Source organism: Pseudoalteromonas sp. S2755, assembly GCF_005886535.1.
In the GTDB taxonomy this organism is placed as follows: domain Bacteria; phylum Pseudomonadota; class Gammaproteobacteria; order Enterobacterales; family Alteromonadaceae; genus Pseudoalteromonas.
On record NZ_PNDS01000105.1, the window covers coordinates 1 to 52,591 of the forward strand.

Sequence of the window (52,591 nt, forward strand, 5' to 3'; positions counted from 1 at the left end):
GTTAATTGCCTATGAGTCAGTTCACCGCATGGATGCGTGAAAAGCGGTGACAGGGCCAAGGCGGGCCCTTACACAGCGGGGACGTTCATATTGGCGATTTACTTGAGGAGTCAGTGTGATGTTGGGAGTGCCCTTTCTTTTGCTACCTTTTCTTTGGGCAAGCAAAGAAAAGGTAGTCGTAGCCCATGGATGGGCGTCGAAATCGGTCAGGAGGACGGGCTGACTTTGCAATACATTTCGAGTTATCAGCCGTTAGCAACATAAACCTCCATGTTTAATATCAAAGCGCATCCATACGCTCCTCGTTCATTCTTTTTAAACGACGCGATCGAGCGAACCAAGAAAACGTCGCCCCAGCATCACAAATCCTAAGCCGATATAGTGCAACCGTCTTGTAAGGCACGTCCCTGTGCCTGACAAGACTTGGCCGACATCCTGTCGGCACATTGCATATCGGTTTATGCTTCGGGTGTGATGGAGGGGGAATAAGTTGCTTGTGAGATTGTCTACGATTTTTACGGTTAAGCTTCTTGAAAGCATTGCAAAAACTATCAGCGTAGCCTCCAAGCTCACAGTGTAAATAGTTTTGTGGGAGGCGCTTCACCCGCCGAGAAGTATGTTTTTCGGGTGATGAGGGAGTGCCTTGTCATTAGGGATCAAAGAAGCCGATGGATGGGCGTCGAAATCCGTCAGAAAGACGATCTGACTTTACACATAGTCTCGAGCTAATGTTGAGACTGTGGAGCAATCGTATATTGCTCCACACTAAAGTTATTCAGCTAGTCATCTAGTTTTACGGCTCCAGCTATCTTATCTATTTTCACCGAGCCTGAGCCTGATTCGGTAATGGTCAAGGAGCCAGCATTTACCACACGAATATTTCCAGCACCGTCTTCTATTTGAACATGGCCCTTAACTGCTTCGATATCCGTATTGCCCGAACCATCAACGATAGTGACATCGCCTTGGACGTGACGAACTCTAATGTTCCCAGACTCATCATCGATTTTAATATTATGCCCGCCTTCAACAACTAGTGAGCCAGAGCCATCGACGATATCAGCGTTGCCGCTAAAACCGCGAAGGGTTAGATCGCCAGATTCATCTTCTATTTTGATATTCGTGCCGCCAGTCACATCAATATTACCCGAGCCATCTTCCAGCTCCAGTGTATCTAACAATCCCGTTATGGTTATGTCGCCAGAACCATCGTCGATAACAAGTTGCTGGGCGTTAGTGACATGAATATTGCCACTGCCGTCATCAATTTCAGCACCTTGAATATCTTCTAATGTGATATTGCCAGAGCCATCATCTAGCTTGATAAAACCTTTGATATTTTTGATGGCTATATCACCCGAACTGTCATCAAGTGTTAGTGCGAGCTGACTTGGCATGGTGATGGTTAAGTCAATTCTCGGGCTGTTATTACGATACCGTTGTACACCAGAACTTGTATCAGAATCGGCTACCAACATGGCGGTATCACCTGACTTTTCAAGGGTAAGTCGATAGTTCTCCGTTTCTGTGGTTAACACTGAAGCTTCCACTTGGATCTCTTGTTGGTTATCGTATCCAATGATTTGGATATTACCCGAGGTGGTATTTGCATCAAGTTTGCTGATGTCTGCAGCGTTGAGTTGCAAAGATTTATGGAGGGTTTTGGTTGCTGCTGCGCTTGGAGAGATATGTACGACACAGCCAGATAAAAGGCTAAGTGCAGCTAAACTGGTGAAGAGCTTTTTCATCGTTGTTATTTTCCATAGTGGTGATGACATAAGGTTATCATTCAGCAATAGTTATACCATAAATAGTATCTATATAAATCAATGAGTTAATAAATATTGATACTCAAGGTTGGTCAAAATAGCGAAATCACATAGTGAGCTGAGCCAAAAGTTTGCAGATATGACTGTCATGTGGTTGTAAATTCGACAGTGTAGTCTGGCGCTATTGCTTGCTTATTTTTCTGACAGTGCAATGAAAGACATGACCAAGAAGACCGAGCTACACGCTGTCAATCCGAAATCATTCGTTGATAGTCACTGTAAACCAGACGCTGCAGTCTTTTTAGGAGTTGGAAGTGCCGCCAGCGCTGCAACTCTTGGGTGTTCTACCTGCGTATTGACCCATAAAGGCTTACCTTGGTTATTGATAGATTGTGGCTTTGATACGGTGTCACGCTATAAAAGCCATTTTGCATCATTACCCGATGCTGTATTTATCACCCACCTTCACTATGATCATGTTGGTGGATTGGAGCAGCTTTACTTTCAGGCTGCATTGAGTCAGCACCAAGTCACGTTATACGCTCCAGCAGAGTTAATCGTTGGGTTGTGTAATATGCTCGCCTACACCGGACTAAGCGAGGGTAACTGTGGTGTTTGGCAGGTCTTTCGTTTATTTCCAATTTCAGAAAGCTTTCTTCATCGTGGGCAGCGTATACACAGTTATGCCGTTCGTCATCATGAGCCCAACAGTGCTTTTTCGTTACACCTCCCTGGTAGCTTGTTTTACAGTGGTGATACTAAGGCTATTCCTGAGCTACTCCATCACCATGTCAGTAACGGCGAGGTTATTTTTCATGATTGCGGTCTTGCAAACAACCCCAGCCATTGCTCCCTTGATGAGTTGTTGACGAGCTATCGCGAAGACATCATTAAAAATACTTGGGTCTATCATTACCAGCATCAAGAAGATGTTGTGAAGTTTGAACACGCAGGACTCAAAGTAGCGATTGCTGAGCAGTCGATTACGCTTTAAGTTTGCGACTGAGAAGTTAAATAGGCTTTTAATTCTCGAACAAACTCGCTACCGATCTCATGGTGTATCGCTTTTATTTTTTCGGCGCACTCCGTAGTGTTGTTATCAAGTGCTGAATATTCTAACGCCTGTAGATGCTCAGCTAGTACCTCTGCCCCCACTGCTTTGGCGGAGGTTTTGAGGTAATGGGCCTCGTCTTTTAACGCTTGAAAAGCGCGTGTTTGGTATGCCTCTTTAATCTTTGCACAGCTCGATTTCGATTGCACCAGAAAGTCGGTGTAAAACTTTTTTGCTGTGGCAAAGTCATCACCAATTAAGTCGATAAGTACCTGAGGGTTGAGAGTTTGACTCATTGTGTAAAGTCCATATCTAACCATTTACCTAAAGTGTTTTTGAGCTCTTGTAGCCGCACAGGTTTGCTAACATAATCGTTCATGCCACTGTCTAAGCAAAGCTCTTTATCCCCTTTCATCGCAGCGCCAGTAACGGCAATAATAGGAATTGCACTGCGCTCTTCTTTGGACTCAAATGCGCGAATTAACTTAGTTAATTCATAGCCATCGATCTCTGGCATATGGCAATCGGTTAGTAAAAGATGATATTGCTGACTTTTATACATCACCAAAGCTTCTTTGCCGTTATTAGCGATATCACAGGAAACCCCGAGTTTAGAAAGTTGTTTGACGATGAGCTTTTGGTTAAAAGGATTATCCTCTGCAAGGAGTATATGCTGCTTACCATTAGTGCTCGTTTTATCATCCTTTAGGCTAGAAGCTTTATCGTCTAGTGAAAGTAGTGCGTCTAGTTCACTGAAATCGTTTAGCTCACCTAAATCAGCCTCATCATTTTGCTGGCTGGTTTTAAGTTTGTTTAGTAATTGGCCGATTGAGTATTGAGTCTGTGGCGTAATTGGTTTTGGTTTTTGTGTGGTTAACACTGTACTATTCAAGTTAGCAAACGCCTTTTCATCAAGAAATACTAACTCTGGAATAGGTGAGCGTATTCGCTTTGCCCAGGCTTCATCATGCCTTGTAACAACACGAATGAGCGCGGTATCGCCTGTCTCTTTGATTTCATTAAGTGATTCGACGATTTTGATCTCGCTGCAAAAATGCGTACAGGCATTGTACAGCTGAGTCAGCGACAACGAACTTTGCCAACAGGCATCACTTAGCCAATAGAGTGTATTAAATGGCATGTTGGGCTGTTGTTGCGTCCTCGGACACCAAACAGGAATGGTAATGGTAAAAGTTGAGCCTTCACCAGATTTACTTTTTAAAGCGACTTTGCCACCCATAAGGTCAATAAGCTTGCCGCATATTGCAAGGCCTAACCCCGTGCCGCCATACTTTCTAGTAATAGAACGTTCGGCTTGTGTAAAGGGGGTAAACAGTTTCTTTTGGACTTCCGGTGCAATGCCAATTCCATTGTCTTCTATCTTAAATATCAAGTGAGATAAGGCAACGCCCTCTGATGCCCAGTGCACATTAATGGTGACTTTTGCGCCGCCTTCGCGATCTGCGACGCTAAATTTAATGGCATTACTAACAACGTTAAAGATTATTTGTCGCACTCTATTTTCATCGCCAATTACTTCTAGTGGTAGCTTTATGTCCTCATGCACCGTTAATTTTACCGTTTTGTCGCGCGCGTGGGCTTCGAAAGTTTTGATGATGTTATTGAGCATTTTGGAAGGGCAGAAAGGATAGCTCTCAAGCTCCATTTTTCCTTGTTCAACTTTGGCTAAGTCTAAAATATCATTCAATATTGAGACTAAATTATTGGCTGAAATAGATGCGGTTTCTAAGAGTTCTTGGTTGTCTTCATCAAGCTCTGATAACGCCATGAGATCTAAGGAGCCGATAATGCCATTCATTGGCGTTCTAAGTTCATGGCTCATCATAGACAAAAAGTCTGACTTGGTGCGACTGGCTTGCTCAGCTTTAATGATAGCTTCCTCAAGATCTGCAGTGCGTTCAGCGACGCGTTGCTCTAATTCTTGATTAATATGCTGGAGCTTTTTTTGGGCAATATATACATCGGTTTGATCGATAACAACACCATCAATACGTGATGGTCGGCCATATTCATCTAGTCCGACAACGCCTTTAGCATAAACGACAACAATATCCTTGTCGTTGAGCAGACCGCGATAGCGCTGCTCAAAGATCTCGCCTGAGCTTAATGATGCTTCTAGCGCTTGAATAACCCGAGCTTTATCGTCGGGATGAAGGCTAGCCTCCCAAAGATGCAGATTGCCTATATCATCTTCCGAAAGCTTAAAAATTTCATTCGCTTGATGATCCCAATTCCAAATCCATTGATTCGCTACTCGTATTGCTCGCCAAGTGCCTATTTTCCCAGCTTGCATAGCAAGTTCTTTGCTTTCTTCTGCATCATGTAATGCGACTAACATGTCTTTTTCGTGAGTACAGTCAGCCAAAATCCCATACACACTGTGTGTTCGGATACAATATTTAACTTGCTCGCCTTTGAGCTCAAACCAATGGATTGAGCCCCTAACCTCTAGTCGGAACTCAAAATGCAGCATAAGTCCTTGTTCAATGTGATGGGAGAGCAGTTCGGAAAATAGCGGCTGGTCCTCTTGGTAAATCATACTTTTTAAGGTTTCCCAGTCGAGCTCGGCCGAGGCCGGAAGGCCTATAAGAGATTTAAATTTGGGAGAAAAATATGCTGTCTTGTTTAGCAGGTCGTAACACCAAACGCCGAGGTTTGCGCTGTTGACGGCGTGACGTAAAATTCGGGTTTGTTCGTCCTCTAAAGGGTTTTGACAATAATAAGTAGAAAGCTCGGCAATATGCACAAATATTTCATTGCTGTGGACATCATAAAAGGAAAGTAAAAATTGTACGTTTGGCGATGTGCGCAACGAAACTTGTATCAAAGAACCATCTGCAATCGTCTTTTGTTGCTCTTCTACACATGAGGGAAAGGTAAATAGGTCTTCAAGGTGCTTATTAACGATATTATTTTCAGGTACGAGCAGTTTTTCCGCAGCAGTGGTTGTATGACTGACATACCACTCAGATGTAACAATCAAAATTGGCATACTGTCTTTTAGTGCTGTTAGCATCACATTCCCCGATCGTATCCTCATAAAACAATATAGCAGTTCATGATTAACTTGCTGGATTTATGGTCAATTTAGTGATGTTTAAAAATATGTGTACGTCTTACAGGGATATGTATACGTTCGATTTGGTGGGCCCAGATATAGTAAAACCAAATCAATAATGTGGATAAGGTAAGATGAGAATTTATAATGCAAAGGTGATTTTAGTCACGGGAGCATCTTCAGGCATAGGTAAAGCCACTGCACTTAAGCTACTTTCTCAAGGTCATATTGTATATGGAGCTGCACGCAGGATGGAAAACATGGCTGAGCTAGTGCAAGCTGGTGGCGTTGCCCTCAACGTGGATATTACCCACGAAGATGAAGTTGATGCTGCACTACAGACGATTTTTACACGCCATGGCTATGTGGATGTGTTGATAAACAACGCTGGGTTTTCTGTTTATGGTGCGGTGGAAGAAACCAGACAAGAAGATATCAGAAAGCAATTTGAAGTGAATTTTTTTGCTACAACGTTTCTCACTCAAAAAGTACTGCCAATCATGCGCGAGCGAGGTAAGGGGCACATTATTAATGTTTCCTCTGTGGCAGGCAAAGTATATACCCCGTTGGGGGCTTGGTATCATGCTACAAAGCACGCTCTTGAAGGATGGAGTGACTGTTTAAGAGTAGAGACACAACATCTTGGTTTAAAAGTATCTATCATTGAACCTGGCGCGATTGAGACTGAATTTAGCAACATCATGACAGCACCTATGCTACTTCGCTCCGATAATGGTCCATATCAGACAATGGCTAAAAACATGGTGGAAGCAACATCGCAGGTGTATAAGGACACTAAAAATACCCGACCAGAGATCATTGCAGATACCATAGCGGTTGCAGTGAATAGTGAAGCTCCAAAGACACGCTATGCGGCCGGAAAATATGCGTTGCTGTTACTTTTTTTACGAAGGTGGCTATCGGATAAATACTTCGATAAATTGGTTCTGGAGATGGTTAAGTAGGCAACGACTTAAATTTACAAGATGACAGAGTCCCGTGGCACTGAATAAAGCTGCGGGATTTGCAGAGTTCGATATGACAAAAGCGATTGTAATTAATGATATAGCAGCAGTGCACAAGATGTTTGATCTCGACCCGCCTCGCCATCCTTTGGTGTCGGTGATCCGAGTCGATGACGTATTACTTACCAAGAATATTCCTTATATAAATCAAAGCTATATTATTAACTTATTTCAGATGAGCCTTAAGTCAGGGTTTTGCGATGAATTAACTTATGGTCGAAATAAATATGATTTTAAAGAAGGCACATTGGTATTTACCAAACCAGGTCAACGTATCACAGTTTCTACTGCTGAGAGAGAGGTGGAACCGGGAGGGTGGACACTTTTGTTTCATCCTGACTTGATAAGAAAGTCTGCACTTGGAAAGTGTATAGAGCAATTCAGCTTCTTCTCTTATGATAGTCATGAAGCATTGCATTTGTCAGATGAAGAAAGAAAAAACCTGACTGATTTGGTGGGTAAAATTGAAGTAGAGTACAAGCAGGGCATTGATAGGCACACCCAAACTCTGCTTGTTGCAAACATCGAGCTTATTCTCAATTATTGTGTGCGTTACTATGATCGGCAGTTTTATGTGAGGACAAATACAAACTCTGACGTTGTCGCTCGGCTTGACACATTATTGGATGATTACTTTGGTAAACAAAAGGCGTTAGAGCTAGGGCTTCCCACCGTTGCCTATTGCTCTAGCGCACTTCATATGTCTTCATCCTACCTCAGCGACATGCTAAAACGTGAAATAGGTAAATCGGCACAACAAGTCATTCAAGAGCGCCTTATTGATTGAGCAAAAACCTGCTTGTTAGGTACGGATGAACAAATTAGCCAAGTGGCCTACTCATTGGGATTTGAGTATCCACAGCATTTTAGTAAATTGTTTAAGGCAAAAACAGGACTTAGTCCACAGCAATACCGCCGCGAGCACTAGTATGTAAGTTGCCCTTAGTAACACGGTGCTTGGAAGAACCAAGTAGAGAAGCGATACTTTTTGTTTACACTGCCTCTACATTGAGTCTTTCTGCGAGTAGCTGGCGCTCAGTATTTAACCCTCTGTAGTCTCTAAGTCCAGCGAGAAGCGCCCTGATTAATACTGTATCAGGGTTTTTACTTTGTAGTTGAGCTTCCAATAGAGCGATTGTGTGGTCTACGATCTCGCGCTTTTGTGGTGTAAGTTTTAGCTTCTGAGACTTCTCCTGGAGCTGTAAAAAAGCTTGTTGGACTTTTTGTTCGTGGAGTTGTCGTTTTTTGGCTTCGATCTCTTTTTGAGATGGGAAATCCTGCTCGGTTAACACCGGTAAAAGGGCTTGATTTGGTAGCGCTGTACAAATTGAGTCCATACACGACACTACCCAATTAACCAGCTTTTCAGTGTCGAAATCAATACCTTCAATCACGGGAAGCGAAAGGTAGTTAGCTATAATGCCATCAAGCGTCATAGCAAGATCGGTTTTCCATGGACGAACTTGCTCGCCATAGTTTTCAAGTAAAAAACCTTCCTGTAGCGTAAGCCACGTTAAGCGAAATTCTTGATAGAACATGATCAAGTTATTTGAAAAGCTCAGTGATTCCTCCTGCAATAAGAGTTGAAACATCGCTTGGTACTGCTGTAAATCTTCGTGCTGGAAGCGAATTTGTTGTTTTAGCTTAGCAATTGGTGTCAATTTATCACTTTCTAATATCGCTCTTATTTTATCTAGCAGATCCGCTGTTTGACGCTCAAAAACGGCTAATAGTAGTTCGTCTTTTGACTTAAAGTGTAGGTAGATAGCACCTTTCGAAATGCCCACTTTATTGGCGATGGTTTGCATGCTAAAGGCACTATCGCCCTCAGCTAAAAGTAACTGCTCCGCGCATGCCAGTATTAATTTCCGCTTATCAGACATAACTCCTCCTGTTCACATTGCAGTATACAGTCAATTTAAAAATGACCAATAGGTCAAATTTAAATTGACTATATTTAAAATGTGGTCAATTATTATGTTGCCTACTCAACGGGGGACATCATAATTATGAACAATACATCATCTTTAATACAGCTGGTCAGGCGCACGCGGCCAAGTCGACTATTACTATCAACTCTGGTTTTATTTACGCTTATCTCTAGTGTTTTAGGTTTGTTGGTGCCTTTGCAAACGAAAAGATTGCTGGAAGAACTCGGAGAAAATGGTCATTTTTCAATTGAACAGATAGTCATATTAATTATGGTATTAGTGTTTTCCGCTGTGCTAACAGGGTTAATGACTTATATCATGGGTAAAATTGGCAATGAGCAAAAGCTTAAATTACGCGGAGACCTTTTTCAGCATCTTATTCGTTTGCCTGTTTCCTTCTTTGATAATACTAGGGCTGGGGAACCCGCCAATCGCATCGTAAAAGACACTGAAATTATTGAAAATCTGGTGAGCGAGCAGTCTGTGTCTTTTATATCTGGTGTAGTTTCATTATTTGGTTCTTTTATTATTCTATGGTTTTTAGACTGGCAAATGACACTTGTAATGCTTGGTGCAGTGACGGCTAGTTTTCTGATCATCTTACCGTTTTCCGTCAGGCTGACGGAGCTGTCTAAGTCATTACAAGATACTGAAGCCTCTATGCTTGGAAGGTTAACCGAGCTGTTTGCCAATATTCGCTTACTAAGAGCGCAAGGTGCTGAGAAAATAGAAGCTAAAAAGAATAACAATGAATTGAAGTCACTCTATAAAACCGCAATGTCAGAACATACGCTTTTAGCGACCATGGGCGCATTGGTGAATTTAGTGATCATGGCTTCGATAGTGTTAGTACTAGGGTTTGGTGCATCAAGGGTTGCCAATAGTGCAATGACGCTAGGCGCTTTTGTTGCGTTTATTATGTTTTTACTGAACATAGTGTTGCCTATGGGGCAGTTAAGCATGGTGGTAGCTGCGTTTAATAAAGCAAGAGGAGCGGCTGTCCGTATTAATGAAATCTTAGCAACAGCACCAGAAAATGAAAGTGGTCATACAGTTAGCCTGACTGATAAGTCAATTTATGTTCGCAATTTATCTTTTAGTTATGCTGATGATAAACCAGTATTTAATGGCTTGAGCTGTGAATTCTTAAGTGGAAAAACGACCGCGATTGTTGGGCCATCAGGAGTTGGTAAGTCTACACTCTTTGCTTTGTTGCAGGGCTTTTACCAGGCGCAGCGTGGTTACATTGAAATTGCTGGGCTTAATGTTGAAGAGCTAGACCGAGCCAATTTAAGAGCGCAAATTGGTTATGTTGCGCAAGAGAGCCCGCTGTTGTGCGGCACCTTATATGAAAACTTGGTCTACGGTACTGATGAGGCAATAGATGATGAACAATTACAGCATGCCATTGCCACGGCCGATTTAGCTGAGTTCATCGCGACACTACCTGATGAGTTGAATACTCAAATTGGTGAGCGTGGCATTACTCTGTCTGGCGGACAAAGGCAACGGGTTGCATTGGCGCGAGCACTATTAAAAGACCCAGCATTGCTGCTGTTGGATGAAGCAACGGCAAGCCTTGATTCACAAAGTGAGGCCGCTATCCAAACTGCCCTGAAAAACGCAAAAAAAGGTCGTACTACAATTATTGCCGCGCATCGACTCAGTACGGTTATGGATGCTGATACTATTATCGTCATTAACAAAGGTGAGATCGAATCACAGGGAGATCACCAGTATTTGATGCAACACTCTTCGCTTTACCAAAGCTTAGTGAATAAGCAGTTCAGCCTTCAAGCAGCAAGCTAATAACTTTGGTTGGGGCCGTCAGTTGGATTAGTGGAAAGTGAATGAGCAGCAACGTCATTAGTAAACGAAGTAATACTTTTTAATGTTTTTTTTAAATGGTATAGCACTAAAAGTTTAGATGTGATAAAAAGTAATCGTATTTAACTAAGTGCTATTTTGGTTATTGGTTAAAAAGGATTGGTTTTTAGGGAAGACAAATTCATTTTCGTAGGTTTGTTTATGCCCCATCGAGCATCACACACAAGTTCGCATACCTCTATCCCGCTGATTATAGCGCTAACAAGCGTGTTGTTATTACTGACTTTACTGAGCTTTCCAAGCAAGAGCGAACCACCTGTAGAAACCAAAGTATCAATACTGAAGAGCGGTGCGATAAAGCATGATGTTCGCGCAAAAAAATCAGAATGAAAAATTCTTAGTTACCTAAAGGTATCTAATACACATCATCACCTTACACTTTGTAACAGTTCAGGGTTACAATTTTTTATCTATATAAAACAAATGTTTAATCATTTAAACTAATGCCGTTGTAAAATTTCCACACGTATTCAGCTTATCATCTTACCTCTATAATTTGCTTATTATTTCTAACTCGGTATAGTTTGGCGTTGGCCAGAATAGTAATAATATTGCTCAGTCTATGAGCTCGGGACAAATTGGCCTTATTTCTCAGAGGCAGGTATGCAATTAATTCAGTTAAAGTCAGATGACCCACAAGTAGTCGCGGTGTTTTCTGAAATCGATAAGCTTATGAACAGCTTATATCCAATCGCCAGTGCACAGTCTTTATCAATAGAAGAAATTAACCAACCTAACGTGTATGCCGTTGGCTTACAAAATGAAGAGGGCATTGTAGCGTGTGGTGCGATTGTAAAGCAGTTTGATAAAACCTTATACGGTGAAATTAAACGCTTATACGTAAAACCTAGCTATCGAGGTAAAGGGCTTTCTAAACGTATTATGCAAATTTTGCTTCACTATGCAGGTGAAGCGCAGATCCCACTGATTCGGCTGGAAACCGGCTCTAAGCAAGTCAGTGCGATAAGTCTTTATGAGAGCTTGGGGTTTGAGCGATGTGAGTGCTTTGGGATGTACCGCGACAATCCGTTAAGTGTCTTTATGGCGTTATCACTGAAATCTTAATGTTGTAAAGTAAGGATTATCAGTATCGGCAGAGATATTTGCAATCTCTGCAAGCACCACAGTGACAGCTTGGCTTTCTTGTTCTAAAACTAAACATTCCTGTTTGTCGGCTACCACCGTGTTTTCGCAGCTACCACGCACAACTTCACCATCTTTCATCTCGATAGTAACCGCTAGGCGTTTTAGACACGCTAGTTCAATATAATCATACTGTTGGCAACTGATCATAGATACGTCCTTATTGAGTAAAGCCACCTGCTTGTACAGGTGGCTTTTCAAACTTGGCTTATGCTTAAAGGGACTTAATTCCCATATTGTAAAGCGTAAAGCCATAAATATCGGCATACTGTTCAATCGTCTTGCTTATTGGTGTGCCTGCGCCGTGCCCGGCATTGGTTTCGATACGAATAAGCGTCGGATTCGGACCTGTGTGTTTGCTTTGTAGCTCAGCTGCAAACTTGTAAGAGTGTGCAGGTACTACGCGGTCGTCATGGTCACCTGTTGTGATCATGGTTGCTGGATAATCTACGCCAGCCTTTACGTTATGTACAGGTGAATAACCTTTCAGGTATTCAAACATCTCTTTGTTGTCTTCCGCCGTACCGTAGTCGTAAGCCCATCCAGCCCCAGCAGTAAAGGTGTGGTAACGCAGCATATCAAGTACCCCAACCGCTGGCACTGCAACTTTGAATAGGTCTGGACGTTGCAACATTGTTGCACCTACTAACAAGCCACCGTTTGAACCGCCGTTAATTGCAAGCTTTTCACTTGAAGTATAATTTTCAGATACTAAATATTCGCCTGCAGCAATAAAGTCGTCAAAGACGTTTTGCTTCTGCATTTGAGTTCCAGCTTTGTGCCATTTTTTACCGTATTCACCGCCGCCACGTAAGTTTGCTACCGCATAAACACCACCTAGCTCTAACCAAGCTGCACGTGTCGGGCTAAAATAAGGCTTAAGACTGACATTAAATCCACCGTAACCGTATAGTAGCGTTGGGTTATTACCATCTAACTTCAGCCCTTTTTTATGGGTGATGATCATCGGTACGCGGGTGCCATCTTTTGAAGTGTAAAAAACTTGCTTAGACACGTAAGCATCTGAATCAAAGTCTACTTTATCTGAGCTATATAATTCGCTGGTGCCTGACTTTGCATTGAAAGCAAAAATCGATCTCGGTGTTTTGTAGTTGGTGAATGAGTAATAGAGTACTTCGTCTTCTTCTTCACCACTAAAGCCGCTCGCTGTACCTACCCCTGGAAGGGTGATATCACGGATCAGTTTACCTGTGAAATCATATTGTTTTACCAATGAAATTGCATCTTTAATGTAAGTTGCAAATAGGTAGCCAGAGCCAGTTGATACTGAAAGCACATTGTTGGTTTCCGGGATCACATCTTGCCAGTTTTCTGGTTGTGGCTGCTTCGCATTGACTTTAACGATTCGACGATTAGGCGCATCTAAGTTCGTGCTTAGGAACAATGTGTCGCCTTCACTGTGGATCACGCTGGTATCAGAGTTGGTATGATCTAAAATTGTTACCCAGTCACTATTTGGTTTGCTTAAGTCACGAATAAATAGCTTATTACCAGATGTTGATACCGCAGCAGAGATCACTAAGTACTTTTTATCGTCTGTTACGCCGCCATAAACATAACGGTGCTTTTGCGCATCAGTGGCACCAAAAATGACCTTGTCTTGAGCCTGAGGCGTTCCAATCTTGTGGTAATACACTTTATGTTGGTCAGTTTTTGCTGAAAGCTCACTGCCTTTAGGTTTGTCATAGCTTGAGTAGTAAAAGCCTTCATTACCAAACCATGAGATACCACTAAACTTAACGTCGACTAACGTTTCACCAACCTGCTCTTTAGTTTCGGTGTTTAGTACAATCACTTTACGCCAATCACTGCCACCTTCGGAAATTTGATAAGCGACTAATGAGGCGTCTTTACTAAAACTTAATCCTGCAAGCGATGTTGTGCCATCGTCACTCATGGTGTTTGGATCTAAAAATACCTCAGTCTCACCACCTTCTTTTTGGCGGTACAAAACACTTTGGTTTTGCAGCCCATCATTTTTGTAAAAATAGGTATAGTTACCGTGCTTAAATGGTTGAGAAACACGCTCGTAATCAAGTAGTTCAGTAAGGCGTTTTTCGATATCTTTACGATACGGAATTTGCGATAAGTATGCCTGTGTTGCTTCGTTTTGCGCTTTTACCCACGCTGCGGTTTCTGCACTTTTATCATCTTCTAACCAACGGTATGGATCTGCCACTTGCGTACCAAAGTAGCTGTCTACAACGGTGCCAGTTTTAGTGATGGGATATTTTACGGACTGCGCTAATGTTGCATTATTAGATTGTTCATTTTCGGTATTAACACATCCGACAAGCGCAAGCGCTACGGCTCCAGCTAGTATCTTCTTTATCATGGTGGGGCTTCCTATTGGTTCTTATTAGCTACGTTCTCGCCGCAATTTCTTGCACTTTACTCAGTAATAAAACTTTTCTATACGGCATTTTTTGTTAAGTATTTACCAGTGTTGAATACTGATTACACTACTAGAATAGCGTTGGATTGTAGTTAAGCCTGTGTATTTGTCTATAAATTGTAGACAAATACACGAGTAAGAAGGTTAAATTGAAGTTGATTTGGCGTAATTATTATTGCCTTTGCATAAAGATTGTGACTTCAGCCATCACAATGCCGAACTTTTCGATATAAGAGCGGTTGATGAGAGTGGTTTGATCAAAAGACCACATCCAATCATCAAAGTGTACTTCATAGCTGGTATCATCAACGGGTAAATCCATTCTATACTGCCAATTCATTGCATTACCGAAAGTTTCACCCGATGCTGAATCGAGAATATCGTCGGCGCGGCCAGAATACTGATTGTCAGCTGCTTTTGTAATAGTCCAAATTCGTGTTTTCACGCCGTCACCGAGCAAATAGTTGAAGGTCTCATCTAAAACAAGCTCAGACTGGTTGTTGATTGAGCCTTTAATATCGACAGTAAATTGCTGGACTAAGTTACCATCTCTGTCTTGGACTATCCCCCATGCTTTTATGTCACCAACAAAAAACTCGTATGGATCGAACTGTGGGCTGAGCGTAGAGTATTTATTACCATCAATGCCGGAACTACAAGCAGATAATAAAAATAGGGTGAGTAACATCAAGATAGTACGCATTGTTTCTCCTTAGATTTGAAAAGTGTTCGAGTGCTGTTGCTGCCGGTATGTCTCGCTGAACAAAATAGCGAACTTAAAATTGAGAAAAAGAGCCATTTAGTGGTCATCGTTTTAAGCCCAAAAGCTCGGATCGCATTGTCGGCTCGGAGGTTTTCTCACTAAGCCAAATGTCGAAAAAGCGAGTAGTAAATTCCGAGTCTTTCACTTCACCAATGAGCTTGTCACCCTCATAAAACTGGGTATAACCCTCAGGTGTTCTTAAACCATATAGCACGGTACCTTCAGAAACGTCAGGAAATATTTTCACCATTTTTGTTAGCCATTGCTCACCTTGGCTTGAATTACTGAACCCTTGCTTTTGCATCTCTTTTAACGAGCGTTTTGCTATCTCTTTGCCATCAAGCGCGCGTAAATAATGTAACGCCAATACAAAAGGCTGTTCTTTAGAGTACACCCCTTGCGGAGCATAAAGGCTGGCGTCGTAAACATCCCAAAATAGATAGGTCATTCGACTTGTTTTACCGACCTGTTGAGGGTTTTCTATAAATTGATTTACAACTTCACTGGTACTTGCGAAACCCTGAGTGCTGAAAAACAACACCAAAAAGGCAAAGATGGTCCTTTGCATATTAACCTCCTCCTCTATAAAAAACTGTTAACCTTATATACGAACGATCTTGAGTGGTTGTTCACTTTACTGCTGCCTGAAAGGTGCTGTCATCCCCCTTTACAATTTGCTAAGCTGGCTAAAACCTTCAATCAGGAGCCATTATGAGTCTTTCAATTCGCCCTGCAGAAGTGGCTGATGCCGCGACGATACTGCACTTTATCAATGAACTTGCAATTTATGAGAAAGAGCCGGATGCCGTGCTCAATACCGTAGAAGAAATAGAGCAAAAACTGTTCGGTAAAGAAGCCAGAGCACACAGCGTTATTTGTGAATTAGATGGTGAAGCAATCGGATTCGCAGTGTATTTCTTTAATTATTCTACTTGGCTTGGCAAGCATGGACTTTATCTTGAAGACTTATATGTGTCACAAGACAAACGCGGTGTTGGCGCAGGTAAAGGGATCATGAAGTACCTAGCAAGACTTGCACTACAAAAGGACTGCGGTCGCTTTGAGTGGGTGGTACTTGACTGGAACAAACCATCAATCGATTTTTATGAAAGCATCGGTGCTAAAGCACAAAATGAATGGATTATTTATCGCCTAACAGGGCAAGAGCTCATCGATTTTGCTGAGTAAGTATAGGGAAGTTTATTGGTTTGTTGGCTATACATTATTTGAAGAGAAACCCCGATCTTTAACAATTGAGCCGAGTAAACATACGTAGAATTTGTACCCAATATTTTTGGTGAACATTGTAATGGTGATTTTTGCTAATAGAAACAGTGATATATCTTTAGAGTGTTCCCCGTATGCACGGGGCTAAACCTGAGTTATTCACGTCTGAATCATGTGCTGTAATTCGTCCATGAAGCAGCATCCCTCACGCATCCATGCGCTCACCTCAGCAGGCTGCAAGGCAGCGGTGACTCCAGATTTCCATTCGGGCCAGTGGAGTTGTTCAGCAATATTCCAGATATTTTTGCCCTTGCCTGTACTCTCGGAGTTAAGCTGCCTCGATCACTGTCTGCTGGTTATTTGTCTACATGACCTAAATCACGCTCAGGATCTAATAAGTCTCTCACTCTTCTTTTGAGTACCTTGGCTTCTGGAAAACCACCATCAGCTTTTCGGCACCAAATTAATGTATCGTTGTAGTAGATTTCGAATACGCCTTTACTTGCTGGTGCAAGTGCAACTTGTTTTAAATCGTCAGAGAAAGTTGAAAGTAATTCTTGTGCGAGCCAAGAAGCTCGCAGCATCCATTGGCAAAGCACGCAATAATGGATTGTAATGAGCGGTTTTTGCATGAGTTTACATTAACTTGAGGATTGTGATTGGATTTTAGCATTGTGATTTATGATGTGGCTAGCATGAAAAAAACGGGGGTCACCCCCCGCAATTATCCAGGGAGACCTCAATTATAAGGTCAGACTTTAAGTTACGGGTTATTCACATAGTAACAACCCCTTTTGTGGTAAGTTGAGGGGGAGACGTGACGAAAATTAGAATTCTAGTGATCGTTTCTATATTGATTCAAAGCTGCGCTTAAATTTTCAACCCAGTGCTGTCTATTTTTAAATTCTGATTGTATAGCTTGGCGTTGGGTTGATGTTAGATCAGGATGCCAAATTGAGAATATAAGTACAATTCTATCACTATCGCTGCCATTATGTGCCATATGCAAATAGGAGTCATCGAAGATGGTGAGTTGATGTTCTGGCCAAGAAACACGCTCGCCGTTGACGTCTAGGTAGCAGTTGTGGGGGATTTTTATGGCTAAATGCACTGTTAAGCTGTGGTTTGAAAGGCCATAATGTGGAGTGATGGTTTGGCCTTTGGCTAATTTAGAGTAAAACACCTCGTATGGAGATGCTGTTAACCCATAGCAAGGTACTTTCTCTAAGGCTTTTTTAAGTATCGGGAAGTATTTTGTCACTGAAACGTCTTCCACACCCTCTTTAAAAAGGGATAACGCTTGCCAGTTGGTACTGTTTGCGAGCATTGGAAATGTGCTTTCATACTCTTTACCCGACAAGTAAGGCGTAAGGTGTGAAGAGGCGGTATCAAAAGCAGCGTGAAACTCTTTGATAATGTCGGGGATCGTAGCGTTAAAACTTTCATACCATGCAAATTGGTCCGCGGGCCAGATAGGGTGGGCTCTTAGATTCGCGACATAAAAAAGGTGTGGAGCTTGGGCTGTTTCAAAAGGTTTACTGCAGTATTGCACCCAGCGACCCGACTCAATGCTTGATGCTGTACCAAGGTTTTTTTCCATACACTGCCAGGCTTTTTGGAAGCGCTCAAGTGTTTGGGGGGCGGTGTTATTGTTGAGTTGAAGCCGTTTAAAGCTACCTGTGAGTGCTTCACATAGGGTATAACATACAAGTGCTGTACTGTCTTCTCCCTTTTTCTCTAATAAATATCCAAGGTACAGATACACTAAGTAGTTTTTGGGGGCCAGAGTAAGACAGTGAAAGTAGGCATTTTCGCTTTCAAGTAATGCTCCAATTTGCTCTAAAATTACAGCAACTCTATAGCTTAGTTCAGCACTTTGAGGATAGCTATCGATTAGCTTCGTTAATAAAAATGGCCAACTATTTTGTGGCTCGCATGCGAGAATTGGCTGTAAAAGTGAGTCGATATTGAGAGGTGGTGTCTCTTCGTTTGTCATTTAAATGGTTTCTCTTTCTATTTATTAAGAACGCCAATATCGAGTGGCAAAGTCATTCGATAGTTATCACCCGTAGGGTTAAATGGCTGTGTTCCATGCCAAAAATAAGAGGGGAAGATCACGATTTGCCCTCGTTGAGGTTTTACGGTTTTGAATGGTGGAAAATCGTAGGGTGGAGCAAGTGGTGGTCGCCCAAATTCAATTACCCCATTGTTGCTATCGTCATTTGGCGTGTTGATATATAAAACTACACTAATCCAACCTGCGGGGTGAATATGACTCACGTGGAAACCTTGCTCCGTCAGTTTGACAGACCATGAGCCTGTGATGCATTTCTCTTTGCGTAAATGTGCTAAAAAGGGATGTACTGGATCTAATTCCAACTTATTAAGGCATTTATCTATATCTCGCAGTAGTTGATCTCGAGCTTTAGAAATGATTTCGATATCTCTATTAAGCAAGCCTCCTGAAATTTGTGTGCCATTTACTAAGGTCTGTTCACTTGGTGCTTGTTTGCCTTGATGAAGTGTTAGTAAGCATGATTCCAATTCTGTAAGAAAGTCTTCAGTGTCTTGAAAGCCGCTCGGAGCGTCTAAGGTTGTTGTCAGAATAAAATCAGGGTTGCATAGAGCTTGGTGCTTTTGTTTATCTGTGGCTTGATACACAACGCTTAGCCAAGCTAATGCAAGTTGTGAGTTGGGCTGCGCTTGCAATACTTTTTCGAGCAGAGATTGTGCGGTACTGAACTCACCAAGCTGGATCGCAAATTTGGCTTGTTCACATATCCTGTCGTAATTAACGACTATCTTATTGGCATTATCGAAATGCTCAAAGGCTGCATTTAGCTCATTGTTTGTGGCTGCCAGACGCCCTCTTAGCGCGAGTAATGCCGCTGAAGTATTGGCGTAACCCGACGCCTGTATACATTCCTCACATAAACTGTACTGATTGGTATTCCAGTAAAGTTCCGCTAGGCACTCTATGAGTTCCAAGCGGTTATTTGTTGACTCCAGCGCGGTTAGTAAACTGGTAGCAAAAAGCTGATGCTGCCCACTTTGCCAGTAAAGCTCGTTAATTGCTTTATGTATGGTTGGATTGTATGGGGCTTGCTTTAATGCCAAATTGTAGGCTTGCTGTGCTTGTTCAAATTGACCATTTGCAAAAAAGCAGTCCCCGAGGTTGTATAGCGGCTCATATTGCTCAGGTGCTTTTTGATTCACAAATTTAAAGCATTGAATTGCTTGGTCAAATTTAGCCTGTAGTTTATAACAAAGGCCTAAATTGTGTATTGCACGAAAGACAATCGGAGAGTGTTGAGGGACTTGTTGATAGTAACTGATCGCTTCACTGAGGTTTCCTCTTGTTTTTTCAACATCCCCGAGTATTTTGGTGAGTTGTCCAGAATCATCTAGAGGTTGTCCTTTGAGAGCCCAATGATTAGCCTTGTCGAGCTGGTTTTTTTCAAGATACAGCAGCGACAAGTTTTTAAGTAAATCTAGATTGTGAGGCTCAGCTTCATAAAGCGCAAGGTAATGGGCCTCTGCTTGGTATAAATCACCTGATAGCCAGTAACATTTGGCTAGATGATTTAAGATTTCAGTTTTAAGTGGGGCGAGTTTAGCCGCATTACTTAATGAGGTTATTGCGCTTTGCCACTCAGCAAGAGATTTATAGCAAATTCCCAATAGGTAATGCAGATCAGGGTGACGCGAGTCAGTATAAGGCTGTAGCTTAGTTAATGCATGTTGGTATTGTTTTTGTTGGATCAATTTGAAGGCATCTTGAACTGCAATTGTAATTTCGGGCGCTTGCTTCATGTTATCTTTCTTAAACGGTCAATTGGACTGAGCTGCATACTTTTTATTTTAGCCAAACTCGACTTAGTTGCGAGTAAAGTGTTGTTATTTTGAAGCTTCGTTGGTTACGAGCTGTTTTGCACTAAACGCGATGGAAAACTTAGTAATTTACTGTAGATAAAGGAACTAATCCGGCAACAACAGAAAAGGGAGCCGAAGCTCCCTAGTCTTTCAGTATCAACTGATTAGAATGTGTACACAGCACTCACGAAGTAACGTGGGCCGATAACGTCATACAACTCTGGGAATGTATTTGCTTGTTGCTGAGCATCACCTAGAGCTGTTGGTTCAGTGTCTAGCACATTTTTAACACCAAATGTTGCCTGTACATGATCCGTGAAGTGATAGCTTGCACTAAGATCAAGGTACCATACAGCTTTAGATGTAGGCACAATTTCGTTTTCGCCAGTGTCATCATCAACTTCACTCATATATCGCACTAGTGCTGACACGCTTAAGTCGCCTGAAGTCCAAGTGAAGCGGTTATTACTTTGAAACTCTGGTCGAGGGGTCAGACATGTGTTACCAAATTTACCTTCACAGTAATTTGTTTCTGTAAAGCCAACACTTGCTGTTTTAAAGTACTCATCAAGAATGGTGTTCTTTGAATTAATACTCAAAGTTGATCCATTCTCGCCGATACCAAAGTCAAGTTCAGTCCTCCAGTTGAAGTTAACGTCATAACCTTTAGTACCAAGTTCAGCGATGTTAGCATTGAGTGCCGTTACAAGGTCTACATTGCCATCAGGACGACGAGTAATCGCTTGACAGAATTCAGAGCTTGGATCTTTAAGCTGGTTGTAACAAATATCTAGAATATTGTTTACGCCACCACCTAGTACATCGATAGCATCATCAATCTGAATATCGAAGTAATCGATGGTTACATCAAAGTTTTCTGTAGGTGTTATAACAAGACCTAGCGTGACTGTTTCCGACGTTTCTTCCTTCAACTCAGGGTTACCGCCAAAGCTCCCTTCGATTTGCGCGTTTGCTTGCTCAAAGACACCAACTTGAGAAGATGCAACACCGTGAGCTTCACAAAGTGCTCTATCCGTTGTGCCTTCCTTAAAACCGTCTACGCTACATGGATCGGTTGCGCTTGGGAAGCCATTTGCAGCACCTTGGAATAGTTCTGAAATGTTAGGTGCGCGCACTGATTCTTGATAACCAGCACGGAACGACACATATTCATTCACTTTCCAGTTTAGCGTTGTTGCAAATGAGGAGACGTTACCAATGTTTGAATAATCAGAGAGGCGCCCTGCAAACCATAATGTAATGTCTTCAGCAAATGCCGCATCCGTCACTAATGGAATGTCGATTTCTGTGAAGATTTCATCAACACTATAACTACCAACTGTTGGTTCGCCAGCGTTAAAGCCCAAAACATCGCCAGACGCCAAGAACTCATCAGGACGGAAACTTGAGTCATCAAAGCGGCTTTCGTAGCCAATTACGAAACCTATCGGCAAATCAGCAGATGGCACGGTAAATGGTAATTCACCAGCAAAATCGACGTGGAAAATTTCTTGTTTGATGTTTGTTACATTAGATGCACCAACGTTGATAAAATCAATCGCCGCTTGCGAAATATTACCTTCACCGAATATATTCAATGGTGCACAACCGCCAGATGTATCTTGACATGCGCTACCGTCATCAGTAACTAAGATCGCTTGTCTGAAGCGTGTTTCAGAAACGTCATTATTAAGTAGGTTTGAGCGGTCTAGTTCAGAGCGACTGTAGTATGCGTTGTAAGCCCAATCACCAATAAAACCATCAACGCCTATTAGCACTCGCATAGCGTTACGCGTATCAATTGATTGGCGTGGACCGTTTTCAACCATACGGCGGCCAATAAACGGTAAAACATAATTTCCGTCTGCATTAAGTGCACTGATCATATTGCCTGTAGGCTCACCGTCCGCGTCAAGTTCAGGTACCAGCGCATTCATTGCGGCTTGAACATCAGCACCAAAGAATGGACTATTGGGGTTGACTTCTAGGTTGCCTACAAATGCAGGAGTTGGAGCCAGCTGTGACGGCACTTCGTTGCGGATGAAAGATAACTCACTATATAAGCGAGTCTCGTCATTGATGTAGTAGTGTGCAAAGGAGTTAAGCGTTAGACGCTCTTGTGGTAGTTGTAGGTAGTTATCAGGGGCATAGTTAAATGCATCGGCTGATGTATACGGTAAGCCTTCACCATTAGGACCAAAACGGCCTAAAGTTGTACCGTTAGGAAGTGTAGGACCTGAGAATACTCGGGTACCAGGAATACCTGATGAACCACCAGGCACTAAACCTGTATCGCCTTCAGTGAGTGTTACGTTAGTAAAATCTCTATCACCCTGAAAGATTGACTCACGTTTGGCGTAACCAATATAAACGGTAGCATTACCTTTACCATCGGCAAAGTTTCCACCTAAGGTAAGGTCAGTGTTGAATTTTTCACCATCACCCTCTTCTGTGATGTCGTATAACGCAGAAATTTCTGCACCTTCAAAGTCATCTTTCAAACGGAAGTTTACAACACCTGCCAGAGCATCAGAACCATATACCGCACCTGCACCACCTGTAATGATGTCTACACCTTCAATAAGAGAAGCGGGAATTGTGTTTAAGTCGACAACACCTGTTTGTGTTGCAGGAACCCAGCGGCGACCATTAACAAGAACAAGAGTACGCTCATCGTCCAAACCGCGTAAGTCAACACGAGCTGTACCATCTCCCGGGTTGTTTGAACTTGGGCCAAAAGAAGGAACTGTCAGCGGTAGTTCGGCAAGCTTTTGCTCTACGTTTAAGTTACCTGACATGGCAAATTCAGATCCGTCTAATTCGATAACCGGTGTTTTAGCAGTTAACGCTACACGTTGAATACGAGAACCTGTAATAGAAATTCTTTCGACTTCTTCATTAGCACCATCAGCTGTTTCTTCGGCTGATGCTTGGATACTTAAACTTCCGCCGATTAGGCACGCGGAAGTGATAAGCATACTTAACTTAGAACGCTTGAATTGTTTCATGATATCCCCTGATAGGTTTGTTTTAGATACCTTCGGCAAGTTTAATAACTCATCACAAAGGCTTATTAGTATCACGACGAAGTTATGACGGAAGCTTGGAATATGCCAGTTGAGATACGTAAGACGATGGGAATCAGTGACGACAGGCGAGAAAAAAAAGATCAAAATTAATTTGCAGATCACATAGTGACAATCTATAACAATAATATGTTAACTATTGTGAAATAGGATACAAAGTATTAGTATCCTTGTTAACCTGTTGATGTGTTTAAGGTGATGAATGAAAAGAGTGACGATCTCTATTCCTAGCTATTTATCTGAGCTTGGCGTCGAAATAAGTACAAAGCTAAAAGAAGTCTCGGTTTGTTCCCAGTTTATTTATTATCAATCCATTGTTGATATTTCAGAAACTATTAGGGCGGGTGAAATCGACTGTTTGTTAATTGATATTTCACATGATATTGACCTGAGACAGCAAGAATTAATCACAAGAAACTTTGACTCTGTGCCAACTATTAAAATAACGACAGGTGTTAAATTAAATACTTCTACAACGATGAGTGTTGATGGTAAAGATACAGAAGGCGCTCTGATCACCAATATTCTTCAGCTGGCAGTTTTGCATTCTAAAGAATCTCCACCAGAGTATGTCCCAAATCAAAGGTTGATTGTAAAAGACTCGGGGCATATTCATGTTATAAAAGTGGAAGACTTAGCTTGGGTTGGTGGTGCGGGAAACTATGTCGAGCTTCATATGATCAATCGGCAGCGCTCAATCTTGCATAGGGACACGATGTCATCAATGGAAAAAAGTCTTAAAACCTTTGGTTTTTCTAGGATCCATAAGTCGTCACTCGTTAACTTAAATGCTATCAGTGAACTTAAGACAAGAGATAATGGAGATTACGACGTTATTCTAGAAAACGGAGATTCACTCCACCTTTCGAGACGTTACAAACAAAACTTGTCCGCTCTATTGCAGCCAACTTAAGCTGACTGTAGCGTCAGCTTACTCCTTTGGCAAAATTGACGAATTCACTGAAGATAGAGTCTTTAATTAATCTATCGGGTGTGAAGGCATAATAGTTTTGATACGTACTTTCGATAGTGCCAACGAGGCAGACATCATAGTGCCGTTGCAATTCTGATTTTATCGAAAGTGGGGCAGGAAAAATGCCAAATCCCTGTTGACCTAACGCTTTCATCAAGGCGCTGTCGTCTACATGCCCTGCGACTTTTATTTCTATATTTTGCTCTTGCAGCCAAAATTGAATTGAGTTCGTTACTGGACTGTGTTTCGCGGGAAGAATGATAGGTTGTGCTTGCAAAGAGTTGGGATAGTTTGCTTTAAGTTTTTCACAACTAGAACTTGAGCCATAAAAGCCGATCTGGCTCTTTCCTATTTCGTGACAAAATACTTTAAATGGTAGATTACTATCAAGTGGCTTGTCCGCTAGTACGATATCGAGTTTATGCATCGCCATCTGAGCCAATAATTCAGATTGCTGACCATCGATACAGTGCAGGTTGGCAACTTGCTCATTTTCTATTAAAGGAGCAAGCCATTTTGACACTAACGATTTTGGAATGGCATCTGAGATGCCTACTTTTAATGTGCGGTGTATGGCTGTTGCACCATCTTGTGTTGTTTCTAACCACTCTTTGGCAATCGAAAACATATCGTCCGCATACTGCTTGGTCAAAATGCCGAAGTCAGTCAACCTGAGTCCTCTTCCTTCTCTTATAAATAGGGGTTTGCCTAATCGATCTTCTAAGCTTGATAGCTGCGCGCTGATTGTTTGAGGCGTCAAATGAAGAACTTTACTTGCACCTGCGATACTGCCTTCATTGCTTACTTGCCAAAAATAGTACAGATGATTGAAGTTTATGTTCATATTGTTCGTAAAAACCTTGCTTTTAGTTAGATATAATCAGCTTTTATCTTTTTTTGAACATTAGTAGATTTGATCTCATGGCGCAAGTAGAAGTTGAGAGAATGTGCTGGGTAGCGTAAGCGTTTTTAATTCGAGTCATTCTAAGTTCAACAAAGTTATATTTGATGCGATTGTCTGAGGTAACGATGAAATTGAACCTTGTTGGTGTAAATGAGCCGATAGCGGTGTCAAGTAAAGTGGCTTTTACTAAAACAATAAATAAAGCGTTGTGCGGCTATGCAAACAATATCCGAAAAATAAATGTACGAATTGAAAAGCAGGTGGACAAGCAGATTGGCAAGTTTACCTTATGCCAAGTTGAGCTTCTATTACCTGGGTTACCTACATTAAAGGTCAAGGCAAAAGGCAGAACTTTGTTGCAGGCGCTAAATCGAGCATTAAGCAATTGCAAGCAAATCTTAAAACAGAAATATTTTAAACTCGGTTAGTTTTAAGTGCCGAGTGATTCCATTCCCAAGCACTTGCAGCGGCAAGGAAGCCGCGCAATTTTTCTTAAAGATTTTCGATAAATTACCGATATGTAGGCCAAAGGAAATCATATTGGCCAACAATAATGAACGTTAACTTTTTAATTCACTCTCCAACTCAACCAGCCGAGAGTCAGGACGAGCTAGAGCCTAAAGCAGAAGAGACTGCTGAGCCTAACCAATTCAGGCTATCAGAAAAAGATATGTCTAAGTTATCTGGAGAGGAGGTAAGAGAGAAGCAGGAAGAAGCTGCACTACCACCTCATATTCAAAAAATGGTTGAAAAGCTAGAAGAGCTCAGAGAGAAAATAAAGGAAGAGCAAAAATTACTCGAAGAGTTAAAAATAAATGACGCTTATTCAGATGAAATGAAAGCGGAGCTAGTTACACAAAAGCTTGAATTTATTTTACGTATGCAGAGTCAAGTTATTGAACTAACCAAAAATATCCAAGAAGCTTTAAAAGAAGCTGGGATAACTGATCCTGGCGTCTTGCTTAAAGCGTTAGCTTAAAAATCCAACCAATAATATTTTACCTTGAGCCATATTTGGACGTTGGCAGCATAAGTCTATCCGCATGTTTGCAGCGGACTTATACAATTGTTTTAACTTAGGAAAAGGTTTAGTGACCAACTGTAGGGTTTTTACTCTTAGGCTCCTTCTTGTTATACTGTCTAGAAATGCATACGACGTAGAGTTTAGTGCTGAGTGGCATGCGGTTAACATGTCGTCGGTGATCTGGTGTTGGTGAATCGCTTCAAATCCCGCCTGATCCGTTAAATTCCCTGTGGATGCTGCGAGCACACAGACAGAATACACATCAAATATTCCGATTGCGCGAACCTTCTGGCTGCTCGGATCTTCGTATGCGACCATAACGCACGGAAGGTTATCGGGAGCATATTCCATTTGCTGCACTTGATAGAGTCTAAGCTCGGTATCAATATGTTTATTCATTAGTTTTTCAAGTTGCCCGACTTGAGGTAAAGGCACGCCTTTATGCAGTGCATGAATTTCTCTTGTTTTGCTGCTTTCTTCCGCGGCTTTGACCAACGGCATGATTTTGCTGTGAAGGTCATCGTCAGCAAACGGCTTTGACAATACAAATGCTGCACCATAATCGAGGGCTAGCTTAATTTGTTCACGGTCGTCGACAGTCGTTACCATCGCCATAGTGACATCCAACTGTTTTTGTTTGATTGCTTTGACGAGAGCAAGTCCTGAAATATCGGGCATATGCCAGTCGGTCAACACAATATCTGGATGCCAAGAACCGATAATTTTTAGTGCTTCTTTTGCACTTTGTGCTTTTTTTATCAACAGCTTACGATATCTAAAACGCACTAAACCGCGACGAATAATCTCAAGCGTTGCGGCACTGTCATCCACGAGCAATATCTTCACACGTTACCACTTTATTGAAAAATATAGATTTATTATAGGCACGATTTTTAACCAATACTAAAATGAAAGTAAGAAAATAACGAGCGCGTAATATGTTTCTAGACAAACTACCTGTTGATGTATTTATCTATATGGCGGTGAATATCGGGCTGCTGATATTAGGTTTTTGGTTTTATATTTTGCTGTTAATTCTCCGAGAATTTAGATTGTTTGCAAAGACTGCTGGGGCTGGGGCATCCGACCCAGAGCAACAGTACCTGCTTCAGCATTGTCGCGATGCAATTAACAAGTCAATGAGGTTTGTCGAAGATAACCAACACACCATTCAAGAATTGGCTAACTTACAAGTTCACTTAGAACAGCAATTAGCAGAGGTTAAACGCTCAACGCAGGATCATATCTCGCCAGAAGAGCAAACTCGCATGGATGATTTAAACAGCAAGTTGCTTAAATCGCATCGGCTAATAAAAAAGCTTCGGGGAGATTTATCGAAAAGTTTAGAGCGACTTAAGCAAACGAGAAGAAAACTATATGACCAATATGAGTCCACGGAAGAATTACAAAAAGAAAATGACACATTAAAACAGCAACTGGAAGCTTCTAGGTCTGTAGGGGGCACGTCCGACCAAGAGCTAGAGCAACTGGTCGCAACCTTTGAAAAAGAACGTCACGATATGTCTCAAACAATTAATGAATACAAAAGACAAATCGCCGAACAAAGTCAGGCTTTGCAACAGTTAATGGTCCAAGAGCAAGAGGTTGAAGATGGTCCAAAACTTCAGGCTATTCAAAAAGAGTTGGAGCAAACCCGAGAAGCACTAGCGCATTTGTCCAAAGAGAAAAAGTTTATAGAAAGCCGATATCTAGAAGTAGTCAAGAATCAAACCAAATAGTTAACAAAGTGTTTTATTTCTCGTGACATTAGTCTTGAGTTTGTGTAAGGTTTAGGCACTTACATTACCTGCTTTGCCTTTAACTTTGAGATTTGTCTCAGTTGAAAAGTGGCGTCAACGCGAGTTGAGCAAATAGCGGTGAAAAGTACTTGTAAAGTGCATATTTCTCAATAACAAAGGCAGTGGTAAAAGGATTGTTTCATGGCCTATATTCCAGATACGAGTGCTCAAGACTCTAAGGTTGAAAAACCTAAAAAAAATAAAATATTAATAGCGGCAGCAAGTTTTTTCATATTAGTTACTGTTTTCTTTTTTGCACCAATTGTTAGTCAATGGGCAAGCGGTCAAACAGCAGTTTCAAGCGATAAAATTCATATCTCAGCGGTTAAACAAGGTGACTTTGTTCGCGATATTTCTGTTCAGGGAAAAGTCGTCGCAGCACGGCGGCCTACTATATATAGCCCTGCCCAAGGAACTGTGACCTATTTAGTTGAATCTGGTGATAGCGTTATTGAAGGTCAAACCCTTGCTGTTATTGATAGCCCAGAGTTAAAAAGCGAGTTCGCACAGCATCAAGCTAAGCTAAATCAGTTAGATACTGAACTTCAGCGACAAATCATTCAAGCTAAAAAACAGGATTTAGCACAGGAAAATTACTTAGGCAAGGCTACCGTTGTTTTGAATGCTGCTAAGCGTGAAATGCGTCGCTCTGAAGATGGTTTAAAAACTCAAGTTGTCAGTGATATCGACTATCAAAAAGCCAAAGATGACCTCGAAAATGCGCTTCGAGAATATCGCCTGGCAATTAAAGAAGTTGAATTGCAAAAAGAAAGTCAGAAGTTTGAGATTCGAACTAAAGAACTTGAACTTGAGGCGCAAAAAGTCAAAGTGGCAGAGCTTGAAAGGCAAGTCGATGCACTTAAAGTCGTCTCACCAGTTGGGGGGCTCGTTGGCAATTTAGTTGTCGAGCAAAAAAATTCAGTGGCTAAAAACCAACCACTGCTAAGCGTAGTCGATCTTTCTAAATATGAGATAGAGGTGCAAATACCAGAGAGCTATTCAGATGATCTGGCATTAGGAATGTTAGCCGAGGTGAATCTCAATGGTGAGGTTTACAGCGGCGAGATAGTTGCGATTTCTCCAGAAATCGAAAACGGCCGCGTAGCGGGAAAAATTCGCTTTAGAGACGACAGCATTCAGGGATTAAGACAAAACCAAAGGCTAACAAGTCGAATTGTACTCGAACAAAAAGAAAATATTGCCTACCTACCACATGGCCAATATTTGGAGGCCTATAACGGACAGTTTGCTTATGTGGTCAAAGAAGGCACGGCTATCAAAACGCCGATAAAGATTGGATTGAGAAGTATTGGACAAGTAGAAATATTATCGGGGCTTAATATCGGCGATCAGGTTATCACCTCTGACGCACGAATTTTTAAAGACGCTCCCAGTGTAAAAATAATTCAATAAAGGAGCTGCAAAATGCTATCCATGCGTCACCTATCAAAAGCTTATTATACAGACACAATAAAAACTCAAGCTTTGCAGCCATTTGACTTGAGTATAGAGCAAGGAGAGTTTGTCGCGGTCATTGGCCCCTCCGGTTCTGGTAAAACGACCTTTCTAAATATCACTGGCTTATTGGAGGACTTCTGCGATGGCAGTTATGAGCTGGATGGAGTCAATGTTGAAAAGCTAAGCGATAAGGCGAAGTCAAAGCTACGTAACGAAAAAGTGGGATTTATTTTCCAAAGCTTTAATTTAATTCCAGAGCTAAATCTTTACGATAATGTCGACATGCCCTTACGCTATCGCAAATTATCATCAAAAGCGCGCCACGAGCGGATCATGGATGCGTTGAATAAAGTGGGTCTTGCATCACGCAAAGCGCATTACCCATCGCAACTTTCTGGAGGTCAACAGCAACGGGTAGCGATTGCTCGAGCGATAGCTGGTAAGCCGTCCTTTCTACTTGCCGATGAGCCAACGGGCAACTTAGACAGTAAAATGGCCGATGGCATTATGGAGCTGCTGAAAGATATCAATGCGCAGGGAACAAGTATTGTGATGGTGACTCATGACGCTCAACAAGCGGCGAAAGCTCAGCGTATTATTGAAATCCGTGATGGTATGTTGAGCGAGAGAAAGAACTACGATAAGGCCATTGCTTAAGGATAAGTTATGTTTAGTTACTATCTTAAATTAACGTTTATCTCATTGCGGAAAACGCCTTTTTTATCGTTGTTAATGATCATGACAATTGCGATTGGAATTGGCGCAGCAATGACAACTTATACAGTGAGTTATCTGCTACAAAAAGATCCGATCCCTACAAAAAGTGATCGCTTGTTTAATGTTCGATTGAATAGCTACGGTCCAGATAAGCCGTTCAATATCTCCCAAGGAAAAGAAGTTCCACCTTTTATTCTTACCTATCAAGATGCAATAAATCTGCAAAAAGCGAAACAGGGCGTTAATCAAACGCCTCTAGGTAGTTTCAAAATGATGACTCGCACCACAGAGCAGTCAATCACTGAAGCAAAAATGACCCCAATTAGAAGTGCATACCGTGACATGTTTAATATGTTTGAGGTGCCGTTTAAATTTGGTGGTGCATGGGATGAGGTGGCCGATCAGGATGGGCTGCAAGTTGCGGTGATCAGTAGCGAGCTGAACGATAAGTTATTTGGTGGAGAAAACTCCGTCGGTAAGTCATTGCTCATAGGGAATTTACAGTATCGAGTGGTTGGTGTTACTGACGATTGGTATCCTATCCCCAAGTTTTTTGATTATAGAACTCGTGCATTCAACAAACCTAGAGACGTTATTGTCCCATTCCAAACGCAAATCAATAACGAGTTGTGGACGGGCTCTGATGTGTCTTATCAGTGTTGGAAAGAACCCGCCGACGACTCATTTACGGCAATTTTAGCGTCTGAATGCGTCTGGGTTTCGTATTGGGTTGAATTAAACTCTGCGGCAGAGCGTAATAATTACATGGACTTTTTGGTTAATTACTCGATGGAACAAAGACAGTATGGTCGATTTTTACGAGAGCCTTTACATCAGTTGTTTAATGTAAAGGAGCAATTAATTGAAAGAAAAATTATCAAAGATGATGGCAATGTAGCGGTGTGGCTTGCATTTGCATTTCTTGCAGTCTGCTTGCTTAACTGTATGGCTATGATGGTCGCAAAATTTCATGGCAAAGCTGGTGAAGTTGGGCTACGTAGAGCGGTTGGGGCTTCTAAGCAAGATATTATCACTCAGTTTACTGTTGAGACCTGTATTATTGGACTATTGGGCGGGATAATTGGGCTGTTATTTGCGCAAATTGGTTTGAGTGTCACTGCGCAATTATACAGCCATCTTTATGCTGAGATGCTTGAGATGACCGCAGGTATAGTCATCATGACGATTGTATTGGCTGTGACGAGTGCTGTGACTTTTGGTTTGCTACCGACTTTACATGCGGCAAAAGTACAACCATCTAGTCAGCTAAAAAGCCTGTAGGAGCATGACCATGAGAGATTTATTGCCAATTTTAAAAACCTTAAACAAAAATAAGGCTTCTCCGCTACTACTGATATTGCAAATTGCGCTGACATTTACAATTTTGGTTAATGCCATTTATATGATGGTACTTAAAGAGCAAGAGTTGGTGCAACCGACAGGGTTAGCCGAAAGCCAGTTGTTCAGTTTTAGAACTCATTTTGAAGGTAGCGATGAAGAAAAAAATGCAGCCCTTGATACTGACCTTGCCGATATCCGTGCACTAACCAGTGTTGAGAGTGTAAGTACGATTACTAGTATGCCGCTTACTAACTGGGGTCGCTCGCTAGATGTTGGTTTAACTCCTGCGGAAGATGAAAGGATAACTCACGCAGGCTACTATGGTTCGGATGACACCATCGTAGATACGCTTGGACTACGAGTGGTTGCGGGTAGAAACTTACAACATAATGATGTGGTACACGCCTATTTTGATGGCCATACGGAATCAGCCAGCGTGTTAGTTTCGCAGGACTTGGCACATAAAATTCGTCCTAACGATTGGCGCAGTGTGATTGGAGAAACTATTTATGTTGAATCTGTACCGCAAAAGGTTGTGGGTATCGTCGAAACTATGAAGTCACCTTGGCGGTTTTGGTACGCTTACGATATGACCGTAATAAGTTCGGTTAGAGAACATTATGAAGAAAGCATCATAGTAGTAAAAGCAAAGCCTGGCCAAAGAGAAGTTGCAATGGATGAGGTTCAAGCCTTAATGCTTAAAAAGCCTGGTCGCCAACTTGATGCCTTTAAATCCTTCGAGCAAATAAAAACGGAAAACTTACAAGCGGATTATGCGGTGAGCCAAACATTAAAAGCGGTGATCGTAGCTCTGGCATGCGTAACTATGCTGGGAATTTTTGGCCAAGCAAGGTATACCGTTTATAAGCGTCGCAAGCAAATCGGAACTCGTCGTGCGCTTGGGGCAACTCAGACCGATATTCTACGTTACTTTATGATTGAAAATGCAGTGGTGTCTTTATTTGGCATTACATTGGGCATAATCATCGCAATCACTGCGAACATTTATTTGGTCAATTACTTTGGGCTTACCAGTGTACCCGGTGATTATTTGATTGCAGGTGCGATAGTAATGTTGCTCGCGGGTCAGTTGGCGGTTACTTACCCTGCAATGGTTGCTGCAAGAGTGCCGCCAGCTATCGCAACTCGTACAGCATAGCTACACGCTTGCTATTTCAAGCCTTCAGTTACTTTGCTAAAATGGCAGACGGAGGCTTGAAATTACTATGCTTAAAATCTCAAATAATGTCACTCTAGCAGAGTGGGAAATCGATATTTCCGCTATTCGCGCCCAAGGTGCGGGTGGACAAAACGTTAATAAAGTCTCCAGCGCCATTCATCTTAGGTTCGATATCAACCGCTCAACACTGCCTGACTTTTATAAAGCGCGTCTACTTGCACTTAAAGACTCTAGAGTGACCAAAGAGGGTGTCATTGTACTTAAAGCTCAGAGTTTTCGTACCCAAGAGAAAAATAAGGAAGATGCTTTGGAGCGGCTAAAAACACTGATCCTTGCAGCTACCAAAGTTGAAAAAACACGCAGAGCAACCAAGCCAACAAAAAGCTCGCAAAAGAAACGCCTGAATCAAAAGACCAAACGTGGCCAAACCAAATCACTGAGGGGCTCAGTGAATTGGTAAAGTGCCTAATCAAATTTCATGCTATTTCTTTTTCAATTCAAAGTACCTAAATAACCTGAGGTTTGGATAAGGAATGCGCTCTCTCATTGTTTTTAAGCTCACATTAAATTATTTCCTTTTCTTGCCATTGGACACCTCTAGTTGAGTGGTGACAATACCATCTGAAATCGTGTCCGGATTTACTGAACCACAACACCACCACACGTAATAGTCTATAAAGTAAGACTAAGGAAAGAGAAATAAAAGACAGGTGCAACTTTATGCATGGCGCCTTTTTGCTAATTTAGGGAATGAGTCGCATATTTAATACTAGCTTCAAATGCTTCTGTTTCCCAAACATCAGTCAAATGGACTTAGGCGTTATCTCACCAAACCAAAGCGCTTTGTGCGCTCTCCTCAAAGACCTCACTAGCGTCATTATGTTGACTAATAATAGCTTGTTTTACAGTCGCTTATGCTTATTTTGGTGAAGCGGTTCTTAGTTTTCTTTATTGAGAATGATTTTTGTTCGTGATAATGTTGTTTGGAAACATAGCGCGTAATTTGTTTTTATTGCTTTCAGTCATTAGGATCTCACACAGAGTATCTTATAGGAGCGATAGAACGATACCCGCGGGAAGTTAATTGCTTCCTGAACAGACGGGTAGGGTGTGCAGACACGGCTGCAGGTATATTCCACCCCGTTGCTGAAAATCTGCTTCGGCGTAACTCTGATCCCCCACAGCAAGGCTTATGTAGCAATACAACTGATAGGGAAAATAACTGTGGTTCGGTCTAAATCAAAAGGAAACGAAATGACCAGTTTAGTCAACAATGAGGGGGGGCCAGAGGCGGGTGATGCATTTAGTCTGAAGCCGCTGATGTTTGAGACATTTGTTTGTACTATGGCTGTGATGGGGTTTACTGCGTTAGCAGGCCCTATTGCTCATGTGATTGGGCTCAAAGCATGGCAAATTGGCACGGCAATGACAGTTGCTGGAGTTGCATGGGTTATTATGGCACGGTTCTGGGGCAACCTTAGTGACCGAAAAGGCCGGCGCCCTGTGATACTCTTTGGGTTGGCAGGTTTTATCATTAGCTATGCATTTTTGGCAGTCTTTATCGACTTTGCGATGCAGACCGCAATAGTACCCGTGCTTGCATTTGCAGGCATAGTGATTGGACGTGGTATCGCTGGGATGTTTTATGCTGCGGTACCAGCGACCTGCGCCGCTTTAGTTGCGGATCATGTTGTGCCTAAACAACGTGCAGCAGCGATGGCGGGGATTGGTGCATCAAGTGCGGCTGGTATGGTGATTGGTCCTGGGTTTGTTGGACTACTTGGGCCTCTTAGCTTAAGTATGCCTTTGTATATTTCCGCAATGTTGCCCCTTATTGCCTTGATTGTTCTTTGGCGGGTACTGCCAAGGCACGAACGACATGCAAAACCCAGCAACAATCGCGTTCGTTTAACGGATGTAAGGCTACGTCGACCTGTTATTGTGGCTTTTATTGCGGCTTTTAGTGTGGCTGTTGCGCAGATCACGGTTGGCTTTTTTGTTCTTGATAGGCTTCAACTTGACCCTGCTGACACTGCGCGTGCTGCAGGGATTGCACTTGCGACTGTTGGTGTGGCACTGATTATCGCGCAAGTAGCACTCCAGAAGCTTGAATGGCAGCCCGCGCGACTAATTCAATTCGGCGGAGTCATCGCTGCCGCTGGATTTGTTTCTGCGATTTTCGCATCAGCGCCTATCTTGTTCTGGGTTTGCTATGGTGTCGCTGGCTTTGGTATGGGATGGATATATCCATCTGTCTCTGCTTTAGCTGCCAACTCGGTGGAGGCTGATGAGCAAGGTGCGGCTGCCGGAACTATTTCGGCGGCGCAAGGACTGGGTATTATAATTGGCCCGATTTGTGGAACTGTTATTTATGAGATAGAGATTGGGTTGCCGTATGGGCTAATAGCAGGAATGCTATTATTAGTCGCTCTGATCCCAGCTCGCCCTCGCGCTTAATCACCCAAAACTTGGGATAGTAACTTGCTCTTTAGCCGTTGTTATCCCTAAGGGTAGCGTCTTTCAACTTCTATATGCCTTGAATACACGCACATAGGTCAGCAGGTGTGCGTATGATCAGAGTTTCAAGATGAAGTGCGGGGCAAAGTCAGAGTGAACTTCGCACCGCCAAGTTCGGAGAACCCAACATGGCAACTGCCGCGATGCCAAGTGGCGATTTTGCGTACGATAGCCAGCCCTAGGCCATAACCACCGTTATCTTTGCTGCGACTTTCATCTAAGCGAGAGAAGGGAATAAAAACTGACTCCCACTGAGATTTAGGAATTCCATCACCGTCATCGTCAATATGGATATAGGCATTGCTTTTGTCACACTCAATATTAATCGCTATGGTTGAACGACCATATTTATCAGCGTTTTGGACGATATTTTGCAAAGCCCGAGAAAGGTAATGTAGGTTGCCTGAGATAATGACCGTACTGTTCATTTTGCTGAACGTTATTTTTTTGTCGGTAAGCTTATTGAGTTTGCTTATCTGATCGCTGACAAGTTCACAAAGGTTAATGGGCGTTATCTCAAGTTTCTCTACTTCAAATTCAAGCCGTGCGTAGGCTAGCATTTCATCAATCATCGCCTCCATTTCGACCACATCGTCCGCCATATCATTTGCCTGCTCACGACTTTGCTCCGGCAGCATAGCTAAAGCAAATTTGAGTCTGGCAAGTGGCGTGCGCAGATCGTGAGAAACCGCATTAACGAGTAGCTTTTGGTTTTCAATCAGCCTTGCGACTTGAGATGCCAAACCGCGGATCTGCTCGGTTAAATTTGAAATGGCAGAAAACCGGGAATGTCGGGTCGTTTTCGGCAGTTGACCTTGAGTGAGATTTTCGGTGATATATCTCAGTTGCAATAAATCAAGCCACAAGGGTCTTATCCACAGCATAAGTAAAAACGCGAGCACGGCATAAGAAAGCAACTTGATGATCCATTGTTTATTGGCGGCAGAAGCCGCCGGTGCTAATGGCCCTAATTGCAGCAGCAACGTTGAATCAGGTACTTTGAAAGTCAGCCAAGCGCGGCCTTCATCGTCAAAACTCGTTAAAATACCACCTTGAACTAAAGTGCTGGCTTGTTCAGGCAGCCAAGCGACATCATCCATGTTGAGTATTTTGAGCGTTTCTGACTCTTGGGGTAGCTGGTCTGAGGAAATCGTGGATTTCAGTGTGTTGGCAACCGCTTTTGCGTGCCGCAATTCATCGGGCGCGGAGTGCACCCAATGAGACCAAATGGCTTCGCTCACTTGGTTGATGACGACAATACTGGTAAACACAGCCAAATAGAGGCTGAGTAATAGTTTTAGCACAAATACACTAGCCCCAAGCAGACTTAGAGCAGAGGTAGCCCTTACCCCACACGGTAATAAGCCTCGCGGGTTGCTCTAGATTGTCGCCAAGCTTTTTACGCAAACGGCTAATACGTACGTCAACGCTTCTATCTAATCCGTCATATTCGCGGCCAACAACATGTTTATAGATATAGTCTCGACTCAGCGTTTCGCCCGCATGGCCTGCCAATGTCTTTAGTAAATCAAATTCATAACTCGTGAGCTCAACCTCATCGCCAGCCAAATAGACCTTTCGGTCCGATTTATCTATCTGTAATTCGCCTAAGGTAATGGAGTCAGACTGAACTTCATCATTTTGTGTGCGTCTTAATAGCGCATTCAAGCGGGCAAGTAGCACATATGGCTCAACAGGCTTGATAATGTAATCATCAGCACCAATTTCAAGCCCTTTTACATGGTCGAAGTCGCTGTCTTTGGCGGTAAGAAATAAAACCGGCCCTTTAAACTCACCACGCGCAGCTTTGCAAATAGAAAAACCATCAAGTCCCGGTAGCATAATATCTAAAATGAGAATGTCGGGTTTTTCTGCTTCAATCGCTTTAATGGCGTTAATACCATTGTGTAATTGAACGACTTCAAAACCATTATGGATTAAGAACTTTGCGGTTAACTCCGCTAGTTTTACATCATCTTCGACAAGTAATACCTTGGCCATTAAAACACACTCCAATCGCTTCTGAGTTTGCGCCTATACTGTTGGTTGACGCTTGTGTGTACTTCAATATTTTGTTTTGCAACAACGTTATTTTTAGCATCTTTTAGGGTAAAGAGCATGGACTTTGAGAGTTGGATAATTTGTGTTGATTTTGCCTCCTTGGCCTGCTCCCAGCATTGTAATTTTTGTTTTTCCTGAAATAAACAGAGGTTCATTTTAGCGGGCGATTGCCAAGCAATTTTTGCCGTCATTTCACAACGTTGCCCTGCTTGTTTCACCATACATGTAATCGGTTTTATTTCTAAATTAATGCCATTGTTGGGTTTGGTTAAAGCTCTACTTGGTGCGCTGAAAATTATAATTATGATTAAGTACAACCTAAAATTCATATTTTCCCCCGACAAAAACCGTCGCGGTATAGCTATCCTCGACTATCGGGCTATCTGTCATTGTGCTATCAAGTTGCTGATATTTGGCGTTAAATTTAAAGGTCCAAGACTCACTTACGGGATAAGAGTAAGCAAAGCTAACATAAGGCTGGAAGCTTGAGCTGCCTTTATACCATAGTTCACTATTCGGAGTATCCGCTTTGTCTATGCCATAGTAATAGTCCACCAGTTGTCGACTTTTCCATTTTAGCCCCGCTTTAATAAACACATAAGTGTTAGGTGTATTATCGAATCTAAAACGATAGCTAACTCCAACATCAGCATTGTAACCTTGGTAAGTGTTGGTGATATCGGTAAGCCATGATGCGCTGATTTTTACGCTATCACTCATTATCCAGTGCGCTAAAACGCCGCCATCTATGGCCCATTTTCTCGATTCAATATCATCTAAGGAGATAGCGGTTTGCTCTGCGGCAAATTCACCGCCAGGCAGCTCATTACTGGCATCAAACCCCATTTTTTGCACGAATATATTACTGGGGTGAAATTTCTCGAAATAGGCTTGCTCGGTATTAAATGTGCCGATCAAGCTAAGGTCAAATTTATCAGTGTAGTGAAAGGTGTAGCCCAAAGTCCCATTATCAAGAAAGAGGTGTTCACCGTAATAACTAATATAGGGCACAACAACCAAAGGAATGTTTTCACCGTCATGGAGTGGGTTGGAGATCACGCCGCCGCCAAGCGCAATGCCAAATCGCCATTCACCGACTGGCGTACACTCGCTGTCATTGGCGTCACATGGCACCGCTGTGGCACTTACCTGAGTGGTGCTCAGCAAGGTTAAGGCCATTAATAACTTATTCAACTTGGAACTCCAGCTCTGAATTTGGGCTTTGCACTGGCTTTTTAGAGGTGTCAATCAAAGCGTATTATTACTACCAGTGTAATTTACCAGTCGCTGTACAAATTACCAGAAAGGGTAACATTAAATAACAAAACAAGTAGCGAAGATAACAGAAATTTTAGTGTGAAAGTTTAGGCTTACGGTGGCACTTAACTTACAAGGAAACATATCATGAGATGCAAAATTTGGCTCAGTCTTCCGCTTGCCGCTAGCCTTTGCGCATGTGGTGGTAGTAGCGACAATGATGAAGATAAATTACCAGAACTTAACACGCTAAATAATAGCTCTGCGCCGTTGAAGTCAGCTTCATCAGCACAGTTTAGTCAGTTTATTAAAAACGGCATTTTCGTTGCCAGCGGTGGGTTGAATAATGGCGATGATTTGGAAAATCCATCAGCAACCACAGATAGTGCACCTTATTCCGGCACCAATCAACTGGTTGAAGGGGTATCAGAAAGCGACCGGATTAAATTCGATGGCCGTTACTTATTTATCGGTGGCTCGACCAGCGTTGCATATGCGGATACTGACAGCAAAACCTTCGTTAGGATCTTAGATACAGAGGCTACGGATGTCCCTACACAAGTTAATGAATTAGCGGTATCAGATTCAGAGTTTGCAAGCCAAAATCTTTACCTTAAAAACAATCAACTCATCAGCGTATTAATGGACTATGAGTATGATTTTGCTGATGATATGTCATCGCTAGAGGTGCAACCTGAGATCAATTATCAAGGCGTGATTGAGCTTGCTTTTAGTAACGTATCCCTGCCCGCTCAGGCTGAAGTCGAAAAGCGCTTTCAAATTGATGGTTCATTAGTTGGCAGCAGATTAATCGGTGACAAACTCTATGTTATCGCCGACCACACGTTACGCTACAGTGGTTTTAATAGCGCTGACAAAGTAGCAAGCTACAATCGCTTAATGGACACTAACATTAACGATTTACTACCCCAATTTAGAAATTTAAAGCAAGGAAGTGTAGCGCCACTGGTTGCCGCAGATGGCTGTTATTTGCCAGCAGATGCTACCGCGCAAGATGGATATAATGGCTTAACAACAGTGACTGAGATTGACATTCGCAATCCTGATGAGGTGAAAACAACTTGCGTCAGTACGCGCACCTATGGCTTTTATATGTCTGCAACAGCTGTGTATCTTTACAATTACTCCTTTAATGGCAGTGATGGTGATGTCAACACATCAATCTGGGATCCATCAGGCATAGTATTACATAAGTTATTGTTAACGAATGAAGGGGTGAGATACCAAGCAACAGGTGAGGTGGAAGGTCAACTTGCTCGTGTCAGCGATACGATGGCTGCGACTCGATTTGATGAAAAAGATGGCGTTCTGCGCGTTGTAACGAGTCAGTATGATACAGATATCGGTAATAGCCATAAGTTGTATATGCTCGAACCACAAGGGAATGAACTCAACACCGTGGCGACGCTACCAAATAGCCAAAATCCAACCCCTATTGGCAAGGTTAATCCGGATACGGGGCTTGTGGATGAAGATATTTATGCGGTTAGATATTTTAACGATACCGCCTATATCGTGACCTTTAGACAAATAGATCCTCTCTACGTTCTGGACTTATCTGACGCGTCACAGCCTAAAATCGCGGGAAGTATAGAGGTCCCTGGTTTCTCTTCTTATTTACACCCTGTTGGTGACGGTTTGCTTCTTGGAGTAGGTCAGCACCTTGGAGAGCCTGATGGAAACGTGCAGCCTGGCACCAAAGTGAGTTTGTTTGATGTTGCAAATCCTGCTGACCCCAAACTGTTAAAAGATCATACCTTTGCTGGGGGATTTACACCGCTGGAATATGACTACCGTACATTAGCCATGCTAAAAGATAATACCTCGGTAACCCGGTTCACTTTGCCGATTGTTTACTGGAATACAGAGCAAGTGAATGAAAGTAGTTATAACTGGTATAGCCAAAACGATCTCGCCGCATTTGAAATTATCCACGGTGTGGACTCAACACTCACTTATCGCGGGAGTAGCCGTGCAGAGGTAGCAACACCCATATCGAGTGACAAAGCACTCGGGTATACCGAAGCAGATAGGGGCCTTATTCAGGCTGATAAACTGCTTTATATCCATGGTAACTATGTGTGGCAGAGTAATTGGCAAACGCCTGCTGACAACAGTGGACCACATTAACCTAACTCCCTTTGAATATTAGGTTGTTGTACACTGTTTCGTTGCCAAGCGGTGAACTGTAGCACTGCTTACCACAGCTTCAGAGTTAACGTTACTTTTGCTGAGTCTGTATCAGCGAAACAGTGATTTTGGCCCCGCCCAGCGCGGGGCTTTTTTGAATTACAATGGTACCACCAAAACGAGTGACTATACGTTGCACAAAGGCCAAGCCAATGCCATACCCTGTTTGTGATTGAGAATCGTCGCGATAAAATGGTAGTAACACTTTGTCTCGAACCTCGTTACTTATACCTATCCCGTCGTCTTCAATAATAAACTTAACCTTGTCATTATCGACTCGAGTTTCTAGTGATATTTTAGCGTTGGCATATTTTATCGCGTTAGATAATAAGTTATTGATTAGCATGCGTAAGTACTGACCTTCACCGATTATCCAGCAAGGTTTTGACGAAAGTTTTAGTGTTAAGTCTTGATGGTGGGCGTTATTGGCTAACTGGCGAGCCACAGCATTCAAGTCAACAGGCTGAAGTTCCACATCGTCAAGACGGTGCTGCAATCTTGCGTAATCTAAAATAGCATCGATCACTTGCTCCATTTCATCAAGGTTTTGGTTGATCCTATCTTCGTACTGTGCCCGCAGCTCATCATCATGAGTTTCAACCAGTGTATCTAGCCCCATTCTTACCCTTGCAAGCGGCGTACGTAACTCATGAGAAAGTCCGCTGCTTAATAGCTTCATGTCAGTCATTAACCCGGCTATTTGTCGTGCCATTTGATTAAACGCTTGCTCAATATCCTTTAAGTACCATACCGTACCGACTTGCACGCGGGCGTTGAGTTCGCCCTTACCCAGCTGATGTGCGGCATTTTTGAGTTTTAACAGTCTGGCAATAAATGGGGTTAAAAAGGCGACGACAACAACGATAACGATAGCGTAAAATAACAAGGTCATGAGCAGACCATATTTAGTCTGCAATTGCTTCTGCATTGTTAAAATGTAGACACTATCTTCGCTTATAAGTATGCAAGCGCTCACGGAGGATTCGCTTTCGAGGTAAATAAACCGCTGCTGAGAGAGTTTGCGGCTTAAGCTCACAGGAAGTGGGTAGTCGGCTCTTGGTACAAGTTGAGCGGTTAGTGTTTGGTGCAGTGGGATCGCAATAATTTGTGATTCAGGTATGTTGTCTTTAGCCATTGCGGCAATAATTGGTGCGGTTGTGCTAAGTGGATCGTAGTGGGCTTCATTATTCTCTGAGGATGAGGCGATAAGCGTGTCAAATATCAAGCCTGTGATAATGCTTGCGAGCGTTAAGATGGTAAGCAAAGCAAACACGAAGCGCCACATTACCACACGTCCTTCGCCAACTGATATCCTTTACCCCATACCGTCTTTATTTTAAATGGGTTTTGGCCATCATCACCTAGCTTCTTTCTCAGTCGCGAAACACGCAAATCTATAGAGCGGTCAAACCCATCATAATCAAATCCTCTGAGTGCTTTAGTAAGCTCATCTCGGGTAACAATTTTTCCGACTTTACTGGCAAGTACCCAAAGCGCATCAAACTCATTGCTGGATAAGTTAACGGGCTGCCCAGCAAGAGTAACGCTTCTGTCTTCTTTATTGATATAGAGAGCGCCAAACTCAAGTGTTTGTTTGGGAACGGTATCTTGAGGATGATGGCGCCTTAATAGCGCTTTTATGCGAGTTTCTAATAACCTGCCTCTTACTGGCTTTTTGAGATAGTCGTCAGCACCCATCTCTAAGCCAATAATTTCATCAATTTCCTCATCCCTTGCTGTTAGCATTAATATTGGGATGCTTAGCGACAGACGAAGTTGCTTGCAGACTTCAAAGCCATCTAAATTTGGCAGCATACCATCTAAAATCACCAGAGCAGGAGGCGCCGCCAAAACGTGCTCCAGCCCGTCTTGACCATCATGATATAGCCGCACTGAAAATCCCTTGGTAGAGAGGTAATCACTCAGCCACTGAGCCAATTCTTTATCGTCTTCTATTAGGACTAACTCGGCTACCACAGCTACTCCTAGAAAAGTCGCCAACGCACGGCGTTACTTCTTTGTTGTTTAAATACCCAAGCATATTGCAGCGCATAGCTTGCGAGAATGTCTTTGTTATCTTTTAGGGTAATGAGTAAGTCTTTCTCGACTAAGATTTCGCCTTGCCAACTGGCGGTTTTTTGCTGTTGCCAGCAAACTAACTCTTTTTCATCGGCATGGAGGCAAAAATTACCGGTCACCGAGGTTTGCCAGGTCACTGAGAGGTCGATAAAACACTCTTGGCCTTGTTCGAGCGCAACACATTGCCCTGGTTTTACGGTCCATACGGGGACGTTAATTTTTTCTTTCGCTTGAGTTTGCATTGCGAGTAGGGCTAAGCCAAATAGTCGTTTTTTCATATTCAGCTCCTCAAAAAACGTAGCTAAGTGACAAGCCAATGCTTTCACCATGCTCAATTCTATCGTTAAAACTGACAATTGCTTTGGTGATAGGACTATCCATAATACCTGATGCATATTTGGTGTAGCTGACGTGGCCATCGACTATCCAATTTTCTGTTAAAGCGCGTGAAAATCCGAGCTTTACCCCAAGATTTGCCCCGCCTTTGGCATCGTAACCTTTAAATGGTGCGCCACCGTAGTAATAATCTAACATGGCCGAGTTTCGGTATTGTGCACCGACTGCGCTATAAAAGTGCCAGTTTTTGTATTGCCAGGGTTTAGAAATCCATAATGAAGCGTAGCGACCATCTGAATAATCTGAGTTAATCACTTTTGGTGCAACAATAGCTCTAATTTGTAAGCCAAATACATCCCCTGTAGCTCTTACCCCAAGATAAGACGAAGTACTTAGCTCATAGCGAGTCCCGCCAAAACGGTAATTTATTCGCCCATGAGCGGTTGAGAGTAGGGCATCAAATTCCCAATTTTCTGTTTCATAAAACTGATAACCGAGTGCAAGTGCTGGGTCAAACTTCTCAGCGCGGCCTGGAAACTCGACAAATAGACCATTACTAAAATAGTAGGCACCATGTACAGTAGGCAAAAGCGAGGTCTTGGCATTATTGTAAATATCGCTGTTGTAGTTTATCCCGTAACCAATGGCCAGATAGCCGTGACCTTCTTTTTTTGCGTCAGTGCTTTTGGCCTGCGCTGTACTTGCGGCCATAAGTGAGGCTGCAATCAATAAATGTGTTTTCATAGCAATTTCTATTAGTTATTAATTTGCTAGTTACTGTAGTGAGTGTAAGCGAGTATAGCTGTATCGACTTTCTGCAAGTTGTATCGAATTGTATCAAGCTTGTTCTGGCCTTCCATAATGGTCTGACATTATGCATGAAAATAAAGGAAGTCGTTACTGTTTGATACATTTTGAAAAAGTCAGAGACAGCATGGCGTACATACCTTAGTTATTGTTTTATCACTTAAACGAAACGAGGTATTTCTCATGAGAACACTAAAACTGGTCACATTATTGTGTGGTGGACTGTCATTATTTGGCTGTAATGATAGTCAGTCGACGTCGAATGATAACCTGAACCCTGTCTCTCCTTCTGTTGCGGTAGATGATTTTCAAGGAATGCTCGAACAAAGTGTTGAAGCGGGTATCCCTGGTATTGTGCTTTATATCGATTCACCTTCAATTCAATTTCAAGGTGCTGCAGGGTTAGCAGATAAAGAAAACATGATACCCATGACCACGGACGCTAGGATCCCAAATGGCAGTGCGGGGAAAAAAGTAACTGCGCTCTTAATGGCGATGTTGCATGAACAACAGTTATTAGATCTAGATGCACCGATAAGTGACTATTTGTCTGACGAACTTTTACAACAGATAGAAAACAGTGACGAAATGTATGTTCGGCAGTTACTCAACCATACGGCTGGATTATATGATTATCTCAATGATGCTAACGGTGAATTTTTTGCTGCAGTATTACAACAGCCAGACTTAATAAAAACGGACAGCTTTGCACTGCAGTTTGCCCTTAATCAAGACGCCAATTTCAAACCCGGAGCTGCGTGGAAATATTCTAATACCGGATATTTATTGGCGGGCCTAATTATGGATAAAGTTTTGGGGGAGCATCACTCAAAGGCGATGCGTGAGTATATCTTTGAACCATTTGGCTTAAGTAGTATGAGTTATGGAGGGATCGAAAAGGCGTTTGGTGAAATTGCATCAGGGTACTTCGTTGATGATGAGGGCAGTGAAATTAATACGCAGCCTTACTACGCCAATATTGGTGTGGCTGATGCGCCGATTGTATCGACGGCTAAGGATCTTGGTGACTTATTTAAAATAATGATAACGAGCCCAGATATTCCCGCTAAGGTGCGTGAGCAATTGCTAGGCGAATCTGTATGGGTGGATACTGATGTCATCGGACAGCAATACAGCATGGGTATCTTTATCGAGCACGTCGGAAATAAACCGGTTTATCATCATAACGGTGCTGAGATTGGGTACGCGACGTTAAATTGGTATCTGCCGTCAGAAAACATGGTTATGAGCGCAATTATTAATTGCCAAGGCTACAATCAATGCAATGCAGAGATTGATAAAATCTCAGATAAATTACGCGATACACTTTTTGGTTTGTAAAGATAAGGGGCTACTCAGTGGTAGCCCCTCGGATCAATGCAGAAGTCTAAAACTGGTATTTTGCCCCAATAAACGCAAAGCGTCCTACGCCTGAGCCATAGGCGCTATCAAAATTACCTGTACCGCCGACGATGAACGGACCTTTTTCGTCGAACAGGTTATTCACACCACCATAAACAGAGAGAGTGCGGTTATCGCCTAGCTCCATGCTGTAGTTTACCGTTAAACTATGAGTCGTAACTGATGGCAGCGCACCTTGCCAGAGCGGCTCTGGATTGGCTATACAGGTTGTTTCACCTGTTGCACAGCGTTCATTATTCTTCTCGATAGCAGCTTGCCAGTCTTCATATCTCGAACGGCTGGCTTCTACTGCACCTTTATATTTTGTGCTCCAACGTACACGCCAATCATTCTTATACCAAGTCAGTGAAATAGCGCCTTTGTCTTCAAAAATATCGGTGCTGAGGTAGCCTTCATAAAGGTCTTCGTATTGCCCGTCAGGACCCGTACTGGTGATTGAGTATTCGATCACGTGTGTCCAATCGGCTTTCACCTTAAAGCTACCGTAATCGCTAGCGTCATACACATACTCTAGTGCGATATCGTAACCCTTAGTGCGGATCTCATCCGTGTTGATGACACGTTGATTGACTTCATAAATCTGCCCTTCTTCATCGCGTTTAATATCACGACAAAACTCGTTACTATCACCGAATTCCATAGACGAAGCGTAACAGAACTTAATGATGTCTTCGTTAGCCAGTGAGCTTACCGCATCATCAATTTGAATATCGTAGTAATCTAGCGCAATTCTAAAATCCGGCGCAAAGGAAGGCGCTAAAGATAAACCAATGGTGATGGTATCTGCGGTTTCTTCAAACAGCTCGCTATTTCCTGAGTTGGGTGAGTAGCCGTTATTTTCGTCTTCAAAAGTACCTTCAGCGGCTATAGTGGCTTGTATTCCCGCATCTTTGCGGCAGTTGTCATGGCCTGCATCGGTTGACGTCGCGGTAACACCATCACAGATATCATCAAAGCTATCATAGTCGCCACGAGGTGGTGACATAAGTTCGGTGATTGTCGGTGCTCTCATGGCTCGAGCCCAGTTTGCACGAATGGAATAACCTTCGATTGGCTCATAAATAAAGCCAGCCTTGTAACTTTGGATTAATCCCGTATTTGCCCAGCTGTAATCTGCGATACGAGCAGAGACCTCAGCGCTAAGCGATTTTGCCATTGGCGCGTCTTTTAATAGCGGTAACGATAATTCACCGAAGATTTCACGAACGCTTACATCGCCTTCAAATGTAGGAACATAGTTAAACGTTACGCCACCATTTGGCACGTTGGTTGATACGCTCTGTGTATCTTTTCTATATTCAAAACCAAATGCCGAGCCAACAGATCCAGCCGGGAGCTCAAATAAATCACCTGTAACAAAGCCAGATACCGTCACTTGGTCTATATCGGTCGTAATGGAAGGATTGGCGCGAATATAGTCTGCCGCTTCGGGCGTGATTGAGCCTTCTCCGAATAAATTAATTGGTACACAGCCTTGGCTACGTGCTTGCTCATCTTTACACTGAATCGTACCATCAGCAAGGCGCTCAGCATTTAGCGCTTGTTTAACTCGCGCAACGTAAATTTCGTTACTGCGGGTTTGTTCTTGCTTAAATTTACCGTAGCCTACAGAAACATCCCATTCCCAATCATCCCAGATGTAGCCACGTAGGCCACCCCAAGATCTGATAGTCGTTCTTTCATTGCTATTGACGATATTACCAACTTCAGTAAATAGCCTATCCCACTTTACGCCTTTTGAGCTTGCCTCAGCTCGAATTGCTTCTGGCATATATGGGTTATCATAGGGGATACGGCCCATGCAGTCGGAGCCAAATTGATTACTGTTTGGGTCATAGGTCACAATCGCATCGCACTCATCCTCACTTTCTGGTGATTTAACATTCCGCGAGGTATTGCGGCTATATTGCAGTTGGAAGTAAGCTTCTATGCCAGAATCAAATTCGTACTCTGTTTTAACTGCCGCTGAGAGATCTTTGTCAGGCACCTTTAACATCGTAAATTGGTTGAAATTGATACCGTGAAGCTCTTCTTGCCAATCGTCACGTAAGGTAGTGCCGTCATACCAAAAGCCGGAGTTAGGTTTGGCACTGCTTGATTCATCAAATACACCACCGGGAATTGAGTCGCTTAAACTTGCCCACTGGGATTTATCAATATCTCTCATGCAATGATAGGCACTTTTTGTATCAGGATCGTAGTCGGCAGTGAGCATCACGTTGCACATACGGTCGGTATCGTAGTCCCAGCTATCTTGTTGCTGAGCACGCTTCCTGTCCCAGTAGCTTAGCCCCTTTTCTTCGTCGTATGTAGCACTGACAAATAAGTAGCCTTTACCATTATCGTAAGTCGTGCCGTAATCAGCATTTACCGTATATTCACGAGCGCCGCCTTCGGTACTTTCCCCACCCCGAGCACTAAATGTAGCCCCTTCTTGATCTTGCTGAGTAATGATGTTCACAACACCTGCAACTGCATCGGAGCCATACGCCGCTGATGCACCACCAGTAATGATTTCAACTCGCTCAACCATACCTTTGGGAATGGTTGATAGGCTTACATAGTTGCCCGAATAACTGTTAGAAACTACTCGCCTACCATCAATCAAAGTGAGCGTCCTACTGACACCTAGTTCGCGGAGGTCGATGGTTGAAAGCCCTGTATTTTGAACACTGCTTTGCGAGTTACCATTGCCAGTTCCTTCACTGACCTGAGGCATTTCTTCATAGAGAATTTCTGAAAGCGAACCGAAGCCTGCATCATTGAGAGACTCAGCCCCCATAGTGGCGATAGGAGTCGGCACCGAGAAGCTATCACGCTTGATGCGAGAACCGGTGATGACGATTTTTTCTAGTGACTTATCTTCACTTTGCTTTGTAACTACCGAACTACTTTGTTCAACTTGTTGACGGTCAACTTTTTGCTCTTCTGCAGTTGCTGTATTACTACATGCTAGCGCAATAGATAGGGCGAGTAATTTAATATTATTGTTAGGTGACACGGGAGTCCCTCTTTTAATTTCTGATTGTTGTTTATTTATTAGATAGTTAGGGCTTGTTGAAAGAAGTACATACCTCATTGTTTTGACTAAGCAAAAAAGCATTGCACCTCATTTTAGCCATTGTGACCGTCACTATAATTCATGCAACGAATTGGACATCTATTCTTTGACGTTTTTAACTCTATTTAATATCTATTAAAAAATAAGCATATAATTCAGATTGTTATATCTTTTTTTTGAGGTGTTGCATTGTTGCCATGATGTTTATCGCGTTACTTTTGTCTTTTGGTCACTAATTTAGGTATGATTTACAACGTGTTTACTCATGGCTTTAAAAATGCAGCACAGTGCGACTTATCAGTTATTAGATGTCAATATTGATCCGGTTGGACATATTTTGTCCAGTGCCGGGCAGGAGTGTTGTGTCCAGCCTAAATTTATCGAAGTGTTGACAGTATTGGCGCTTGCTTACCCAAGCGTAGTTACTCGAGAAGAAATCATTGAGCAGGTTTGGGGGGGGAATCTATTTGTTGGAGAGAAAGCGCTAACTAATGCAATTTGGCATCTTCGCAAAACTTTTAAAACCCTACTTGCAAGCAACAAAGAAGAAAGCGGTACTGCTGATTTTGAGGTGATCGAAACCATAAGAAAGTCTGGATATAGACTAAAAGTACAGCCAATCTTTATTGATATTAAGGCTACTCCCTGTAAGCCTGATGAGCAAAGTGTACCTTTCAAGCTCAAAGTGACAGGGATAGTAGCTACACTATTCATTCTACTCAGTGTTTTTATATATTTCTTAGTTGAACAGTCAAGTCATCAACTCGAAGGCGTGACTGATTATCCTGGACGTGAGCTATTTCCTAGTGTTTCCCCGAATGAGCAGTACCTAGCATTTGCTTGGCGGAAGTTTGGCAGCCATGCAGGGCTATATTTAAAAAATCTAAAACGTCCTGATGAACCCCTTGAAGTATTAGTAGATGGTCCTGGAAATGTGTCGGTATCAGTGTGGGGGCGAGATAACCGCACGCTCTATTATATAGAGAAGCATTCAGGGACATGTACGGTTAAGTCACTGGATATAGAGACCAAAACACAGTCAAATATAGCTAGCTGTATTGCAGATACGACCACTACCTTAAGCTATTCTAATGAAAAAAACCTTCTTGGATTTATCGCAAAACAAGACCTTACGGATCCTCCAAAAGTAACCTTGCTAAATTTAAACGATAAAACAGCGACTGAATTAGGTTGTGAGCTAGATTGTGAAGGGGGGAGGCTTGAAAGTATTGCGCTTTCTCCCGATGCCAAGCAAATCGTGATTAGTCGCAACTTGCCGAACGGACTTGAAAATCTCTATTTGAAAAACTTGGATACAGGGAGGGAAGTTAAAATATTAAGTGGGCGTGATGATTTGCGTGGCGTGAGTTGGCATCCCAATGATGATTATTTGGTTGTATCAATGATTGAACACGGCACACGCAGCGCGTATAAACTTTCACTTGAAGGTAAAGTATTGGGGACATTGCCATTTAATGGGTTAAGTTACCCAAGTTTTAGTCAATCAGGTCGTTTATATTTTCATGACTGGAACATCAATACTTCTATTATGAAACTTGACCTTAACGCGCAAGTCACCAGTTCACCCTTTCCATTACTACAATCACAAACTAGCTTCCGTTATCCCAGTTATTCAGCTGTGTTGGAGCGTTTACTCTTTGTGTCTAACCAATCAGGATTTGATGAAATTTGGGTGTCTAATTTGAAAGGCGATCAACGAATACAACTGACAGATCTTGGGTTACAAGCAATGCACCCTGCATGGTCACCTGATGGCACAAAAGTAATTTTTACTACAAAGTCACACCAAGGAAGCCAACTTCAACTTTTGGATATGGCCACTAAACAAGTAACGCAGCTAGAAACTGGGCTAAAGTATCACGGTAAACCCAGCTGGTCTCAAGACGGTAACTCAATTTATATTTCTGATGACAACAATATATTTCGCATCTTTCTTGATTCAAAACGCGCTCCAGTGAAGTTAACTACTGGCACCACTGCGCTTGAACATAGCGGGATGTTGTACGTATATAAAAGCGAGACACAAGAAATGTGGCGTATCGATCAGGCAACTGGGGTCGACACGTTGTTATTTGAAAATGCACACTTGGCTTCGAGCGCAAGTTGGTCAGTATCTGACGCTGGGCTTTACTATTTATATGTTCGTCGAGGGGACTTTCGGATTAGTTATTTCGACTTTAACAGTAAAGCGCACAAAGACATTATCCGTGTGCCAGAACGTAGCTTTAGCCGAAGTCGCGGGCTTGCATATATAGCAGAAAAGCAATGGTTGCTATTTACTGGTTACGAAATCCCACAAGTAGATATAAAACGAATCGAAATGTAGTCATGAGTCACAATTTCTCGACTATCATAACCACAGGTTTGGATAAGAAATTAGCTATCCCAAGCTCAGGTTATATAACAAACTCAAGGCAATTAGCCCTTAGATGAAGGATTTAAACAATGATTGAAGTTGGACAAAAATTACCACAAACCGAGTTGAGCGAACTTACCTCAGACGGCATGGTTAATCACGAAGTGACAGCGTTGTTCGCTGGTAAGAAAGTAGTACTGTTTGCGGTTCCTGGTGCCTTTACACCAACTTGCTCAGCGTCTCATTTACCCGGTTTTGTCGTGAATGCAGATAAATTTGCAGAAAAAGGTGTTGATATCATCGCTTGTGTATCGGTAAACGATGCCTTTGTAATGAAAGCTTGGGGTGATGCACAAAATGCAGAAGCAATTATGATGCTTGGAGACGGCGATGCAAGCTTTACCAAAGCGTTAGGACTTGAAATGGATACCGGTTCATTTGGCGGTGTACGTTCGCAGCGCTATGCTATGATTATTGAAGACGGCGTCGTGACAACACTCAATGTAGAACAACCTAAGCAATTTGAAGTTAGTAAAGCAGAAGCTATTTTAGATGCTCTATGACTGTAAAATTCAATGACCTGAAGTTCAGGTAAATAATACCAGTTCGCTTTGAATGGCCTAAAGGTGCGCTTGTCTGAGCGAATTGGTATGAAAAAGAACAACTATTTTTAAGCCACTGATAAGAGGTGATAAATATGCACTCTGATTGGGCTAAATGCCTCTTAGCTTTTATAAAGCCGCATGGGGGTTAATTTATTTACTGGTATTTTCCGACAATGTCAGAGGTCAATATGTGATGGTAAAGTCAGCTCATGATTTTGACGAATGTGGCTACGTTATAAAACACAATTTTATACCGTCCGGCGAACTAAACAAAATAAAGCAAGTCGTTTTAGCGTTTCATCATGCGTGGCGGGCTGACAATAATGACTTTTATCAAAACAGAGCCGTAAATTCTGCCTATCTTACTGCACCAAAGTACCTAGGCGAACAGCAAAGGCTTGTCCTTTTTCAATTCATTGCTTCTACTCCTCTGGTGTCTCTAGCCGCATCCATATTGTCGGGTGAGTTTAGGTTTATGAATACTCAGCTATTTTTTAACCCAGTGAACACTACTCAACTCAATTACTGGCACCGAGATCCGCAATACCATTTAACCATCGAAGAGCAAAAACAAGCGTTGTTGTCGGGGCCCGAAGTGGTTCACTTTCGGTTAGCACTGGAAGATGAGCCCGGAATAGAATTGATACCAGGTACCCACAAGCGTTGGGACACAGTTCAAGAGTTAAATGTGAGGTTAGAGCAATCAGGGCATCATAATCATGAAAGTCTGTTAGAAGGTAAAACTATTCCACTGAAAGCGGGTGATCTTCTTGCTTTCTCAGCCAATATGATACATCGCGGTATTTATGGCAAAAATAGGTTGGCACTTGATATATTATTTTGTGACAGTGACCCCAAACTCACTCAGTATATTAATCAAGAGTGTTTACCTGAGGAAGAAATGCTGACGTTACTTGACGTACCAACTGTTTTTCACCGTTAAGTAGTTTATTTCGAGGTAAGTAAAGCTCAACACGATTAGCTCTTGTTGAGCTTAAAATATGAATTAATTAACCTGAGCTGCGGATAATTAATGCCTTTCTAGCAGCCAGTTTTAGCGCTAACTGCGTTGAATTCACTTCCAATAGCGAGCTATTGGTGCGTAAATTCGCCTTGCCTACAAGGATGTAGGTACTTGGGCGGTAGCAGGACGCGAGATCGGAGCTATCCCCAAAACTCTCTGGCTAGATAAGAAGATAGTTTAAGGTGATT

General features: G+C 42.5%; 45 protein-coding genes. 22 read left to right on the plus strand and 23 right to left on the minus strand.

The annotated features are described in order from the left end of the window. Positions 1-779: 779 nt before the first annotated feature. A complete protein-coding gene (locus tag CWC03_RS16345; RefSeq protein WP_249314056.1) occupies positions 780-1,778 on the minus strand; it encodes a DUF4097 family beta strand repeat-containing protein in 999 nt (332 codons plus the stop codon). A gap of 211 nt (positions 1,779-1,989) precedes the next feature. Between CWC03_RS16345 and CWC03_RS16350 the strand changes: the two genes are divergently transcribed. Beyond that, the gene (locus CWC03_RS16350) at positions 1,990-2,763 is read left to right on the plus strand and encodes an MBL fold metallo-hydrolase (RefSeq protein ID WP_249314057.1); all 774 of its coding nucleotides are present in this window, start codon (positions 1,990-1,992) and stop codon (positions 2,761-2,763) included. Here the strand turns inward: CWC03_RS16350 and CWC03_RS16355 are convergent. Further along, positions 2,760-3,116, minus strand: a complete 357-nt coding sequence (locus tag CWC03_RS16355; protein WP_138582786.1) for an Hpt domain-containing protein — start codon at positions 3,114-3,116, stop codon at positions 2,760-2,762. The two genes, CWC03_RS16350 and CWC03_RS16355, sit on opposite strands and share 4 nt — an antisense overlap. Continuing rightward, the gene (locus CWC03_RS16360) at positions 3,113-5,857 is read right to left on the minus strand and encodes an ATP-binding protein (RefSeq protein ID WP_138582787.1); all 2,745 of its coding nucleotides are present in this window, start codon (positions 5,855-5,857) and stop codon (positions 3,113-3,115) included. The genes CWC03_RS16355 and CWC03_RS16360 overlap by 4 nt, the downstream gene beginning before the upstream one ends. Positions 5,858-6,033: 176 nt before the next feature. Between CWC03_RS16360 and CWC03_RS16365 the strand changes: the two genes are divergently transcribed. From CWC03_RS16365 to CWC03_RS23980, 3 genes are read left to right on the plus strand one after another with little or no spacing between them, the layout of a single operon-like run. After that, on the plus strand, positions 6,034-6,864 hold the full coding sequence (locus CWC03_RS16365; RefSeq protein ID WP_138582788.1) for an oxidoreductase: 831 nt from the start codon (positions 6,034-6,036) through the stop codon (positions 6,862-6,864). A 34-nt stretch (positions 6,865-6,898) separates the two neighbouring features. Further along, on the plus strand, positions 6,899-7,711 hold the full coding sequence (locus CWC03_RS16370) for a helix-turn-helix domain-containing protein (protein ID WP_212748157.1): 813 nt from the start codon (positions 6,899-6,901) through the stop codon (positions 7,709-7,711). Positions 7,712-7,723: 12 nt separating this feature from the next. Further along, on the plus strand, positions 7,724-7,852 hold the full coding sequence (locus tag CWC03_RS23980; protein ID WP_212748158.1) for a helix-turn-helix domain-containing protein: 129 nt from the start codon (positions 7,724-7,726) through the stop codon (positions 7,850-7,852). A 64-nt stretch (positions 7,853-7,916) separates the two neighbouring features. Here the strand turns inward: CWC03_RS23980 and CWC03_RS16375 are convergent, their stop codons facing one another. Continuing rightward, a complete protein-coding gene (locus tag CWC03_RS16375) occupies positions 7,917-8,807 on the minus strand; it encodes a TetR/AcrR family transcriptional regulator (RefSeq protein ID WP_138582789.1) in 891 nt (296 codons plus the stop codon). Between the two features lie 126 nt (positions 8,808-8,933). On the opposite strand from CWC03_RS16375, the gene CWC03_RS16380 reads away from it, so the two are divergent. Both CWC03_RS16380 and CWC03_RS16385 read left to right on the plus strand, forming a co-directional pair. Beyond that, on the plus strand, positions 8,934-10,664 hold the full coding sequence (locus tag CWC03_RS16380) for an ABC transporter ATP-binding protein (protein ID WP_138582790.1): 1,731 nt from the start codon (positions 8,934-8,936) through the stop codon (positions 10,662-10,664). Between the two features lie 681 nt (positions 10,665-11,345). Next, a complete protein-coding gene (locus tag CWC03_RS16385; RefSeq protein WP_138582791.1) occupies positions 11,346-11,807 on the plus strand; it encodes a GNAT family N-acetyltransferase in 462 nt (153 codons plus the stop codon). Here the strand turns inward: CWC03_RS16385 and CWC03_RS16390 are convergent. The 4 genes from CWC03_RS16390 to CWC03_RS16405 form a co-directional block, all read right to left on the minus strand. After that, positions 11,793-12,035 carry a Rho-binding antiterminator gene (locus tag CWC03_RS16390; RefSeq protein ID WP_138582792.1) on the minus strand — a complete coding sequence of 81 codons (243 nt, stop codon included), beginning with the start codon at positions 12,033-12,035 and terminating at the stop codon, positions 11,793-11,795. The two genes, CWC03_RS16385 and CWC03_RS16390, sit on opposite strands and share 15 nt — an antisense overlap. A 64-nt stretch (positions 12,036-12,099) precedes the next feature. After that, the gene (locus CWC03_RS16395) at positions 12,100-14,241 is read right to left on the minus strand and encodes a prolyl oligopeptidase family serine peptidase (protein ID WP_138582793.1); all 2,142 of its coding nucleotides are present in this window, start codon (positions 14,239-14,241) and stop codon (positions 12,100-12,102) included. Between the two features lie 232 nt (positions 14,242-14,473). Beyond that, positions 14,474-15,004 carry a DUF3833 domain-containing protein gene (locus CWC03_RS16400; protein WP_138582794.1) on the minus strand — a complete coding sequence of 177 codons (531 nt, stop codon included), beginning with the start codon at positions 15,002-15,004 and terminating at the stop codon, positions 14,474-14,476. 103 nt (positions 15,005-15,107) lie between these two features. Then, the gene (locus CWC03_RS16405; RefSeq protein WP_138582795.1) at positions 15,108-15,632 is read right to left on the minus strand and encodes a chalcone isomerase family protein; all 525 of its coding nucleotides are present in this window, start codon (positions 15,630-15,632) and stop codon (positions 15,108-15,110) included. Between the two features lie 143 nt (positions 15,633-15,775). Between CWC03_RS16405 and CWC03_RS16410 the strand changes: the two genes are divergently transcribed. Next, positions 15,776-16,252: a GNAT family N-acetyltransferase gene (locus tag CWC03_RS16410; RefSeq protein WP_088532761.1), complete on the plus strand. Its 477-nt coding sequence runs from the start codon at positions 15,776-15,778 to the stop codon at positions 16,250-16,252. 395 nt (positions 16,253-16,647) lie between these two features. Here the strand turns inward: CWC03_RS16410 and CWC03_RS16415 are convergent, their stop codons facing one another. From CWC03_RS16415 to CWC03_RS16430, 4 genes are all read right to left on the minus strand, one after another. Then, entirely contained in the window at positions 16,648-16,923 is a 276-nt protein-coding gene (locus CWC03_RS16415; protein ID WP_138582796.1) for an Rdx family protein, read from the minus strand. 203 nt (positions 16,924-17,126) lie between these two features. Continuing rightward, on the minus strand, positions 17,127-18,287 hold the full coding sequence (locus tag CWC03_RS16420; protein WP_138582797.1) for an aspartyl/asparaginyl beta-hydroxylase domain-containing protein: 1,161 nt from the start codon (positions 18,285-18,287) through the stop codon (positions 17,127-17,129). Between the two features lie 17 nt (positions 18,288-18,304). Then, the gene (locus CWC03_RS16425; protein WP_138582798.1) at positions 18,305-20,104 is read right to left on the minus strand and encodes a 2OG-Fe(II) oxygenase family protein; all 1,800 of its coding nucleotides are present in this window, start codon (positions 20,102-20,104) and stop codon (positions 18,305-18,307) included. A gap of 224 nt (positions 20,105-20,328) precedes the next feature. Then, positions 20,329-23,172, minus strand: coding sequence for a TonB-dependent receptor plug domain-containing protein (locus CWC03_RS16430; RefSeq protein WP_138582799.1), 2,844 nt, complete (start codon positions 23,170-23,172; stop codon positions 20,329-20,331). A 280-nt stretch (positions 23,173-23,452) separates the two neighbouring features. Here CWC03_RS16430 and CWC03_RS16435 point away from each other — a divergent pair, with 280 nt between their 5' ends. Beyond that, the gene (locus tag CWC03_RS16435) at positions 23,453-24,163 is read left to right on the plus strand and encodes a LytR/AlgR family response regulator transcription factor (RefSeq protein ID WP_138582800.1); all 711 of its coding nucleotides are present in this window, start codon (positions 23,453-23,455) and stop codon (positions 24,161-24,163) included. Between the two features lie 13 nt (positions 24,164-24,176). Here the strand turns inward: CWC03_RS16435 and nhaR are convergent, their stop codons facing one another. Next, positions 24,177-25,067: a transcriptional activator NhaR gene (gene nhaR, locus CWC03_RS16440; RefSeq protein WP_138582801.1), complete on the minus strand. Its 891-nt coding sequence runs from the start codon at positions 25,065-25,067 to the stop codon at positions 24,177-24,179. A 185-nt stretch (positions 25,068-25,252) separates the two neighbouring features. Here nhaR and CWC03_RS16445 point away from each other — a divergent pair, with 185 nt between their 5' ends. Together CWC03_RS16445 and CWC03_RS16450 are read left to right on the plus strand one after the other, a co-directional pair. Then, positions 25,253-25,555 (plus strand): hypothetical protein, encoded by a 303-nt coding sequence (locus CWC03_RS16445; RefSeq protein WP_249314058.1) that lies wholly within the window; start codon positions 25,253-25,255, stop codon positions 25,553-25,555. A 125-nt stretch (positions 25,556-25,680) separates the two neighbouring features. Then, positions 25,681-26,106, plus strand: a complete 426-nt coding sequence (locus CWC03_RS16450; protein ID WP_138582803.1) for a hypothetical protein — start codon at positions 25,681-25,683, stop codon at positions 26,104-26,106. Here CWC03_RS16450 and CWC03_RS16455 read toward each other — a convergent pair. Further along, positions 26,098-26,997, minus strand: coding sequence for a response regulator (locus tag CWC03_RS16455; RefSeq protein ID WP_138582804.1), 900 nt, complete (start codon positions 26,995-26,997; stop codon positions 26,098-26,100). The genes CWC03_RS16450 and CWC03_RS16455 overlap by 9 nt on opposite strands. Positions 26,998-27,089: 92 nt before the next feature. Here CWC03_RS16455 and CWC03_RS16460 point away from each other — a divergent pair, with 92 nt between their 5' ends. The 7 genes from CWC03_RS16460 (at position 27,090) to CWC03_RS16490 (ending at position 35,103) form a co-directional block, all read left to right on the plus strand. Then, positions 27,090-27,890 carry a chromosome partitioning protein ParA gene (locus tag CWC03_RS16460; RefSeq protein WP_138582805.1) on the plus strand — a complete coding sequence of 267 codons (801 nt, stop codon included), beginning with the start codon at positions 27,090-27,092 and terminating at the stop codon, positions 27,888-27,890. Positions 27,891-28,091: 201 nt separating this feature from the next. Further along, positions 28,092-29,363 carry an efflux RND transporter periplasmic adaptor subunit gene (locus tag CWC03_RS16465; protein ID WP_138582806.1) on the plus strand — a complete coding sequence of 424 codons (1,272 nt, stop codon included), beginning with the start codon at positions 28,092-28,094 and terminating at the stop codon, positions 29,361-29,363. Between the two features lie 12 nt (positions 29,364-29,375). After that, positions 29,376-30,065: an ABC transporter ATP-binding protein gene (locus CWC03_RS16470; protein WP_138582807.1), complete on the plus strand. Its 690-nt coding sequence runs from the start codon at positions 29,376-29,378 to the stop codon at positions 30,063-30,065. Positions 30,066-30,074: 9 nt separating this feature from the next. Then, entirely contained in the window at positions 30,075-31,406 is a 1,332-nt protein-coding gene (locus CWC03_RS16475) for an ABC transporter permease (RefSeq protein ID WP_138582808.1), read from the plus strand. Positions 31,407-31,416: 10 nt separating this feature from the next. Further along, the gene (locus tag CWC03_RS16480; RefSeq protein WP_138582809.1) at positions 31,417-32,625 is read left to right on the plus strand and encodes an ABC transporter permease; all 1,209 of its coding nucleotides are present in this window, start codon (positions 31,417-31,419) and stop codon (positions 32,623-32,625) included. Between the two features lie 67 nt (positions 32,626-32,692). Next, positions 32,693-33,106 carry an alternative ribosome rescue aminoacyl-tRNA hydrolase ArfB gene (gene arfB / locus CWC03_RS16485; protein ID WP_138582810.1) on the plus strand — a complete coding sequence of 138 codons (414 nt, stop codon included), beginning with the start codon at positions 32,693-32,695 and terminating at the stop codon, positions 33,104-33,106. A gap of 794 nt (positions 33,107-33,900) precedes the next feature. Beyond that, positions 33,901-35,103 (plus strand): MFS transporter, encoded by a 1,203-nt coding sequence (locus tag CWC03_RS16490; protein WP_138582811.1) that lies wholly within the window; start codon positions 33,901-33,903, stop codon positions 35,101-35,103. Positions 35,104-35,228: 125 nt separating this feature from the next. Here CWC03_RS16490 and CWC03_RS16495 read toward each other — a convergent pair whose 3' ends face one another. Genes CWC03_RS16495 through CWC03_RS16510 form a run of 4 tightly spaced genes read right to left on the minus strand, consistent with a single transcriptional unit; the run spans position 35,229 to position 38,418 of the window. Then, on the minus strand, positions 35,229-36,467 hold the full coding sequence (locus CWC03_RS16495; RefSeq protein WP_138582812.1) for an ATP-binding protein: 1,239 nt from the start codon (positions 36,465-36,467) through the stop codon (positions 35,229-35,231). A gap of 7 nt (positions 36,468-36,474) precedes the next feature. Next, a complete protein-coding gene (locus tag CWC03_RS16500) occupies positions 36,475-37,164 on the minus strand; it encodes a response regulator (RefSeq protein WP_010375648.1) in 690 nt (229 codons plus the stop codon). Continuing rightward, positions 37,164-37,553 (minus strand): DUF3019 domain-containing protein, encoded by a 390-nt coding sequence (locus CWC03_RS16505; protein WP_138582813.1) that lies wholly within the window; start codon positions 37,551-37,553, stop codon positions 37,164-37,166. Before CWC03_RS16505 ends, CWC03_RS16500 begins: the two co-directional genes overlap by 1 nt. Continuing rightward, the gene (locus tag CWC03_RS16510) at positions 37,543-38,418 is read right to left on the minus strand and encodes a MipA/OmpV family protein (RefSeq protein ID WP_249314059.1); all 876 of its coding nucleotides are present in this window, start codon (positions 38,416-38,418) and stop codon (positions 37,543-37,545) included. The genes CWC03_RS16505 and CWC03_RS16510 overlap by 11 nt, the downstream gene beginning before the upstream one ends. Before the next feature lie 210 nt (positions 38,419-38,628). On the opposite strand from CWC03_RS16510, the gene CWC03_RS16515 reads away from it, so the two are divergent. Beyond that, on the plus strand, positions 38,629-40,632 hold the full coding sequence (locus CWC03_RS16515) for a beta-propeller domain-containing protein (protein ID WP_138582814.1): 2,004 nt from the start codon (positions 38,629-38,631) through the stop codon (positions 40,630-40,632). A gap of 91 nt (positions 40,633-40,723) precedes the next feature. Here the strand turns inward: CWC03_RS16515 and CWC03_RS16520 are convergent, their stop codons facing one another. The 4 genes from CWC03_RS16520 to CWC03_RS16535 are packed head-to-tail and all read right to left on the minus strand — an operon-like array spanning position 40,724 to position 43,851. After that, positions 40,724-41,977, minus strand: a complete 1,254-nt coding sequence (locus CWC03_RS16520) for a sensor histidine kinase (protein WP_138582815.1) — start codon at positions 41,975-41,977, stop codon at positions 40,724-40,726. Beyond that, the gene (locus CWC03_RS16525) at positions 41,977-42,669 is read right to left on the minus strand and encodes a winged helix-turn-helix domain-containing protein (RefSeq protein ID WP_138582816.1); all 693 of its coding nucleotides are present in this window, start codon (positions 42,667-42,669) and stop codon (positions 41,977-41,979) included. Before CWC03_RS16525 ends, CWC03_RS16520 begins: the two co-directional genes overlap by 1 nt. Before the next feature lie 8 nt (positions 42,670-42,677). Further along, positions 42,678-43,049 (minus strand): DUF3019 domain-containing protein, encoded by a 372-nt coding sequence (locus tag CWC03_RS16530; protein ID WP_138582817.1) that lies wholly within the window; start codon positions 43,047-43,049, stop codon positions 42,678-42,680. A gap of 10 nt (positions 43,050-43,059) precedes the next feature. Next, on the minus strand, positions 43,060-43,851 hold the full coding sequence (locus CWC03_RS16535; protein ID WP_138582818.1) for a MipA/OmpV family protein: 792 nt from the start codon (positions 43,849-43,851) through the stop codon (positions 43,060-43,062). Between the two features lie 246 nt (positions 43,852-44,097). Here CWC03_RS16535 and CWC03_RS16540 point away from each other — a divergent pair, with 246 nt between their 5' ends. Further along, entirely contained in the window at positions 44,098-45,255 is a 1,158-nt protein-coding gene (locus CWC03_RS16540; protein WP_138582819.1) for a serine hydrolase domain-containing protein, read from the plus strand. 46 nt (positions 45,256-45,301) lie between these two features. Here CWC03_RS16540 and CWC03_RS16545 read toward each other — a convergent pair whose 3' ends face one another. Continuing rightward, positions 45,302-48,337, minus strand: a complete 3,036-nt coding sequence (locus CWC03_RS16545) for a TonB-dependent receptor domain-containing protein (RefSeq protein WP_138582820.1) — start codon at positions 48,335-48,337, stop codon at positions 45,302-45,304. A 325-nt stretch (positions 48,338-48,662) separates the two neighbouring features. Here CWC03_RS16545 and CWC03_RS16550 point away from each other — a divergent pair, with 325 nt between their 5' ends. The 3 genes from CWC03_RS16550 (at position 48,663) to CWC03_RS16560 (ending at position 52,322) form a co-directional block, all read left to right on the plus strand. After that, positions 48,663-50,744: a winged helix-turn-helix domain-containing protein gene (locus tag CWC03_RS16550; RefSeq protein WP_249314060.1), complete on the plus strand. Its 2,082-nt coding sequence runs from the start codon at positions 48,663-48,665 to the stop codon at positions 50,742-50,744. A 119-nt stretch (positions 50,745-50,863) separates the two neighbouring features. Continuing rightward, positions 50,864-51,337, plus strand: a complete 474-nt coding sequence (locus CWC03_RS16555; RefSeq protein ID WP_138582821.1) for a peroxiredoxin — start codon at positions 50,864-50,866, stop codon at positions 51,335-51,337. 154 nt (positions 51,338-51,491) lie between these two features. After that, on the plus strand, positions 51,492-52,322 hold the full coding sequence (locus CWC03_RS16560; RefSeq protein WP_138582822.1) for a phytanoyl-CoA dioxygenase family protein: 831 nt from the start codon (positions 51,492-51,494) through the stop codon (positions 52,320-52,322). Positions 52,323-52,591 lie beyond the last annotated feature (269 nt).

Coding starts and splice junctions, on each gene's coding strand:
- CWC03_RS16355 (WP_138582786.1), bottom strand. CDS start 3,116: ATGAGTCAAACTCTCAACCCTCAGGTACTTATCGACTTAATTGGTGAT.
- CWC03_RS16475 (WP_138582808.1), top strand. CDS start 30,075: ATGTTTAGTTACTATCTTAAATTAACGTTTATCTCATTGCGGAAAACG.
- CWC03_RS16470 (WP_138582807.1), top strand. CDS start 29,376: ATGCTATCCATGCGTCACCTATCAAAAGCTTATTATACAGACACAATA.
- CWC03_RS16500 (WP_010375648.1), bottom strand. CDS start 37,164: ATGGCCAAGGTATTACTTGTCGAAGATGATGTAAAACTAGCGGAGTTA.
- CWC03_RS16560 (WP_138582822.1), top strand. CDS start 51,492: ATGCCTCTTAGCTTTTATAAAGCCGCATGGGGGTTAATTTATTTACTG.
- CWC03_RS16490 (WP_138582811.1), top strand. CDS start 33,901: ATGACCAGTTTAGTCAACAATGAGGGGGGGCCAGAGGCGGGTGATGCA.
- CWC03_RS16450 (WP_138582803.1), top strand. CDS start 25,681: ATGAACGTTAACTTTTTAATTCACTCTCCAACTCAACCAGCCGAGAGT.
- CWC03_RS16435 (WP_138582800.1), top strand. CDS start 23,453: ATGAAAAGAGTGACGATCTCTATTCCTAGCTATTTATCTGAGCTTGGC.
- CWC03_RS16385 (WP_138582791.1), top strand. CDS start 11,346: ATGCAATTAATTCAGTTAAAGTCAGATGACCCACAAGTAGTCGCGGTG.
- CWC03_RS16530 (WP_138582817.1), bottom strand. CDS start 43,049: ATGAAAAAACGACTATTTGGCTTAGCCCTACTCGCAATGCAAACTCAA.
- CWC03_RS16465 (WP_138582806.1), top strand. CDS start 28,092: ATGGCCTATATTCCAGATACGAGTGCTCAAGACTCTAAGGTTGAAAAA.
- CWC03_RS16480 (WP_138582809.1), top strand. CDS start 31,417: ATGAGAGATTTATTGCCAATTTTAAAAACCTTAAACAAAAATAAGGCT.
- CWC03_RS16505 (WP_138582813.1), bottom strand. CDS start 37,553: ATGAATTTTAGGTTGTACTTAATCATAATTATAATTTTCAGCGCACCA.
- CWC03_RS16410 (WP_088532761.1), top strand. CDS start 15,776: ATGAGTCTTTCAATTCGCCCTGCAGAAGTGGCTGATGCCGCGACGATA.
- CWC03_RS16375 (WP_138582789.1), bottom strand. CDS start 8,807: ATGTCTGATAAGCGGAAATTAATACTGGCATGCGCGGAGCAGTTACTT.
- CWC03_RS16390 (WP_138582792.1), bottom strand. CDS start 12,035: ATGATCAGTTGCCAACAGTATGATTATATTGAACTAGCGTGTCTAAAA.
- CWC03_RS16365 (WP_138582788.1), top strand. CDS start 6,034: ATGAGAATTTATAATGCAAAGGTGATTTTAGTCACGGGAGCATCTTCA.
- CWC03_RS16395 (WP_138582793.1), bottom strand. CDS start 14,241: ATGATAAAGAAGATACTAGCTGGAGCCGTAGCGCTTGCGCTTGTCGGA.
- CWC03_RS16445 (WP_249314058.1), top strand. CDS start 25,253: ATGAAATTGAACCTTGTTGGTGTAAATGAGCCGATAGCGGTGTCAAGT.
- CWC03_RS16550 (WP_249314060.1), top strand. CDS start 48,663: ATGGCTTTAAAAATGCAGCACAGTGCGACTTATCAGTTATTAGATGTC.
- CWC03_RS16460 (WP_138582805.1), top strand. CDS start 27,090: ATGTTTCTAGACAAACTACCTGTTGATGTATTTATCTATATGGCGGTG.
- CWC03_RS16540 (WP_138582819.1), top strand. CDS start 44,098: ATGAGAACACTAAAACTGGTCACATTATTGTGTGGTGGACTGTCATTA.
- CWC03_RS16415 (WP_138582796.1), bottom strand. CDS start 16,923: ATGCAAAAACCGCTCATTACAATCCATTATTGCGTGCTTTGCCAATGG.
- CWC03_RS16400 (WP_138582794.1), bottom strand. CDS start 15,004: ATGCGTACTATCTTGATGTTACTCACCCTATTTTTATTATCTGCTTGT.
- CWC03_RS16555 (WP_138582821.1), top strand. CDS start 50,864: ATGATTGAAGTTGGACAAAAATTACCACAAACCGAGTTGAGCGAACTT.
- CWC03_RS16425 (WP_138582798.1), bottom strand. CDS start 20,104: ATGAAGCAAGCGCCCGAAATTACAATTGCAGTTCAAGATGCCTTCAAA.
- CWC03_RS16420 (WP_138582797.1), bottom strand. CDS start 18,287: ATGACAAACGAAGAGACACCACCTCTCAATATCGACTCACTTTTACAG.
- CWC03_RS16520 (WP_138582815.1), bottom strand. CDS start 41,977: ATGTGGCGCTTCGTGTTTGCTTTGCTTACCATCTTAACGCTCGCAAGC.
- CWC03_RS16345 (WP_249314056.1), bottom strand. CDS start 1,778: ATGTCATCACCACTATGGAAAATAACAACGATGAAAAAGCTCTTCACC.
- CWC03_RS16535 (WP_138582818.1), bottom strand. CDS start 43,851: ATGAAAACACATTTATTGATTGCAGCCTCACTTATGGCCGCAAGTACA.
- arfB (WP_138582810.1), top strand. CDS start 32,693: ATGCTTAAAATCTCAAATAATGTCACTCTAGCAGAGTGGGAAATCGAT.
- CWC03_RS16360 (WP_138582787.1), bottom strand. CDS start 5,857: ATGCTAACAGCACTAAAAGACAGTATGCCAATTTTGATTGTTACATCT.
- CWC03_RS16430 (WP_138582799.1), bottom strand. CDS start 23,172: ATGAAACAATTCAAGCGTTCTAAGTTAAGTATGCTTATCACTTCCGCG.
- nhaR (WP_138582801.1), bottom strand. CDS start 25,067: ATGAACATAAACTTCAATCATCTGTACTATTTTTGGCAAGTAAGCAAT.
- CWC03_RS16405 (WP_138582795.1), bottom strand. CDS start 15,632: ATGCAAAGGACCATCTTTGCCTTTTTGGTGTTGTTTTTCAGCACTCAG.
- CWC03_RS16515 (WP_138582814.1), top strand. CDS start 38,629: ATGAGATGCAAAATTTGGCTCAGTCTTCCGCTTGCCGCTAGCCTTTGC.
- CWC03_RS16380 (WP_138582790.1), top strand. CDS start 8,934: ATGAACAATACATCATCTTTAATACAGCTGGTCAGGCGCACGCGGCCA.
- CWC03_RS16350 (WP_249314057.1), top strand. CDS start 1,990: ATGACCAAGAAGACCGAGCTACACGCTGTCAATCCGAAATCATTCGTT.